This window comes from Ensifer sp. Root954 (assembly GCF_001429005.1).
In the GTDB taxonomy this organism is placed as follows: Bacteria; Pseudomonadota; Alphaproteobacteria; order Rhizobiales; family Rhizobiaceae; genus Ensifer; species Ensifer adhaerens.
Map to the genome: position 1 here is coordinate 320989 of NZ_LMJM01000052.1, position 56570 is coordinate 377558.

Here is a 56570-nt window from a genome sequence, read left to right on the forward strand (position 1 = left end):
CTTCAATGCGCGGCGTGACGCCGCGCCCCATCGCCTGTTAGGCGGCAGCGCGGCCGTTGACGGCGCCGCTCTGCTCGATCGCAGCCTTCAGCGGCTTCACGAGGTCGAGCTTCTCCCAGGAGAAGGAACCGTCGCGGCCAGCCTTGCGGCCGAAGTGGCCATAGGCCGACGTCTTGGCATAGATCGGCTTGTTGAGGTCGAGATGACGGCGGATGCCGGTCGGCGACAGGTCCATCGTCTTGCGGATCGCATCCTCGACCTGGTCTTCCGAAACCTTGCCGGTGCCGTGCAGGTCGACATAGATCGACAGCGGCTGGGCGACGCCGATGGCGTAGGACAGCTGGATCGTGCAACGGTCGGACAGGCCGGCGGCAACGACGTTCTTTGCCAGGTAACGGGCAGCATAGGCGGCCGAACGGTCGACCTTGGTCGTGTCCTTGCCCGAGAAGGCGCCGCCGCCGTGCGGTGCGGCACCGCCATAGGTGTCGACGATGATCTTGCGGCCGGTGAGGCCAGCATCGCCATCCGGGCCGCCGATGACGAACTTGCCGGTCGGGTTGATGTACCAGGTGCAGTCGTCGGCGATCTTCAGATCGTCGAGGGCTTCGCGGATATAGGGCTCGACAACCGAGCGAACCTTGACCGAATCCCAGGTGTCATCCAGGTGCTGCGTCGACAGAACGATCGAGGTGACTTCCGCCGGCTTGCCGTCGACGTAGCGTACGGTGACCTGGCTCTTGGCGTCAGGGCCGAGCTTGGCGACTTCGCCCTCGCCCTTCTTGCGGGCAGCGGCGAGCAGGTTGAGGATGCGGTGCGAATAGTAGATCGGCGCCGGCATCAGCTCGGCGGTCTCGCGGCAGGCGTAGCCGAACATGATGCCCTGGTCGCCGGCACCTTCTTCGCCCTGCTTGTCGGCAGCGCTGTCGACGCCCTGAGCGATGTGAGCGGACTGGAAGTGCAGGAGCACGTCGATCTTCGCGGTCTTCCAGTGGAAGCCGTCCTGCTCATAGCCGATCTCGCGGATCGCCTTGCGGGCGGCGGACTTGAACTTCGAGGGGTTGATGACGTCGTTGCCGTCCTTGTCCTTCTTGAGAAGGCTCGGCGGCAGGCGCACTTCGCCGGCAATCACGACACGGTTGGTGGTCGCCAGCGTCTCGCAGGCGATACGCACGCCCCAGGGATCGACACCGGTCTTGGCCGCTTCGCGGTAGACCAGGTCCACGATCTCGTCGGAGATACGGTCACACACCTTGTCCGGATGACCTTCGGCTACGGATTCACTCGTGAACAGGTAGTTTGCACGCATGCGGGAAGTCCCCTCAATGAAGAAAAGCGCTGGCACGGTGTTAGTGGTTTTGCGACCGAAAAACAAGCACACAACGACATAAATATATCTTTATATCGCCATTGCGGCCAATCACTTTGGTGCACCGGAGGGAAAGGTGCGCAAGAAAAAAGCGGCACAAATGGCCGCTTTGTTTTTCAAGTCCCGACGGGGAACGTTGGAACTATTCGCTTTCTGCTTCCGCAGCGAGTGCCTTGACGAGATCGACGAGCCGACGGCGAACCTTCGGGTCGGTGATCTTGACGAAAGCGCGGTTGAGCTGCAGCCCCTCGGAGGACGACAGGAAATCGACGACGTAGTTCGAGCTGGAAGCTTCTGCCATGCCGGACTGACCGGCAGCGTTATCGCCCGGGGCATCTTCGAAGAAGAAGGAAACCGGAACGTTCAGGATGCCTGAAATGTTCTGCAACCGGCTGGCGCCGACGCGGTTCGTGCCCTTCTCGTACTTCTGGATCTGCTGGAAAGTGATCCCCAGACTTTCGCCGAGCTTCTCTTGGCTCATGCCAAGCATCGTACGGCGAAGACGAATCCGACTTCCGACATGAATGTCGATCGGGTTCGGCTTCTTCTTGTTTTCGATCATATCTGCGTTCCCAAACACGCTGTTTCGTTTATCCATCGCCCAGCATGAGACCTACGCTCACCGAAGCGACCGCCAGGGTGATAAGGACAGAGCCAGCACAACAAGGACGATGGTGCGGACCACTATGCAATTTTAGGGGTTTTAGGTCAATTCTTCCTAATATTAAAACCAACACGCGAAAACACTGCAACCAGAAGGAGGAAGATCGCACCCAGCCAGAAAACGCGGCTTCGCATAGCGTCGTCCAACGGGGTAGGCATCCTTCCCGGCAGAAGTGTGTCGACCACTCCCCTATAATTGTAGGATAATCCTACCATTAAAACCCCACGTGCATCAACAATTGCTGATATACCGCTGTTTGCCGCTCGGACAAGGGGGGTGCCGGTTTCAACGGCCCTTAATTGTGCCTGATGGAAATGCTGGCGCGGGCCTGGCGTATCTCCGAACCAGGCGTCGTTGGTAACATTGAGAAGCACATCGGCCCGGCGCGCGGCCCCATCGATCTCGTCCGGGAAGATCGCCTCGTAGCAAACGAGCGGATACAGCGTGCGGCCGCTGGGTAGCGTCAGCAGCGAACGGTTCTTGGCCGCTGTGAAGCCACCGGGCATCGACGCGGCGACCGAACTCAGGCCCCAGGAAGACAACAGATCCTCGAAGGGAAGATATTCGCCGAAAGGCACCAGATGCACCTTGTCGGCAGCGCCGATGATCTGGCCCCGACCGTCGATCATGTAGATCGAGTTGTAGTAGCGGGGCGGCAGACCGGCGCCGGCATCCTCTACGCGCACCGCGCCGGCAATCAGGATCTGGTCGTCATCAAGCACCTCGGCGATACGCGCCAGTGCGTCCGGATTGTCGGTGAGGATGAAAGGGATCGACGTCTCGGGCCAGACGACGATATCCGGCCGCTTGCCGTCTTTCTCCGGAGCCACGGCGGTCAAAGCCAGATGCTCCTCGAACACCGCGGCACGCTCGCCGTCATCGAGCTTCTTTGCCTGGTCGATCACCGGCTGGACGAGGCGCACGGTCAGCGGCGGCTCGGGCGAGGCCGGCGCCGGCTGCGCCAGGCGGTAGAAGCCGAAGCCCACATGGCCGGCAAAAAGCACGACGGCGATCGTGAGCCCGATCCGGCTCCCGCGGCCCGTCGCGATCAGGGCGGGAGCGGCAAAGACGAAGACGGCGAGCATGTTGACGGTCGCGAGATTGATGACGCTTGCCGACTGCATCATCAGCGGCATCGGCATGGCCGCATAGCCGATCGCATTCCAGGGAAAGCCGGTAAAGAGGAAGCTGCGCAGCCATTCGGCAAGGCCGAAGCCCAGGGCGAGTGCCGCGATGCGCCCGACGCCGTCGGACCAGAAAAGGCGGGCGATCAGCGTCGCCAGCGCATAGAACAGCGCGAGAAAGGCCGGCAGGCCGACGACGGCGAGCGGCAGCGCCCAGGCGAACTCATCGGCCTCGACGAGCAGCGCATTGCCGAGCCACCAGAGACCACCGAGGAAGTAGCCGAAGCCGAACCACCAGCCGACAACCGCAGCCGGCCAGAGCCGGCGGATGAAGCCACCGTCCGGACTTCCGGTCGCACCGTCGAGCAGCCAGACGAGAATCGGGAAAGCGACGAAAGCAAAGGCGAAGATGCCGAAGGGCGGCTGGGCCAGAACCGCGAGCAGCCCCGCGAAGAAAGCAAGCAAAGCCCGGGGGAACCCGGAAAGTAGCATCACCCTGCCAGCCAATCTTGCCATACAGCCTCCAGTCGATCCCGCAGCCTGCCACGGCGAAGGAGCGAAACAACACCCGAATCAATCGGGGCCAGTCTTCCAAAAAACCGGCTGCTTGTCCCCTTTCGGGGCTGGATTAGGGGGCGAGACGACGGTTCCGGCCCTTGGTCGGTGTTTACGACACAGCCTCGGGAGACGTCAAAGGTGGGGGGAGGACTTCCCGCGCGCGCAGAAACGCGCGGGAACCGGACAATTATTGTTCGTCGGCCGCTGCCTCGGGGGCGGCTGCACCGTTGGCGCGATTGAGCGCACCGGTCTCCGCAATCGTCTCGCCTTCCGGTCGCAGGACGCGGCGGCGGGCGGGCGGGCGCTTGCGCATGATGCGGACGCGCTTCACGCGGCGCGGGTCGGCGTCGAGGATCTGGAACTCGAAGCCCGGGATCGCCTGGACGACCTCGCCGCGCACGGGAATGCGGCCCAGTGAAGCGAAGATCAGGCCGCCGAGGGTGTCGACGTCTTCGAGCTGTTCGCGCACGTCGAAGTCGGGACCGATCGCTGCGGCGATCTCTTCCAGCTCGACACGAGCGTCGGCGATAAAGACATCGTCCGAAGTGCGCGCGAACATGACTTCGTCATCGTCGTGCTCATCCTCGATGTCGCCGACGACCATCTCGACGATGTCTTCGAGCGAGACGAGGCCATCGGTTCCGCCATATTCGTCGATGACAAGCGCCATCTGGATACGGGCCGCCTGCATGCGCTGCATCAAGTCGGAGGCCAGCATAGAGGGCGGCACGAAGAGAAGCTGGCGGACGATGCCTGCCTCTTCCAACGACTTGCCGAGATCGACACGCGAAAGGTCGAAACTTGCCTTGGGCGAGCGCGGCGTCTTTTCGGACGCAGCCGTCGTCGACGCCTGGGCCTTGCCGTTACGCCGGCGATTGCGGGCCTGTTTGGTGACGTAGGACAGCAGGTCGCGAATGTGGACCATGCCGCGAGGGTCATCGAGCCCGTCGCTATAGACCGGCATGCGCGAGCGGCCGGATTCCTCGAAGATCACCATCAGCTCGCCGATGGTGATGCTCTGATCGACCGCCTCGATGTCGGCGCGCGGGACCATGACGTCCTCGACCCGGACCTCGCGGAAACGCAGGATGTTGTTGAGCATCGCCCGTTCGCCGGGCGAAAAGACCGTGTTGCTGTCGGCATCGGTCTGCAGCGCGTCAGCAAGATCCTCGCGCAGGCTCGATGGACTTGCGCCGCGCAAAAGGCGCGCGGCCCGGCTCCAGAAGGTGGAAGTGGATTTCGTGCCCTCGTGTCGAGTGGCGGTGCTACTACTGCCCGCCTCCGCCTCTCCGGAGGCATCTGCCTCCTCGGTCGCCAGCGCGACAGGCTGTGTTTTATAATCGCTCATCGGTCCAAACTGTTAATCCGGGGTACGATCCCCGTAGGGGTCAGATAAGCCAAGACGCGCCAAAATGCGAGTCTCCAGGCTTTCCATTCTTTCGGCTTCATCATCTTCCATATGATCATAGCCGAAAAGATGCAGGAATCCATGCACGAGAAGATGCGTCAGATGCTGATCGAAGGACTTCTCGAGCTCCACCGCCTCGCGCTCGAGGGTTTCGCGGGCAACGATGATGTCGCCGAGCATCGGTCCGGGCATCGATCCGGGCGTCACGGGAAAGGCCGGGAAGGACAGAACGTTGGTCGGCTTGTCCTGGTTGCGCCACTCGGCGTTGATCGCGCGCATGGAGGCATCGTCGGTGAAGACGAGCGAAAGCTCCGGCGGCATCTTCGGCAACGGCTGCTTTTCTTCGCTTGCGAGAAAGGCTGCCGCCGCTTCGAGCACGGGCGACGAGAAGGCGAGCAACGCCTCTTCGTCCGGCCAGTTGCCCTCTTCCACGCTGATCTGGATATCCAAAGCCGTCATGATCGCAGCGACCGCCTGTTAGCGGTCGCCCTGCTCGCTTTCGTCGTGCACGGCCGTATGGGATTCGTAGGCCTTGACGATGCGCGCCACCATCGGATGGCGAACGACATCGACATCCTTGAAGCGGACGACCGAAACGCCCTCGACCCCTCTCAGGATCTGCAGGGCCTCGACCAGGCCCGATTTAACGCCGCGCGGCAGGTCCACCTGGCTCGGATCGCCGGTGACGATCATCCGGCCGTTTTCGCCAAGACGGGTCAGGAACATCTTCATCTGCATCGATGTGGTGTTCTGTGCCTCGTCGAGGATGACGGCAGCATTGGCGAGCGTACGGCCGCGCATGAAGGCGAGCGGCGCGATTTCGATGACCCCGGCGGTGATCGCGCGTTCGACCTTGTCGCCCGGCATCATGTCATAGAGCGCGTCGTAGAGCGGCCGAAGATAGGGATCGACCTTCTCCTTCATGTCGCCCGGCAGGAAGCCCAGGCGCTCGCCCGCCTCGACGGCAGGGCGAGAGAGCACGATACGGTCGACGGCGCCGCGCTCAAGCAGCTGTGCGGCGTGGGCGACGGCAAGATAGGTCTTGCCGGTACCCGCGGGGCCTACGCCGAAGACGAGCTCGGACCGCTCGAGCGCTCGGATATAGGCATCCTGCGTTGGCGTGCGCGCGGCGATCGTCTTCTTGCGCGTCGAAATCTGCGCCATTGTCAATTTGGCTTTACGCTCCATGGTCGGCAATTGTAGCTGATCGTCGGCGGCAACCGCCATACGGATCGCACCCTCGACATCAGACGTATCGATCGACGCGCCCCCCTGCAACCGCCCATAGAGATAATCGAGAGCACGGCGGGCCTGGTTGGTAGCGACGACGTCACCGGAGATCGCGACGGAATTGCCGCGCGGCCGAGCGTCGATGCGCAGGCGCTCTTCGAGAAGCTTCAAGTTCTGATCGAACTGGCCGAAGAGCTCGCTGGCGAACCGATTGTTCTCGAAGGTCAGCACGAAGTGATTGGCGTCTGTCGCAGTTGTTTTCGACTGGCGCGTGGATGAAGAGATCAATTCGTGTCCGTTCAAGCGGTTCAGGCTCCTTGTTTTCGGTCCTTACCCGATCATCTCTGCAAACAGGCTGTTCGGCCCGGCCTTGATGATTCGCACCTTGATAATGTCACCGATTTGCGATGCTTTTGCATCAACATTCACCGGCTGCAGCCACGGCGAACGCCCGACGAGCTGGCCGGGCATGCGCCCTTCCTTCTCCAAAAGCAGGTCGATTTCGCGGCCGACGCAGGACTCGGCAAAGGCGCGCTGCTGGGAAAACAGCAAAGCCTGCAGTTTTTCCAAGCGCTTGGCTTTCACGTCCTCGGGAACCTGGTCGCCGAGCTCGGCGCCCGGCGTGCCGGGACGGGTCGAATATTTGAATGAAAATGCCTGTGCATAACCCACGGCCTCGACGAGGCGCATGGTGTCCTCGAAGTCTTCATCGGTCTCGCCGGGGAAGCCGACGATGAAATCGCCCGACAATGCGAGGTCCGGCTGGACGGCGCGGATGCGCGCGATCAGCGCCAGATATTCCGCCGCCGTATGCCTGCGGTTCATCGCCTTCAGGATACGGTCGGAGCCGGACTGCACCGGCAAGTGCAGGTAGGGCATCAGCTTTACCATCGAGCGATGCGCCTCGATCAGGCTGTCGTCCATGTCGCGCGGGTGGCTGGTGGTGTAACGCAGCCGGGCAAGACCCCCGATCTCGCCAAGACGCGAAAGCAGGTCGCCAAGGCCCCATTCGCGGCCATCGGGCCCGACGCCGTGCCAGCCGTTGACGTTCTGACCGAGCAGGGTGATCTCGCGCACGCCGCCCTCGACCAGCTTTTCCGCCTCCGAGACGATCTGGGCGACGGGGCGGGAAACCTCGGAGCCGCGCGTGTAGGGCACGACACAGAAGGTGCAGAACTTGTCGCAGCCTTCCTGAACCGTCAGGAACGCGGTAACGCCGCGCATGCGGGTCTTTGCCTTGTCGGGTGCCGGCAGGTGTTCGAACTTGTCTTCGACGGCATACTCCGTCTGCACGACACGCTCGCCGCTGCGGGCGCGCTTCAGCGCCTCGGGCAGCCGGTGATAGGTGGTCGGGCCGATCACCAGGTCGACGGCCGGTGCGCGCCGCAGGATCTCGTTGCCTTCGGCCTGCGCGACGCAGCCGGCAACGCCGATCACCATCTCGCGGCCTTCCTTGGCCCTTTCCTTCTTCAGATCGCGCAGGCGGCCGAGTTCGGAATACACCTTCTCTGCCGCCTTCTCGCGAATGTGACAGGTGTTGAGCAGGACGAAGTCTGCGTCTTCCAGCACATCGGTCGAGACGTAGCCGTCGCGCGACAGGGCGTCCGTCATGCGGTCGGAATCGTAGACGTTCATCTGGCAGCCGTAGGTCTTGACGAAGACCTTGCGGGCCGGGGCGCGCTCGTCGCCCGTGGCGGGCGTCGTCGACAGAAGGGCGGTTTCCTGGGTCATGCCGGGTTCTTTAGTGCAAAGCGGTCGGAAGTTGAAGTATTTTCGGCGCAGCGGTCCTTGCCCGGGGCGTTTCAAGCCCGCCCGCGCAGACGATCCGACAGCATGCTGCGGATGCGCTGCTCGACCGTGCGGCTCACCTCCTTGCGATTGGTATGGCGGTCGTAATCGATGGCCTCACCAAAATCGACGTCGACCTCGATCGCGCCCTCACGCAGGATGCCGAGCAAATGCGGCACCAGTTCGGTGTCGCCCGGCCAGGCGGCGATCGGCCGGTTGAAGCGGCCCATCGGCATGCCGTGGATACCGGTATAGGAGATCGCGACCGGCTGCACATGCACGAGACCGGTCGGCGAATGCGGCACGGCGGAAGCGGCAGCCCCGAAAAGCGAGGTCTTGATCTCCAGCAGGCGGTTGCCGTCGGAGGTCGTTCCCTCGGGAAAGAGCACGACGATTTCGCCGGCCGCCATGCGCTCGCCGATTTCGCTCACCTGCTTGCCGGTCGAGCGCTTCTGCTCGCGCTCGACGAAGATCGACGCCTGCAGCCGGGCAAGCACGCCGAAGACCGGCCAGCCCTTCACCTCGGACTTGGCGACGAAGACGACGTCGGCAACCGAGGAGAGCACCAGAATGTCCTTCCAGGAGGCGTGGTTGGCGCAGATCAAAAGCGGCCGGCGGCGATCCGCCATGCCGTGGACGCGCACCTTTATGCCGAGAAGATAACAGGCGAGCCGGTGCCAATATCGCGGCAGACGGCGCCGGGGTTTCAGATCAAGCCAGAGGCAGACGACCTGAATCGGCATCAGCACGAGCGAAACCAGCGCCAGAAGCGCTGCGAAGATCGCGATCCGTAGCCAATTGACCATCCGGGAAGAGTTTTCCTGCGCGAGACCTTGAGAATCGCGATGATCTGGAGCCGAACCGCGGCGCGATCATCGTGACCTGTTCCGATAGGGTAATGCGGGATGCGGGCGGAAGACCGCCTTGGCCTTCCTCATCCTGCCCCTGTCCGTGTCGGGACTAGCGAAGATCGAGCCGCATGACAAGCGCGGCGGTCCGCTGGCCGGCCTTGTCCTGGTAATAGGCGCGGCGTTCGCCGACCTTGTTGAAGCCGAGCTTACGGTAAAGCCCGATTGCCGGCTGGTTGGTCTCGTCGACTTCGAGGAACAGGGCCTCGGAGCCCTTGACCAGCGCTTCACGCATTGCCGCCTGCATCAACCGCCAGCCGAGACCGGAGCGCGCATAACGCGGCTCGACACCGATCGTCAGGATTTCCGCCTCACCGGCAACCGCACGCGACAGGACAAACCCACCGAATGCCGGGCGAAAGCTGCCATTGGTCTGCCGGGCGACAAAGCCGAACACCGTCTCTTGGACCAGAAGCGCATGGATTTCGCCATCGCTCCACGGGGCCGCGAAACGCTGACGGTGCAGCGCCGCCGCGGCAATCAGGTCCGCTTCCTCCAAGGGGAAGATGTCGAACTCGGTGCGGCGGGTGAAGTAATCGGTGAAGCTCATCTCGGTCTATGCTCGGGCAATCGCGAAGCCCGCCTGCGGCTTGGCGTCGGGGCCCCGGAGATATAACGGACGCGGCTTGGCCGAGGCTGGATCGGCAGCGGCACCAAGTTTGGCGACGGCGGCGACATCGATGAGTTCTGAAGGCTTGAGCGGTAGATCGGCAGCGACGAAATGCGCGCCGGAGCCGCCGATGACGCCGTCGAAACCGGCAAATCGTTCGCGCGCACTTTCGACGGAGAGTGCTTCGGGCTCACCCGTGGCGCTACCGGTCGCATCGAAAGCCTGGAGATAGACCTCGTCCCGCTTGGCGTCGATGGCGACAAGGACGGGCTTTCCGGCGGCCGTCCGGCGCAGCCCCTCGGCGACGACCGCAAGTGTCGAGACGCCGACGGCGGGTTTGCCGAGCGCAAGCGCCAGGCCGCGAGCGGCCGCTACGCCGACGCGAATGCCGGTGAAGGATCCCGGGCCGACAGTGACGGCGATGCGGTCGATAGCGTCAAGCGACCGGCCGGACGCAGCCAATGCCTCGTCGACGAACTCCATCAGCCGCTCGGCGTGTCCCTTGCCGAGATCGGCCCCGGAACGCCCGAGCACGGCTTCCGTTTCGCTGTCATAGACGGCAACGGAGCAACCGGAACCGGACGTGTCGAGCGCAAGTACAATCATTTCAACGCAGGATCTTTCAGACGCCACAAGCCGCAAAGCCGATCGGGCTTTGCGGCAAAATCGATACGCGAAACCGGCGCGCCGGACAGGCGCGCGCTATATCAGACGGCCTCGACGGCCTCCACCTCGGGAACGAAGTGGCGCAGCAGGTTCTGCACGCCATGCTTCAGCGTCGCGGTGGACGACGGGCAACCGGAGCAGGCGCCCTTCATGTTGAGGAACACAGTCCCATCCTTGAAGCCGCGGAAGGTGATGTCACCGCCATCCTGGGCGACGGCCGGACGTACGCGGGTTTCCAACAGTTCCTTGATCGTGGCGACGATCGTTTCGTCACCCTCGTCGAAGAACTCGTCTTCCTCGTCGGACTGCTCGGCGCGGCCGCTGCCAGCCATGATCGCCTGGCCCGACATGAAGTGCTCCATGATCGAACCGAGGATCGCCGGCTTCAGGTGCTGCCATTCCTGGCCTTCCTTGCTGACGGTAATGAAATCGTAGCCGAAATAGACGCCGGTGACGCCGGGGATCGAAAACAGCCGTGCCGCGAGCGGCGAGCCGGCGCGTGCTTCTTCCTCGTCGCGGAACTCGGCCGTGCCGTTTTCCAGGACGACCTTGCCCGGCAAAAACTTCAGCGTCGCCGGATTCGGCGTGGCTTCGGTCTGAATGAACATGTCTGTCTCCGTTTCGCCGGAGCGGCATCCGCCCAGCTTTTTAGAATAATTCAAAAGAATATAGGAGCATGGCCGTCTGGTCGCAAGAGCACATAGCGACGCAGGTCAGCTGAGCGCGTCGATCTCCTCATCCGTCAGGGCATCCGGGATGACCGTGACGGGGATCGGAAAGGCCGCGGCCTTGCCGGCAATGGACGACACCAGCGGACCTGGGCCTTCTTTCGCCGAGCCGGCCGCGAGAACCAGAATGGCGATGTCGCGATCTTCTTCGATCGCCGCGTGGATCTGCTCCGTGGCCGTGCCCTCGCGGATGACGACCTCGGGCTCGATGCCGATCCGCTCGCGGACCGATTGGGACACCTTGGCGAGCGTCGCCTCGGCCTCCTCGCGTGCTTCCGCACGCATGATTTCCTCGACCCCCAGCCATTGCTGGAAGTCGCCGTCGGCGATCACATAGAGCAGGACGAGGCCACCATTGGAATTCTTGGCGCGCATGCCCGCATAGTGCACGGCGCGCCCGCATTCCGGGGTATCGTCTATCACCGCCATGAATTTGCGGCGGTGTCCTTCAAGTCGAGAGAGTCGGGTCGAGACCATAGGGTGAACAATACATCCCGCGCGAGCCGCCGCAAGGTCTGATTTTTGCGTTTCGGACGAGGGCACGGAAAAGTGCCCGAGGCTTTCCGGTCGAGGTTCACTTCGGCTAGCGAAGGCCGACCATGAAAATGAAACTGGGTCCGGGAGTTCCCCGGACCCAATCAATTTACTGCAGGAAGCCGATGATTTCGCGCACTTCGCGCATCGTCTTCTCCGCCCGCGCCCGCGCCCGCTCGCCGCCATCCCTAAGGATCGCGTCGATATGGGCGGTGTCGCCCATCAGGCGGCGCATCTCGGCCGTGATCGGCGAGAGAACCTCGACCGCAAGGTCGACCAGCGCCGGCTTGAAGACCGAGAACTGCTGCCCACCGAATTCGGCGAGCACCTGCTCCTTGGTCTTGTCCGACAGCGCCGCGTAGATACCGACGAGGTTGTCCGCCTCGGGACGACCCTTCAGACCGTCCACTTCGCTCGGAAGCGCGTCCGGATCGGTCTTGGCCTTGCGGATCTTCTTCGAGATCGTCTCTGCGTCGTCCATCAGGTTGACGCGCGAGAGATCGGAGGGATCCGACTTCGACATCTTCTTGGTGCCGTCACGCAGCGACATGACGCGCGGCGTAGCGCCACCGATCAGCGGCTCGACCGGCGGGAAGTAGGCATGGATCGGCTCTTCGCCGACAACCATGTCGACACCGTAACCAGCGCTGCGAATATGCTCCATGAAGTCGATGTTGAACTTCTGGGCGATATCACGCGTCAGCTCCAGGTGCTGCTTCTGGTCGTCGCCGACGGGAACATGGGTGGCGCGATAGACGAGAATGTCAGCCGCCATCAGACTCGGATAGGCCAGCAGGCCGAGCGACGCATTCTCGCGGTCCTTGCCGGCCTTGTCCTTGAACTGCGTCATGCGGTTCATCCAACCGATGCGGGCGACGCAGTTGAAGATCCAGGCGAGTTCCGCGTGCTGCGGGACGGCCGACTGGTTGAAGACAATATGCTTGTTCGGATCGATGCCCGAAGCGATGAAGGCGGCGGCGATCGAGCGGATCTGCCCCTTCAGGTCCTCATGCACGAGCTGCGCGGTGATCGAGTGCAGGTCGACGACGCAATAGATGCAATCGTTGTTTTCCTGCAGCGCCACGAACTTGCGGATCGCGCCGAGATAATTGCCGAGATGGAGATTGCCCGTCGGCTGAACGCCGGAGAATACGAGCGGCTTGAATTCGTTCATGTCGTCCTCAATAGGCTGGTGGAGGGCCCCAGGGCCGGCTGGCCCATGTTGCTAACGGCATGGCTTATGCACGGGTGGCGGGAGGCAATCAAGAGGTCGAGAACTGTAGGTTCACGCCGCCGGTTGCAAGAGATCCCAATGGTTGCCGAACGGGTCGCTGAACACGGCTACGGTGCCATAGGGCTCATGGCGCGGCGCCTCCAGGAAGACGACGCCTGCGGCCAGCATCGCCGCATGGTCTCGGGCAAAATCGTCGGTGAACAGGAAGAACCCGACCCGCCCGCCGGTCTGGTTGCCGACCGCCGCCTGCTGGCGCTCGCCGTCAGCCTTGGCAAGCAGCAGCGCCGTTTCGACGGCCCCCTTGGGACGGACGACGACCCAGCGCTTGGTGGCGTCGAGAACGGTGTCCTCCACGAGATCAAAACCGAGCTTGCCGCAATAGAAGGCGATGCCGGCGTCATAATCCGGCACGACCAGGGCAATGCGTGCGATCGTCTGGCGCATCAGTCACCCGCCTCCGGCGTTGCTGCAGGCTCCGCAGGCGCTTTCGCGCCCCGCTTGATGTTGCGGCGGATCATGCCGAGGCTCGCGCCGCCGAGGCCGAAGGCGAGCCCGAAGTAGATCACCATGGCGACTGCGACCAGGCCCGTCAGCGTCGTTGCCCGCGTCAGCAGGGACGCGGCAGAGGACAGTTCGAAAGCGAACCAGCCGACAGCGTAATACAGCGCCGCCGCCATACCCGCCGCCGCGAGGACGAGACGCGGGATACGGGTCAGAAGCGGGATGTCCCTGCCCCAATGGCCGCGCCAGACAAGCGTTGCGAAAAGCAGCACGGCATTCACCCAGCCGGCAACGATCTCGGCGGTGGCGATGCCGCTCGCGCCAAGCCGTGGAAACAGGGTGAGCGCCAGGGACACGTTCACGACGACGGAAATCGCGGCGAAGATCATCGGCGTGCGCGTGTCCTCGCGCGCGAAAAAGCCGGGAATGAAGGCCTTGATCAGCACGAAAGCCGGCAGGCCGAGGCCGTAAATTGCCAGGATATGACCGACGATGATGGTCGATTCCGGCGAGAACTTGCCGCGCTCGAACAGCAACCGGACGATCGGCTCGGACATGACCAGCAAAGCGGCGGCGGCCGGCAGCGTCAGGAACAGCGTGAACTCGACCGAGCGGTTCTGCAGGTTCGAGGCTTCGTTGACATTGCCCGAACGCAGCGCCCGGGCGAGTTCCGGCAGAAGCACGGTTGCGACCGCGATGCCGACGACGCCGAGCGGAAGCTGATAGATGCGGTCGGCATAGACGAGCGACGACACCGCACCTTCCCGGGCAGACGCAATGTTGGTGTTGATCAGCAGGTTGATCTGGGTGATGCCGCCGGTGATCGCCGCCGGCAGCGCCAGTACGAGCAGGCGCTTCACGTTGGCGGTCATCCTCGGGCGACGAAGGCCGATCTTGATGCCGGCATCGCGCACGGCGATCCAGACGATTGCGAGTTGGACGAGGCCGGCGGCCATGACGCCCCAGGAAAGGCCGTAGCCGACCGCGATCGGATCCTGACCCGCATACCACGCATAGCCGAGCACGCCGATGAGGATGAAATTGAGGAAGACCGGCGCGATGGCCGCCGCGAAATAGCGGTGCAGCGAATTCAGCATGCCCGCCATCATCGCCGCCAGCGACATACAGGCGAGATAGGGGAACATGATCGCCGCAAAGACGATGGTGCTTCCGAGTTTTTCCGGGTCGTCGGCAAAGCCGGGCGCGATCAGGTTGCTGACGATGAAGGGCATCGTCAGTTCCATCGCGATCGTCAGGAACAGGAGCACGGTGAAGAGGACGCCAAAGACCTCCTCGGAGAAACGCCGCGCGCCATCCATGCCGTTCGCCTCGATTTCCCGGGCAAAGAGCGGCACGAAAGCGGAATTGAAGGCGCCCTCGGCAAACAACCGGCGGAAGGTGTTGGGCAGACGGAAGGCGGTGTTGAAGGCGTCGGCAACCGGGCCGGTGCCAAGCGCTGCCGCCATGAAGGTTTCGCGGATGAAGCCGAACAGGCGGCTTCCGAGTGTCGCGCCGCCGACGGTTGCAAATTTCTTGACCAGACTCATGTTTCGGCTTTTGTCGTTCTTTGAGCGGAGGAAACGCCCGGGGGCGGCGCGATGATGCCCGAGGGCATGCGGTCGCGCGCCTCGTCCCCCTCCCCGGCCATGACGGCCTTGAGGCGGGCGGCAATGTTCATCTGACGGTTTTCACTCGTCACCTTCTGGCCGACGAGATCGGTGACGTAGAAGGTGTCGATCACCTTTTCACCGAAGGTGGTGATGTGGGCCGAGGCGATGTCGAGTGAAAGATCGGACAGCACCGCGGTGATCTCGGACAAGAGGCCCGGACGGTCGAGGCCTTCGACTTCGATCACGGTGAACTTGTTCGACAGCGTGTTGCTGATCGTCACTTCCGGCGTCACCGTGAAAGCCTTGGTGCGCTTCTTCACCTTGGTGCGGCTGGCAATGACTTCCGGCAGCCGCTTGCGGCCCGAAAGCACGTCCTCGATCAGCTTGCCGATGCTCGCTGCCCGGCGCATCTCGTCCTCGTCGACGGCGAACTCGCGGTTGACGAGGATGGTATCGAGCGCACGGCCGTCCGAGGTCGTGAAGATCTGCGCGTCGACGATGTTTGCGCCGGCGGCCGCACAGGCACCGGCAATCACCGTCAAAAGCCGCGGATGGTCGGGCGAAAGCACGGTGATTTCGGTGATCGCGTGGAACTGGTGGGTGCGCACCATCGTCGCCAGCGCCTTGCCGGCGGCATCCGCCTCGCGGATGAAGCGCGCATGCCGGATCTGGTCCTCCAGCGCCACCGTCAGGAGATAGGGCTGGTAGTGCAGGCGCACATAATCCTCGCGCTCCTTCTCGGACCAATCGGTCAGCGCCTCGCCGAGCATGACGGCGGCATGGGCCGCACGCTCCTTGCGCGACAACTCGGAGAATCCGCCCGACAGCAACAGCTCGGTCTCGTAGTAGAGCGTGCGCAGCAGCTGCCCTTTCCAGCCGTTCCACACACCCGGGCCGACGGCGCGGATGTCGCAGACGGTCAGGACGAGCAGCATTTTCAACCGGTCGAGTGACTGTACCCGCTCGGCGAAGTCGACGATCGTCTTGCGGTCGTTGAGGTCGCGCGTCTGGGCGACCATCGACATCAGCAGATGCTCCTCGATCAACCAGGCGACGAGTTCCGTCTGCTTCGGCGACAGCCCGAAGCGCGGGCAGAGCTTGCGTGCCACCTTGGCGCCGGCGGTCGAGTGATCCTCCGGCCGGCCCTTGGCGATGTCGTGCAGCAGCACGGCGACATAGAGCGCCTCGCGCTCCTCGATCCCCGGCATCAGCTTGGCGACGAGCGGATGGGCCTCCTCCTCGATGCCGCCTTCGATGCGCGACAGCACGTCGACGGTGCGCAGCAGATGCTCGTCGACCGTATAGTGATGATACATGTTGAACTGCATCATCGAGACGATCTTGCCGAAATCCGGAATGAAGCGGCCGAGCACGCCGGCTTCGTTCATGCGCCGCAGGATCAACTCCGGCTTGCGGCGGGACGTGAGGATCGACAGGAAGAGGCGGTTCGCCTCCTCGTTTTCGCGCAGCGCCGGCTTGATCAGGCTCAGCGACCGCGTGACTTGGCGCAGTGCCGCCGGATGGAATTCCAGCCCGTTGATATCGGCGATGTGGAAGAAGCGCAGCAGATTGACCGGATCGCGCTTGAAGACGTCGGGGCTTGCAAGCGCGATGCGACCGCCGTCGTCGACGAAATCGAGCGTGCCGGCAATCTTGCGGCTGCGATGGGTGAAGCGGCCGATCAAGCCGGATATGCCGGGCGCGTCCTTGGCCTGCTGGTCTTCGAGTGCTGCGCAGAAGATGCGGGTGAGATCGCCGACGTCCTTTGCCACCAGGAAGAAGTGCTTCATGAAGCGTTCGACGGCCGAAAGGCCCGGATGGTCGTGATAGCCGAGTGCCTCGGCGATCTCGCGCTGGATATCGAAAGAGAGCCGTTCCTCGGATTTTCCGGTGAGGAAATGCATGTGGCAGCGCACCGCCCAGAGGAAGTCCTCGGCCTTCTGGAAGAGCTGATATTCCTGCCGCGAAAGCACGCCGAGCTTGACGAGGTCGGCGGTGTCCTTCAGCCGGTAGAAGTACTTGGCGATCCAGAACAGCGTGTGCAGGTCGCGAAGCCCGCCCTTGCCTTCCTTGACGTTGGGCTCGACGAGGTAGCGCGTGTCGCCAGCCTTGCGGTGGCGCTCGTCGCGTTCGGCAAGCTTGGCGGCGATGAAATCCGGGCCGGTGTTGCGCACGATCTCATGATCGAAGCGCGTTTCAAGCTCGGCGCACAATGTCTCGGAGCCACAGATATAGCGCATCTCGAGGATGGCCGTGCGGATCGTCATGTCGGCGCGCGATAGCCGGATGCACTCGTCGATGGTGCGGGTGGCGTGGCCGACCTTGAAGCCCAGATCCCAGAGGATATAGAGCATGAACTCGATCGCCGGCTCGGCCCAGACGGCCTTCTTGACCGGCAGCAGGAACAGAAGATCGATGTCTGAACCCGGCGCCAGCGTGCCGCGGCCATAGCCGCCGACCGCCGTCACGGCGATCCGGGACGCGGGCGGCGCATTGGCGGCGTCGAAGATCTCGTTCAGCACGAAATCATGCAGCACTGTGATCAGTTGATCCTGCAGCCAGGAAATACGTTCGGCGCAGAGAATGCCGGCACCATCGGCGTTGAACAGCTCGCGGGCCTTCGCCCGGCCGGCGACATTTGCCTGCTTGAAAGCCGCCAGCAATGCCTGACGCATCGGGTCGCGCTGTTCGGCGTGGGCCGAGGCGATGAAGTCGCATTTTGCCCGGAGCGCTGCGACGTCGAGGATTTCGGGAAAGAAGGTTTCGTGTCTGCCCATGAAGTGCCGAGGGGCGTCCTGTCCGACTGGTTGCGTGGTCGTTCGCTGTCAAGCGCTCCTGCATGATCCTTGCGACCGAGGCCGAATAAAGACCACACAACAATTCGAGCGCCGCGCCCGCAAAAGCGTGCGGCGCTGTATAGCCTTTTTACAGACGGCTTGCACAGGAAAAAGGCGCAGCGCCGCTTCGGCCAACGGGTGATAGAGTGCGAGCGGAAAACCGCACGCACGTCCTGTCATCCCGCCTTGGCGGCGCTCAGTTCCTTCTTCAGCGCATAGAGCGCATCGAGCGCCTCGCGCGGCGTCATGTCGTCGGGGTTCAGCGCCTTCAGCGCCTCGTCGATCTTGGAGTTTCCGGCGGGCTTCACCTCTTCACGACGGATCGCCACCTGGAACAGCGGCAGATCGTCGATCAGTTGGCTCGCCGGGTTCTTGCGATCGGCGTCCTCGAGCTTGGCTAGCACGTCCTTGGCGCGAGCCACGACCGAGGCCGGCAGGCCAGCGAGACGCGCGACCTGAATGCCATAGGAGCGGTCGGCGGCGCCCGGACCGACCTCATGCAGGAAGATCACATCGCCGTGCCATTCCTTGACGCGCATCGTCGCGTTCGAGAGACGGCCGAGTTTTTCCGAGAGCACGGTCAGTTCATGGAAGTGGGTGGCGAAGAGGCCGCGGCAGCGGTTCGCCTCATGCAGGTGCTCGACTGCCGCCCAGGCAATTGACAGGCCGTCGAAGGTGGCGGTGCCACGACCGATCTCGTCGAGGATCACCAGCGAGCGGTCGGTCGCCTGGTTGAGGATCGCCGCGGTCTCGACCATCTCGACCATGAAGGTCGAGCGGCCGCGCGCCAGGTCGTCGGAGGCGCCGACGCGAGAGAAGAGCCGGTCGACGATGCCGATATGGGCGCTCGCGGCAGGCACGAAGGTGCCCATCTGCGCCATGATCGCGATCAGCGCGTTCTGGCGCAGGAAGGTCGATTTACCGCCCATGTTGGGACCGGTGAGCAGCCAGATCGCACCGCCCTCTTCGCCCTCGGGCGGAGAGAGATCACAGCCATTGGCGACGAAGGCATTTGATGCCTGGCGCTTCAGCGCCTGCTCGACCACCGGATGGCGGCCGCCGTCGATGGCAAACATGCGCGAGCGGTCAACGGTGGGGCGGGCATAGGCCTGCTCCTCGGCAAGGACCGCAAGCCCGACCGAGACGTCGAGGGTCGCAAGCGCCAGTGCCGCCGCCTTCAACGTCTCGGCAGCAGCGACGACTTCTGCCGTCATCTGGTCGAAGGCTGCGAGCTCGATCGACAGCGCCCGGTCGGCGGCATTGGCGATCTTGCTTTCCAGCTCGGCAAGGGCCGTGGTGGTGAAGCGCATCGCGTTCGCCATCGTTTGGCGATGGATGAAACGGGCGCGGCCCTCGTCCGTGTCGGTCATCGAGCCGGCATTGCCGGCCGTCACCTCGATGAAGTAGCCAAGCACGTTGTTGTGCTTGATCTTCAGCGACTTGATGCCGGTCTCTTCGGAATATTGCAGTTGCAGCCCGGCGATCACCCGGCGCGACTGGTCGCGCAGGCCCCGGACCTCATCGAGCTCGGCATTGGCGCCTTCGCAGACGAAACCGCCGTCGCGCTTCAGAAGCGGCAGCTCGTCGCCAAGCGTCGCATCGAGCAGGCCGAGCAGGCCTGCGGGAAGCGCATCGATTGCGGCGCGCGCCTCCTTCAGTTCGTCCGAGAGCGTTCCCGCGGCCATCAGCCGTGAAATGGACGCGGATGCATGCAAGCCGGCCTGAATTGCGCCGAGATCGCGAGGGCCACCACGGCCGAGCGCCAGCCGCGACAGGGCGCGCGGCATATCCGGCGCGCGACGTAGCGCATCGCGCAGGTCGCCGGCAAAGGACGGCTGGTCCGCCAAAATCTCGATCGAGTCGAGCCTCTGGTTGATACGGTCCGGATCGGTCAGCGGCGACATCAGCCGCTCGGCAAGTAGGCGGGCGCCGCCGCTTGTCACCGTGCGGTCGAGCGCCTTCAGCAGCGTGCCCTCGCGCGCGCCGGACAGCGTCTTCACCAGTTCGAGATTGCCGCGGGTCGCCGGATCGATGAACAAGGTTGAGGCGGCACTTTCGCGCTCCGGCGTGCCGAGTGCCGGGCGTTCGGCAAGCTGGGTCTTCTCGACATAGGAGATCGCCGCGGAAGCGGCTGCGAGTTCCGCACGGGAAAACGTGCCGAAGCCATCAAGCGTCTTGACGCCGAAGTAGCGGCTGATGCGCCCTTCCGCCGTGGCGCTGTCGAACAAGACCGCCGGCTGCGGCACGGCAACGCGGCCGAGCACGTCGAAGACGGGCCTTAGTTCCGGGTCGTGAAACACGGTGTCTGCAAGGATCAGTTCGCGCGGCTCGATACGCAGGATGTCCGCAAGCAGCCGGCTCTCGGCGGTCTCGGCGAGGCGGAAGATGCCGGTCGAGATGTCGATCCAGGCAAGCGCGTAGGCAGGCTCGGACCCGCTCTTGATGCGCGCCAGCGCCATCAGATAGTTGGTCTCGGACGGCGAAAGCAGTTTCTCTTCGGTGATCGTGCCTGGTGTAACCAGGCGCACGACGTCGCGGCGCACCACCGACTTGCTACCGCGCTTCTTCGCTTCCGCCGGGTCTTCCACCTGCTCGCAGACAGCGACGCGGAAGCCGAGACCGATCAGTTTCTGCAGGTAATCGTCGGCCGCATGTACCGGCACGCCGCACATCGGGATTTCCTGACCCATGTGCTGGCCGCGCTTGGTGAGCGTGATGCCGAGCGCGCGCGAGGCTTCGACCGCGTCCTGGAAGAACAGCTCATAGAAGTCGCCCATGCGGTAGAACAGCAGCGAATCCGGGTTGTTCGCCTTGATCTCGATGAACTGTTCCATCATCGGCGTCGCCGTGGAACGGCTTTCCTCGCTCGCCAATTCGGCTGCGGATAAAACCTCCCCCGCGCGGGTCGAATAGTCTGTCACGAAATTCATGATTGTCCCGAAAAAAGAGATGGCACACTATCGCCAAGGAATTATAGACGACAACCATAAAGAGGCGCGCCGCAAGGCTCGCCCACAGGAGGATTGAGGAAACATGCCGGCCACCGACAAGACCGATCGCACCATGACGAGCGTCACCGCGCAGGAAGCGCTCGATTTTCACTCGCAGGGTCGTCCCGGAAAGCTGGAGATTTCTCCCACCAAGGCGATGGCCACCCAGCGCGACCTGTCGCTTGCCTATTCTCCGGGCGTCGCAGTCCCCGTGAAGGCGATCGCCGAGGACCCCAACACCGCCTATGACTACACGACGCGCGGCAACATGGTGGCCGTGATCTCGAACGGCACGGCCATTCTCGGCCTCGGCAACCTCGGCGCACTTGCGTCAAAGCCTGTCATGGAAGGCAAGGCCGTGCTGTTCAAGCGCTTTGCCGACGTCGATTCCATCGACCTTGAAGTCGATACCGAAAACGTCGACGAGTTCATCAACTGCGTGCGTTTCCTCGGGCCATCTTTCGGCGGCATCAACCTCGAAGACATCAAGGCACCGGACTGTTTCATCATCGAGCAGAAGCTGCGCGAGGTCATGGACATCCCGGTGTTTCATGACGACCAGCACGGCACGGCGATCATCGCCGCAGCCGGCCTCATCAACGCGCTGGCCTTGACCGGTCGCGACTTCAAGACGACGAAGCTCGTCTGCAACGGTGCGGGTGCGGCGGCAATCGCCTGCATCGAGCTCATCAAGTCGATGGGTTTTGCCTCTGACAACATCATCCTCTGCGACACCAAGGGCGTGATCTTCGAAGGCCGCACCGAGGGCATGAACCAGTGGAAGTCGGCGCATGCGGTCAAGACCGACCGCCGCACGCTCGCCGAAGCGCTCGACGGCGCCGACGTGGTCTTCGGCCTCTCGGCCAAGGGCGCCCTTTCGGAAGACATGGTGCGCTCGATGGCGCCGCGGCCGATCATCTTCGCCATGGCCAACCCGGATCCGGAAATCACGCCGGAAGAAGTCGCCCGCATCCGCGACGACGCGATCGTCGCCACCGGCCGTTCTGACTATCCGAACCAGGTCAACAACGTGCTCGGCTTCCCCTATATCTTCCGTGGCGCGCTAGACGTGCGCGCGACGACCATCAACGACGAGATGAAGATCGCAGCGGCTGAAGCGCTGGCGAGCCTTGCCAAGGAAGACGTTCCTGACGATGTCGCCGCAGCCTACCAGGGCAACCGTCCGCGTTTCGGTCCGCAATACATCATCCCGGTCCCCTTCGATCCGCGGCTGATTTCGGCGATCCCGATGGCGGTCGCGAAGGCGGCGATGGAAAGCGGCGTCGCCCGCAAACCGATCACCGACCTCGAAGCCTATGGCCGCCAACTCTCCGCCCGCCGCGACCCGATCGCCTCGACGCTGCAGCGCATCTACGAGCGCGTCCGGCGCCAGCCGAAGCGCATCGTCTTTGCAGAGGGCGAAGAGGTGCAGGTCATGCGTTCTGCAATCGCCTATGCCAACCAGCAGCTTGGCACCGCCATCCTGCTCGGCCGCGAGGAGCGCATGCGCGAGACGGCAGAGCGCGAGGGCATCGACCTCGACCGCCCCGGCATCCAGATCGTCAATGCGCGGCTTTCCAAGCGCGTCGGCGCCTATACGGACTATCTCTATGCCCGCCTGCAGCGGAAAGGCTTCCTCTTCCGCGACGCCCAGCGCCTGATCAACAACGACCGCAACCACTTCGCCGCCTGCATGGTGGCGCTCGGTGATGCCGACGGCATGGTGACGGGCCTGACCCGCAACTATTCGACGGCACTCGAAGACGTGCGTCGCTGCATCGACCCGAAGCCCGGCCACCGCGTCATCGGCGTCTCGATCGCGCTCTGCCGCGGCCGCACGGTGCTCGTCGCCGACACGGCGGTTCACGACATGCCCTCTTCGGAGGAGCTTGCCGATATCGCCGAGGAAGCGGCCGGCCTCGCCAAGCGGCTTGGCTACGTGCCGCGCGTGGCAATGCTTGCCTATTCCACCTTCGGCCATCCCCAGGGCGAACGCTCTGAGCGGGTGCGCGAAGCGGTCAATATCCTCGACAAGCGCCGCGTCGATTTCGAATATGACGGCGAGATGGCCGCCGACGTGGCGCTCAATGCTCGCGTCATGGAGCAATACCCGTTCTGCCGCCTCTCGGGCACGGCAAACGTGCTCGTGATGCCGGCGTTCCACTCGGCATCGATTTCGACCAAGATGCTGCAGGAACTCGGCGGCTCGACGGTGATCGGCCCGCTGCTCGTCGGGTTCGACAAGTCGATCCAGATCGTCTCGATGTCGGCCAAGGATTCCGACATCGTCAACATGGCGGCGATCGCGGCCTACAACGCCGGCATGTAGGACCGGCATTGCCGGTCCGGCGGCTGCTTCATTCTGGTGCAGCCGCCTTCATTCGGGTCAACGCGCGATCTCGATTGGTAGCAATTCGATACAACTATAAAGAAGAAAAGCCCGCTTTCCGAAAAGGAGGCGGGCTTAATAACAGGCAATGCATTTATGTTTAAGGTAATGAAAGACGGAGTCTTGGGAACCCTATACCTGTCGACCCCCGGAAGATCGGCAGTTTCTCCATTTATTTTCTCTATTCGTTCGTCATGAAATTAGAGAAGAACATGACAATACATGTCTCTCTTTCGACCTTGAAAGTCAAATTCATCATTAATAATTGGTTAACCTCACCGGGACCCGGTCAGGAGGCGGCGCCACCGAAACGTCCGGCATCTGCGCCGTAGTAGTTGAGGTAGCGGCCCGAGATATTGCTGATCGGCAAAACGATCAGAACGTCGGTGGTGCGGAACGCATGATCGACCACGGCGCCATCGCCGACCATCGCGCCGAGGCGCATATAGCCCTTGATCAACGGCGGCAGAGCGGCGAGCGCCTTCTTGGCATTGATCGCCTCGGCCGGCATCAAATCCATCGTCCGGTGCAGCTCGGGCCGTGCGCTGACGGCCCAGTCGTCGCGGGCGCGGATGTTGTGGTGCAGGAAGGACAGCGCCAGCGCGTGCTCGGCCGGAACGACACCCGGGAACGAACCGCAGCCGAACATCGCGTCCATGCCGTATTTGAGCGCATAGGCCCAATTGCCCTGCCACAGGAGTTCGACCGTGCGCTTGGTCCGGTAGTCCGGCAGGACGCAGGAGCGGCCGAGCTCCATGAAGCGCTTGGTCGGATGACGGGCGAGAAGCGCGTCGATCGCGAATTCGGAAGACGAGTAAAAGCCGCCGGAGCGCTCAGCCACATCCTGGCGCAGCAACCGGTATGTCCCGACGATCTGATCTTCGGCGTCGCCTTCGATCGAGGTGTCGAGAACCAGCAGGTGGTCGCAGATCGCGTCCCAGCTGTCGACGTCACGCTTGCGCCGATCGGCCTCGGGGCCGACCTGCGCCTTCATCTCCTCGACGAAAACCTTGTAGCGCACGGCCTGGGCAGCATCGATTTCCGATGCCGTGCGGGCAAGGCGCGTCTCAAGATTGGCGATCCGGCCAAGCACGTCGGTCGTCGGGACGGCAGCTTTCGTGCCGATGCAAGCCTGAGAAGTGTCAACCACGTTCGCTGAATCCAGTAGCTCGATGGCCATCCGCGTCATCCCGAATCAAATCTGTCTGCGGGGGCTTAGACCACGTTTCTGCAACAACATAGTGACATGAAAGTTGCGTACAACCCCCGCCGCCCGATCAATACCGTAACCATCGCAAGAGTTACCGTTTGCGTAGCAGACGCGCGATCTCCGAGGTCAGCACCTGCGGGTCGGCCGGCTTCGCCAACACCACATCGGCGCCGGCGGCAAGCAGGCGGTCGCGCATATCCTCGCGGATATCGGAAGTCAGCACGATGACCGGCAACCTTGGCAAGGAGCGTATTGCCTCGTCATTACGGATGTGCCGCATCATGGAAAGCCCGTCGCCACCCGGCATATTGAGGTCGGTGACCAGAAGTTCCGGCAAGGCGTTTCCGGCAGGGGCTCGCAGCGTCTCGGCGACCCCCGCGAAGTCGCTGACGAGCTGCACCGCGTGTCCCGAACGCTGCAACAGCGTGCGGATGATCAACGCATTGATCGGATCGTCCTCGGCCAGCAGGATGCCGTGTCCCGGCCGGCGGACGGGTTCAACGACGGGCTCCTCGCGCAGGACCGGCCTGTTGTCGTTGATCGCGTCGCGTTTTTCGATGCCCTTCAGGCGCCCGAGCAGCACTTCGATCAGCGACTTTTCGCGCAAGGGCCGGATCAGCCAGGCCTCGTAGCCATCCATCTGGTTGACGGGGTGGCTGTTGCGCTCCTCCGGATTGATCAGATAGGTACGGCGAACCTCCAGCCGGCCGATGGCCGGCTGGAGTGCGAGGAGCTGCTCGTACTGCTGCGCATGCCGGTGGTCGACGATCACGTCGGTGAGCGGCGCGCCACCTGCCTGCACATCGGCAAGAACATGCTGGGCTGCGGCAAGCGTCGTTGCGCGGTGACAGCGCCCGCCAAGCGTCGCGATGGTTGCCGCCAGCGCCGCCGAGGCCGGTCCATCGGGAGCCATGACCAGCACATGCGACCCGGCGAGGGTGGAGCGGCGCTCCGACGCAATCGCCTCGACTTCGGCAAGCGGCAGGCGGATTTCAAAGCGGCTGCCGCGGCCGGGCGCGCTTGCGGCCGTGAGACTGCCGCCGCAGGCCTGCATGATGCGCCTGGAGATCGCGAGGCCGAGCCCTGTGCCCTTGGCGCGTTGCTCGTCGTTGCCGGCCTGCTCGAACTCCTCGAAGATGCGCTTCAGGTCGTCGGGCGACATGCCCGGCCCCGTATCGTCGATACGGATCCGCACGCAATCCTCGATCGTGTCGGCGCTGACGAAGACCCCGCCGACTTCCGTGAATTTGACCGCGTTGCCGATGACGTTGAAAAGCACCTGGCGCAGACGCGCCGCATCGAAGGCCATCAGCGCGGGCACGTCGACGGAAACGGTGGCGCCGATCTCGATGCCCTTCTCGTGGGCGCGGTTGGAGAGCATTTCCACGACGCTCTCGATCACGCCGCGCGGATCCTGGCGGCTGGGGCGAAACTGGAAGCGGCCGGCTGAAAGCGACGAGAAGTCGATCAGGTCTTCGACGAGCTGGACCAGAGCGTGGCCGGATTGCTGCATGCCGGCGAGATAGTTCTGCTGCTCGCTCGACAGGCGGGTCTGGCCGAGCAGATGGCTCATGCCGAGAATGCCCGAAAGCGGCGTGCGGATCTCGTGGCTGACGGTGGCGAGCAGCCGCGACTTTGCCTGGCTCGCCTCCTCGGCCCGCCGGCGCGCCGCCTCACGCTCGCGCGCGGCGCGCGCTTCCTCGGTGACATCGCGCGCAATGCTGTGACGCATGAGCTTGCCGCTCGCCGGATCGCGGGCGATCACGTCATGCCAATCGAAAAGGCGGATGCCTTCGGCCGCGGCGATGCGCACGAGGTAATGATTGGGCGCAGCCTTCGGCTCGAAGCTCAGCCCAAGGGCGCCGCAGGCCATGCCCCGGACATCCGATCGGCCGCAGACCTGATGGAAGACAGCATTGGCGTGGACGATCTTTCCGTCCATGCCGCGCATGATCGCAAGGTCACCCAGCGCATCGTGAATGGTCGAAAGCAGCGCCGAGGTTTCGGAGCGGTGCCAATCCTGGTCCCGCTCCACCTCATCGGAAACCGGCACGCTATCAAACGCGCGGATGGCTTCGACGGCGAGCAAAAGCGCACCGACCACGCCGGCCGCGGCAATCGCCGCGGCGAACAGGTGGAAGCCGGCAGTCATGCCGACGACGAGGACAAGGCCGGAAGCGACCAGGCCGAGCAGCGCCATGGATACGTAACTAAGCGCAGAGCGCGCGCCGGAAGCCGGCTGCGCCGACACCTGACGGGACGCCGGCCCATCGAGCGGGAGCGCCGAAACCGACGCAGCCTTACCCGCCCGGGCGTCTCTCCCGAAGCCGGTTTCGATCCGCTCTATCAGTCGTGACGGTTCGCTCATGCGTTCCGGCTAACACGACAGGCGTTCCGAATGGCTTCAAGGCTTCGATAAAATCTTAGCGATCCGCTTTTTTCGCGTGCAGCAACTCGTCAAGAATGATCGCGCCGGCGCCGATGGTGATGAAGGTATCGGCCAGATTGAAGACGGCGAAAGACCACGTCTCCGTATAGAACAGGATGTAGTCGATGACGTAGCCGAAGAGCAGCCGGTCGACGAGGTTTCCGAGCGCGCCGGCGATGATCAGCGCATAGCCGAAATGGGCGAAGAACCGATCCTTCGGCGTGCGCTTCCACAGCCAGAGCACAAATGCGCAGACGGTGAGCCGCATGCCGACGATGAACCAGCCCTCCATGCCTGACAGCATCGAGAAGGCGACGCCGTAGTTGTAGGTGCGGTAGAGCGCCAGCATCGGCACGACATGGACCGCCTGATTGAAGGGCAGGTAAAGCTCGACTAGATACTTGATTACTTGGTCGGCGATGAGCGCGAAGACGATGAAGACCGCGATCGGCAGCGGCCGCGAAAACAGCACCTGCTTCTCGCTCATGCGCGGGCATCCAGGGTCAGAAGGTGGCGGCGCGCCTCGAACAGCATGATGCCGGTGGCAATCGCCAGATTGAGCGAGTCGGCACGGCCGGCCTGCGGGATGCGGGCAAGCGCACCGGCTTCTCGAGCGAGTTCCTCCGGCAGACCCGACTGCTCGTTGCCCATCAGAAGCACGACTGGCTTGGTCTTGTAGTCAATGGTGCGATAGTCGACAGCGCCGGCGAGATGGGTCGCGACGACCTTCACGCCGGCGGATTTCTGCCAGCGGATGAAGTCCTCGACGCTGGCGCGCGCCACCGGCATGGCAAAGACCGAGCCCATGGTCGCACGCACGGTTTCTAGCGAAAACGGATCGGTGGTCTCGCCGACGAGAATGACGCCGGAAGCGCCGGCGGCATCGGCGGTGCGGATGACGGTGCCGAGGTTGCCGGGATCGCGGACGCGGTCGAGCGCCACATAGGTTTCGCCCAGTTGCGGCTTCAGGTCCTTCAGCGACTGGTAACGCTGCTCGAAGATGCCGACGACCATCTGCGGATTGTCGCGCCGGGTGATCGTCGACAGCACTTTCTCGCTGACTTCCAGCACCAGGCCGCCCTTGGCGAAGGTCTTTGCCGCCACCTGCTCCACGTGCGGCTTGCCCTTGGCCGCCTTGGCATAGATCAGCGTCTTGATCTTCCAGCCAAGGTCGAGCGCGTCGATCACCAGCTTCAGGCCCTCGGCCATGAAGGAGCGCGTCTCGTCGCGGTGCTTCTTCTGCGTCAGCGCGCGGATGTCCTTGATGATCGGGTTGGTGAGGCTCGTGACCTCCTTCACCTGACCGACACGACCGGTGCCGTGTTCGCTTCTGTCGTTCGTCATTGCGGTACCCAGCGGCTGAAGAGTGAGGTCGAAAGCGCCCTGCCCGGCTCGCGGCCGTCAAGCCCGCCCTCGCGGATGATGAGCTCGCCCGACTCCACCCGGCCGCCGTGGCCGCGCATCGTCTCGCGCATCAGTTCATGGATCGAGTAGAAGCTCGCCCGGATCGAATAGGCCGTCAGCACCAGGCCGCGTGCCTCCGGCGACAGGATCTCGCGGCAGATGTCGAGCATCGCCGCCAGATGGTCGAAAAGCTGCCAGACCTCGCCGTTCGGCCCGCGGCCGAACTTCGGCGGGTCGGTCAGGATGATGTCGTAGCGGCTGCCGCGGCGTTCCTCGCGTTGGATGAACTTCATCGCATCGTCGCAGATCCAGCGGATCGGCAGGTTTTCGGCCCGCGCCAGCTGCTGGTTTTCGCGCGCCCAGCCGATTGCCTTCTTGGAGGCGTCGACATGGGTGACCTCGGCTCCGGCCCTGGCGGCGATCAGCGAGGCGACGCCGGTGTAGCCGAAGAGGTTCAGTACCTTCAGCGGCCGCCCTGCCCTTTCCACCTGATCCTTCACCCAGCTCCAGTGCGCGAGCTGTTCCGGGAAGACACCGACATGGCGGAACGAGGTGAAGCGTCCGTGGAAATCGGTGCCGAGAAGCTGCATCGGCCAGGTCTCGCCGAGCACGGCGCCAGGAAAGCGCCAGCGCCCCATGCCGTCTTCGTCGGTGTCGCCGGTGAAGATCGCGTCGGCTTTTTCCCAGACGCTATCGGGCAGGCTGCGCGGCCAGAGCGCCTGCGCCTCGGGGCGCACGATGCGGTAGGGACCGTATTGCTCAAGTTTTTCGCCGGCGCCGCTATCGATCAGGTGATAGCCGGATGCGTCCGACGTTTCGAGAATGAGCGGTATGCGCTCGGCCGGCTTTTCGCCCGTTCGCCGCGCGATCACCCGCGCCGGCGTTTCCTGTGCAGGATACTTTGCTGGCTTCTCGCGCGTCTCCGCCGTCTGTGCTGCCGCCGGTCGCGCCGGCCGTTCCTTGAAGCCGCCGCCCTTCGGCGGTGCCGGACGCTTCTGATCGTGGCGGCCACCGCCACGCGCTTCGGCACCGCGGCCCTTGGCCGTCGTCACGGAGGCATTCTTCGACCGCCGGTCCTTTTCCTTCACGCTGAAATCCCTGGGCTTTGTTAGTGCATGGGCCGCCTGCCTGCGCAGTATCCGGGACGGGCCGGCGGACGCCATGAGGTTTGTCGCCGCAGCCTGAAGCCGCGGCATCTCTTGAAGCTGCAAATAGCATCGCTGATGCTCTTGGCAAAGCCGTTTCCGTTTTGCGAAGATAACGCGCAAGAACCCGCTGCGAATTTTCTTGGGCTGGAACCGGCTTCGCGACAAAATTCCGCGGCAGGTCTAGTGTGTCGAAGCGACATTTGCGCGTCGATATCGGGCGCGCGGCGCCGCATGGGGGAGGAAAACGCATGGACATGACCGGCGAAGAGCGGATTGCGGCTGGGCGCGACGCGGTGTGGCGCGGCCTCAACGACCCGGAAATCCTCAGGCGATGCATTCCCGGGTGCCAGTCGCTGGAGATGACGTCGCCAACCGAGCTTGCGGCCGTGGTGAAGATCAAGATCGGCCCGGTCTCGGCCTCCTTCACCGGCAATGTCGTGCTCTCCAATCTCAATCCGCCGCAGAGCTATACGATCTCGGGCGAAGGAAAGGGCGGCATCGCCGGCTTTGCCAAAGGCGGCGCCGACGTCGCCTTAACAGCGGACGGGGACGAAACGGTGCTGCGTTACGACGTCAAGGCGGAGATCGGCGGCAAGCTCGCGCAACTCGGCTCGCGCCTGATCGACTCAACCGCCAAGAAACTGGCGCAGCAATTTTTCGCCGATTTTAGCGCCGCCGTCGGCGGTACGGCGGAAGCTGCGAGCTAAAGAGGCGACGCGGACCGAACGGGCGCCCGTCTCGGTCTTCGCAGGCTTGTGAACTTCTAATCAGTTCTGCGGCGCTGCGAGCGTCGCCTGGGTTGCGAGCTTTTCCGCCTGGCTGCGGTGTTTCTCCGCCTCGCGGTGCCACTTCACTGCTTCGTTCGCCTCGTTGCGCGCGCGCCGCCGGTACTTGCCCTGGCTGAACCAGGTCGCGGCGGCACCGAGGATGACGCCGACGATGACCGCAAGGAACAGGAAGACGAAGAACGGCGCGCTCACGGAAAGCACGCTGTCTTCCGGCCGGAAGGGGTTCAGCGCCAGCGTTACGCTCTGGCGGTTGGCCACGCTCAGCACAATCAGGATGATAGCGACCGGCACGAGAACAACGATGTTGATCAGTTTCTTGAACATTCAATCGCTCCATCTCGCCGACGCCCGTGCGCTTTGCCGGACGCTTGCCGGCAACGGGCCTCGTTTAAAGGGGTCGTTAGGGGTCTCTGGCGACCGCCAAGGATGATCAATCCTCGTCTTCGCCGTTCATGCCCGGGTTGAGCCGCTCGCGCAGTTCCTTGCCGGTCTTGAAAAACGGTACCCATTTTTCCTCGACGAAAACGGAATCGCCGGTGCGCGGGTTGCGCCCCGACCGCGACGGCCGGTTCTTGACCGAGAAGGCGCCGAAGCCACGCAGTTCGACCCGGTTGCCTGCAGCGAGCGCGTCGGTGATCTCATCGAGGACCGCGTTGACGATATTTTCGACGTCGCGGTGGTAGAGATGCGGATTGCGAGCCGCAACAATCTGCACCAGTTCTGACTTGATCACTGTCGCCCCCTCAAATTCTTGTTTGTTTTGCTTTTTCGGTCTGCATTGTGATTTCCGCAAGGCGGTGCGCGGCATTTGCAAAATCACCGACATCGCTCGACGGCTCAGGCTGGGTATATGTCGCCTTGCTCATTGGCCATCAACCTGCCAAACCGAAACAAGACCGTCAAGAAACAACTTGTCGCCTGCAATTTTTTCGAGCCCGCTCATTGCCGGAAAAGCGTCATATCCCAACATCTTGATCCAGTTGCCGACCAGCGCGCCGAGGCCAAAAGGCAGGGTCTTGCGCGGGGCTTCCCAATCGACGATCGGCAGGTCCTTCGACACCTTTTTCTCCGTGAGGAAGGCGCGAATTTCGTCCTCGCCGCCGAGCTTGTCGACGAGCTTGGCCTTTAGCGCCTGGCGACCGGTGAAAATGCGTCCGTCGGCGAGCAGCAACGCATCGGGACGCGGCAACTTGCGGCGGTCGGCAACCAGGTCGACGAACCAGGCGTAGCTGTCGTCAATCATCGACTGGATCATGGCCTTCGCCTCGTCGCTCGCCGGATGGAAGGGCGAAGGTTCCGCCTTCAGCGGCCGCGACTTGATCGATTCCAGGGAGACGCCGAGCTTGTCCATTAACTCCTTGACCTGCGGATACTGGAAGATGACGCCGATGGAGCCGGTGATCGAGCTCTCACCGGCAACGATCGTATCGCCGCCGAGCGCGATCATGTAGCCCGCCGAGGCGGCAAGCGTGCGCACGTCGGAAACGACCGGCTTCTTGGCCGCCACCTTGCGGATCGCCTTATAGATAACCTCGCCGCCATAGGTGGTGCCGCCCGGCGACGAAATGGTCACGACCAGCGCCTTGACGCTATCGTTGTCGGCAATCTTCTGCAGGCGCTCGAGCAGTTCGCGGTCATCCTGGATCAGGCCGGTGATGGCAACGCGCGCCACATGCTGCCTGTTGTGGCCGACGTCGTCGGCAGCCCCCGACCAGGCAAAGATCGCGAGCGCGACGAGGAGAAGCAGCCCCGCGACCACAAAGCGCCAGAAGCTCAACTTCCGGCGCAGGCTGCGGCGATCGGCGATGGCGAGTTCGTCCATGTGGGTTTCTCCCGATTTGTTGGCGCTGCTTCTGTCAGTTTCCGCGGGAACGTGCTATCTGCGCGCGAAGAGGCATATTCCATAGACGCGCTTGACCACGGTTGAAAGCCGCGGCTGGCGTTTTTGCGCTTCACCCGAGTTTTTTTGCGGCGCCATTGTGCGTCAGCAAAAAATATCCATATTTGCGACGACTTACACCAATGTATGTAAATGACCCCCACGTTGGGTCAGCGACAAAAGCAGTAGAACCGACAGGCCCTTCCATGTTGAACCACGCGCCAGCCCCGGGCATCTTTGCCGATACGGGTGCGAGCTCCGCCGACGCCTATGCGCTCGCCGCACGGCATTCCGCGCGCGTGCGCCGCCTGAAGATCATCCTGCCGATCATCGCCGGCGTCATTGCCGTCATTTTTGCCGCCGTGTCCTTCGTGCGCGCTTTCATGCCCGTCGACCTGCAGATCGAGACCGCGACGATCGAGGACGGCAAGATCGTCATGAAGAATCCGGCGATCTCCGGTCGCAACAAGCAGGGCATCAGCTACTCGATGAAGGCCCAGCGGGCGCTTCAGGATATCGCCAACCCCGACATCATCACGCTGCAGACGATCCACGCAGAAATGCCGATGAAGGATTCGATGATAGCGACCGTCGACGCCACCAACGGCATCTATGATCGCGGCGCCAACACGCTCGACATGAACGCCCCGTTCACCATTTCCGTCAATAATGGCATCAACGCCGACTTCCAGTCGGCCTATCTGGACATCAATGCCGGCGAGATGGAAACGAAGCAGCCCGTTGCGATCAGCATGAAGGGTGGTTCGATCATTGCGCAGACGCTGCGAATGACGGATAAGGGACGTATTGTAATTTTCGAGGGTATGGTGAGGGTCAACGTCGAGCCCGCCGCCATCCGCAAAAACGCGAAATAGGACCCGGTGCACTCCATGTCGGTCACAACCGCATCATTTTTCAAGATTTCCGCCAGCCTGGCCATTGCCGGAGCGGGCGCTTTGATTATTGCCTCCGGCGCTTTTGCGCAGGCCACGTCGAGCAAGATGAAGGGCCTTGAGCTGTCCAACGACAAGCCGATCCAGATCGAGAGCGACAAGCTCGAAATCAAGGACCCGGAAAGCAAGGCGATTTTCACCGGCAACGTCAAGGTCGTGCAGGGCACGACGACGCTGCAGGCCGGCAATATGGTCGTCTTCTACAAGTCCGGCGGCGGCTCGGTTTCGAGCGGCGACGCCGACATCGACCGTATCGAGGTCAGCGAGAAAGTATTCCTGAGCTCCGGCACGCAGCAGGCGACGGCCGATACCGGCTCGTTCGACATGACCAAGCAGGTCTTCGTTCTCAAGGGCGACAAGGTCGTCCTCTCCGAAGGCAAGAACGTCTTCGTCGGCTGCCAGCTCAACGTCCAGATGGAAACCGGTGAGGCCCAGCTCGAAGCCTGCGGCGGCCGCGTGCAGATCCAGCTCGACCCGAAGTCCCGCAAGACGAACTGACGTAGACCGCTCGTGCAACTTCCCTTCCTCCACAAGCGCAAACGGGTCCGCAAGCCGTCGGCGACCACTGCGGTCGCTTCCGGCCATGCGGTCGACAAGGCGCGCTATGACGGCACCCTGATTGCCCGCGGACTGACCAAGGCCTATCGCGAGCGTCGGGTCGTCAACGGCGTTTCGCTGGTGGTGCGGCGCGGCGAGGCCGTGGGCCTGCTCGGGCCGAACGGCGCCGGCAAGACCACCTGCTTCTACATGATCACCGGCCTCGTCCCCGTCGACGAGGGCTCGATAGAGATCAACGGCAACGACGTGACAACCATGCCGATGTACCGGCGTGCACGCCTCGGCGTGGGCTACCTGCCGCAGGAAGCGTCGATCTTCCGCGGGCTGACGGTCGAGGAGAACATCCGCGCCGTGCTCGAGGTTCACGACAAGAACCTGGAGCGGCGCGAAAGCAAGCTCAACGACCTGCTCGGCGAGTTCAACATCACGCATCTGCGCAAGTCGCCGGCGATCGCGCTTTCTGGCGGCGAACGCCGCCGTCTGGAAATCGCCCGCGCGCTTGCGACCGACCCGACCTTCATGCTGCTCGACGAGCCCTTTGCCGGCGTCGACCCGATCTCGGTCGCCGACATCCAGGCGCTTGTCCGGCACCTGACCTCGCGCGGCATCGGCGTGCTGATCACCGACCACAATGTCCGCGAGACGCTCGGCCTCATCGATCGCGCCTACATTATCCATGCCGGCGAGGTGCTGACGCATGGTCGCGCCAACGACATTGTCACCAATCCTGACGTGCGCCGGCTCTATCTCGGCGACAATTTCAGCCTCTGAGACCGCCTCGCGGGCGATTCCGCCCGCGAACGCGCTTGACCAAACCTTTCCGATAAGCAATTTTTGGGCCAATTAAGAAAAGGGCCCGACCGGCGACCGGAGAAGCACCGCGGCCCCTGGAGATTTCTCGGGAGTTTCGCGTCAGCATGGCCCTGTCCGCCAGCCTTCATCTGCGCCAGTCCCAGTCCCTGGTGATGACGCCACAGCTCATGCAGTCGATCCAGCTGCTGCAGATGACGCATCTTGAGCTCAACCAGTTCATCGCCCAGGAAGTCGAAAAGAACCCGCTGCTCGAATTTCAGGCAAATGACGATCAGGTCGCCCCGGAGCAGGGCGGGATGGCCGGCGGAGACGAGAGTGGCGGAAGCGACGACGGCGGCCAGGCGGATCTCTATGACAGCGCCACGTCGCAAAGCGGCGAGCGGCTCGACGACCAGCTCGATGCCGATTTCGCCAATGTCTTCCAGGACGACACCACGCCGCAACGCGCCGATGCGCCGGAACTGCTTGGCCAGTGGAAATCGATGCCCGGCAGCGGCGAGGGCGACGATTACGACCTCGACGATTTCGTCGCCGGCCGCAAGAGCCTGCGCGAAACGCTCCTGGAGCAATTGCCCTTCGCGCTGCCGGCTCCTTCCGATCGACTGATCGCGCAGCATCTCATCGACCAACTCGACGACGCCGGCTACCTGCAGGCGGACCTCGGCGAGGTCGGCGAACGGCTGGGTGCCGCCCATGCCGATGTCCTCAGGGTGCTGCTGACGCTGCAGCAGTTCGATCCGCCCGGTGTGTTTGCCCGCTCGCTCGGCGAGTGTCTCGCCATCCAGCTGCGCGCCCGCGACCGGCTCGATCCGGCGATGGAGGCGCTGCTTGCCAATCTCGAACTCCTGGCGCGGCGTGATTTCGCGACGCTGAAGAAGATCTGCGGCGTCGACGAGGAAGACCTGATCGACATGCTGGCGGAAATCCGCAAGCTCGACCCGAAGCCCGGCACCAGCTTCGAGACCAGCGTCAGCGAGGCGATCGTGCCCGATATCGTCGTGCGGGCAGCGCCCGACGGCTCATGGATGGTCGAACTCAATCCGGATGCGCTGCCGCGCGTTCTCGTCAACCAGGACTACTTCGCTTCGGTGTCACGCGGCACGCAGAAAAACAGCGCCGACCAGGCCTTCCTCAACGAATGCCTGCAAAATGCCAACTGGCTGACGCGCAGCCTCGACCAGCGCGCCCGCACGATCATGAAGGTCGCCACCGAGATCGTGCGCCAGCAGGACGCGTTCCTCGTCAACGGCATCGGGCACCTCAGGCCGCTGAACCTCAAGACCGTCGCCGACGCCATCAAGATGCATGAATCGACCGTCAGCCGCGTCACCTCGAACAAGTACATGCTGACGCCGCGCGGGCTGTTTGAGCTCAAGTATTTCTTCACCGTCTCGATCGGCTCGGCCGAGGGTGGCGACAGCCATTCGGCGGAATCCGTGCGCCACAAGATCCGCACGCTGATCCACGAGGAGAGCACCGAGGCGGTGCTTTCTGACGACGACATCGTCGACGTCCTCAAGAAGGCCGGCATCGATATCGCGCGGCGCACGGTCGCCAAATACCGGGAAGCGATGAATATCCCCTCCTCCGTGCAGCGCCGGCGGGAGAAGCGCGCGCTCGCCAAGGCCGCCGGTTTCTGAGCACCGGAAGTTAAGGCGCATTAACTTTTTTGCGACCTTCGATTGACTCTCTCCGACACAGACGATATGAGCCCGCCGCAATTGCCGGGGACTGCTCACCCCGGAAGCCTCCGGTGCGACCGGTGGCTGCGACAGAGGCGCGCTCGCAAGTCTGAAAGGCTTGGATGACGGGACCGCTTGGAATAGACTGGCTGCGCAAATCACGAACGAGAGAGGAAACTCCATGAGTGTGCGTGTATCCGGTAAACAGATGGAAATCGGCGATTCGTTCCGCGCCCGCATTGGCGAGCAGATCGAGCAGGCCGTTACCAAATATTTCGACGGAGGATATTCAAGCCAGGTCACTGTGGAAAAATCCGGGCCGCGCTTCAGCGCCGACTGCAAGCTTCATCTCGATACGGGCGTGGTAATGCAGGCGAACGGCCAGGCGAACGATCCACAGGCTGCGTTTGACGCGGCGTCGGATCGCATCGAAAAGCGTCTGCGTCGCTACAAGCGCAAGCTGAAGGATCACCACAACGGCAACGGACAGAACGCTGCCGAGGTGGCTTACACAGTGATGGATTCGGTGCCGTTCGAGGACGACGAAGTTCCCGAGGATTATGCGCCGACCATCGTGGCTGAGAGCTCGAAACAATTAAGGACGATGTCTGTCGCAAGCGCCGTGATGGCGCTCGACATGACGGACGAACCCGTCCTGATGTTCCGCACTCCCGGCAAGGCCGAACTGAATATCGTCTACAGGCGCAACGATGGAAATATTGGCTGGATCGATGCTGCCAATATCAAAGCATGAGCGAAAAAAGAGGGATGCCGGCGTGCCGGCGTCCCTCTCCCGCAACTCAGCGGCCAGGCCGGAAATGTGACTTTTCTGTGCATGGGATCCGCCATGACAAAGATGGTTAGAGCCATTGCGACGCATTTGTGATGATGTTGTCCGGCTCTAACCGGCGAACGAGGACAAAAGAATGGCATTGGCAGGTCTACTGCATCAAAATGCGATCATCCCGGCCATGAGGGCCAACTCGAAAAAACAGCTCCTTCAGGAATTGGCGGCAAAAGCTTCTAAGATCACCGGGGTTCCCGAGCGTGAAATCTTCGACGTGATCCTGCAGCGCGAGCGCCTTGGTTCCACCGGCGTCGGCAACGGCATCGCCATTCCGCACGGCAAGCTCAACAATCTCCCCTCGATCATCGGCATTTTCGCGCGTCTCGACACGCCCGTCGATTTCGAGGCGCTCGACGACCAGCCGGTCGATCTCGTATTCCTGCTGCTCGCTCCGGAAGGCGCCGGCGCGGACCACCTCAAAGCCCTGTCGCGTATCGCCCGCGTGCTTCGCGACCAGGACATGGTCGCCAAGATCCGCTCGAGCGATTCCGCCAGCGCGATCTACACGCTGCTCGACGACGACGCGACCTCGCACGCGGCCTGAGCTTGAACAACGGGGCGCATCCGGCAGGATGCGCACAGTCGCTCGAAGCCTGCTTCAGTAGAGCTGACGCCTGTTCAAATGATCAATGAAAATCCGGAACAGGGCACCCTGGCTCGAAATGCCGAGCCGGCGATAGATGTTCTTGCGGTGGATGCGAACCGTGCCCTCGGCGATGTTCATCACCTTGCCGATCGACAGGTTGCTGTGGCCCCTAAGGATGAGGCGCACGATGTTGCGCTGCTGCTTGGTCAGCCGATCTGAACACAGGCTTTCGAACGCCGCCTCCATCGCATCGTCGCCCTCCTCGGAGGGCGACGGCGCAATCGTCTGGCCCTGCTGGCGCCAGTTCGACCTGATGGCCTCGCGCACGATCGGCTCGTAGACGCGCAGCCTGGCCAGCTCCGTCTCGCTGAAAGGCTCGCCGCCGCGGCCGCGCATCAACGAGTAGGTCGCCTGCAGGCCGCCATCGAGCGGGATGACGAAGCCCACCTCCTCGACGAGAACGCCGGATTCCATCGACACGCAGGGATGCACTTCCGCCGACGACGAGAAGTCGGACAGGAAGAACTGGTCCGGCGCAAGCTCGCGCATTCGCCAGAGCCCTGCCGGCTGGCCGGCACAACAGGCGACGTAAAAGGGATCGAGCAGGTAGGCGCCGCCGAGATAGGCGGAAAGCGCACTTGCCGACACCTTGGCCGTATAGCCGTCATGCAGGACGATCGGCCTTGCATCGTAAGGATAGGCAAACGCGACCGAGAGATCGAAGCCGGTGACCGATCGGAGCATCCGATCGAGCGCTCGGCCGAAATCTTCCGTGCCGATCAGGCCGATCATCGCCGAGATATCGGCGGACTCGCTTGCGAGCATTCCCTTGTCATCCCCCAACCCTACGTATCCCCCATGGGATATCGACAGCCCCTCACTCGTCAACAATAATTCCAGGGGAGTGAGAAACCGGATCCGTCGCGGGTCGTCATCGGCGACCGCTGCGAAGGATGCGCCAAGGGGAGGATTAAGATGGCAGGCAGGCTTTCAGGCAAGGTGGCGCTGATCAGCGGTGGCGCGGGAGGCTGCGGTCTTGCCGCATCCGAGCTGTTCGCGCGCGAAGGCGCCAAGGTCGGCATCGTCGATCTGCCGCGCAGCAAAGGCGAAGAGGTGGCCGCCTCGATCCGCGCCAACGGCGGCGAGGCGATTTTTGCCCCGGCCGACGTCTCGGTGTCGGCCGAGGTGACGTCCGCCGTCAAGGCGGTTGAAGCGGCCTTCGGCGCCATCACCGTGCTCTTCAACCACGCCGGCATCCTCGCCGTCGGTCCCTTCCTCGAAACGGAGGAGGACGAGTGGGACCGGCTGATGGCGGTCAATGTGCGCAGCATGTTCCTGATGACCAAGGCGGTACTGCCAGGCATGCTTGCGGCCGGCGGCGGCAGCATTGTCTGCACCTCGTCGATTTCGGCCGTGGCCGCAACACCGATGGAGGTGCTCTATGACACCACCAAGGGCGCCTGCCACATGTTCGCCCGCGCCATCGCCGTGGAATTCCGCGACCGCGGAATCCGCTGCAACGCCGTCTGCCCGGGCTTCATCGCCACCGACCACGGCAAGCGCGAGCTCGTCGGGCTCAGCAAATACGGCGTCGACGTTTCGGAAGCGGCGATCGCCGCGCAACAGGGCCGCATGTGCGATCCGAAGGAAGTGGCGAACGCGGCATTGTTTCTGGCGAGTGACGAGGCGAGCTTCATCAACGGCACGCATCTGTTCGTCGACAATTGCTTCACCGCGGTTTGAGGGAGGGGAAAATGCTTCAGGCAGGTGGCCACTGGCGCAACTGGGTCGGAAACCAATCATGCATCGTGCGCCATCGCGGCGCGCCGGAGAGTGAGGCGGCACTTGCCGAAATGGTGCGCGAGGCAACCGCGCAAGGGCTGAACGTTCGCTGCGCCGGTTCCGGACATTCCTTCACGCCAGTGGCGCTTACCAGCGGGCTACAGCTGACACTCTCGAGCATGCAGGGCGTCGTCAACATCGACAGCACCCGCAAGCGCGCGGCGGTCAAGGCCGGCACCACCATCAACCAGCTCGGCAAGGTGCTGAAGGAGAACGGCCTGTCGCTGATCAACCAGGGCGATATCGACAGCCAGGCGCTAGCCGGCGCGCTGACGACCGGCACACATGGCACCGGCGCCAGGCTCGGCAACATGGCCTCGCAGATCGTCGGCATGCGGCTGGTGCAGCCGGACGGCAGCATCCTCGTGGTCGACGAGACCACGCCGGATCTGCTGGAGGCGGCGCGCGTCTCGGTCGGCATGCTCGGCGTGATCTCGGAGATCACATTACAGGCGATGGAAAGCTACAATCTGCATGAAAAGCTCTGGCGCTGCACCTTCGACGAAATGATCGAACAGCACGACGAGCTTGCCGCCAAGCACCGCCACTTCGGTTTCTTCTGGTGCCCGGTTCCGGAGAGCCGCCAGTGCTACTGCCTGCCGGACACGGCCTCGGTGTCGACCACGGACAAGACCTCCGACGTCTGCGAGATGAAGGTGATCGACATCACCGAGGAAGCGCCGATGGAGCGCGGGTTCGAGAAGATCGCCTATTCCTCGGAGATCTACCCGATCGAATACGTGCCGAACTTCCACGAGCTCGAATATGCGGTGCCTGTCGCCCACGGCAAGGAAGCGGTAAAGGCGGTGCGCAAGCTGATGCTGGAAAAGCACCCGACCTGCATCTACCCGATCGAGTATCGCTTCACCGCCGGCGACACCGGCTGGATCAGCCCCTTCTTCGAGCAGGATTCGATCACGCTTTCGGTTTCGGGCGAACCGGGCACCGACTATTGGGAATATCTGAAGGACGTGGACACGATCCTCAGGCAGTACGGTTCGCGGCCGCACTGGGGCAAGCTGCATTTCCTCGGCGCCGAGGATGTGACGGCGCTCTACCCCCGAGCGGGCGATTTCCGGGCACTGAGGGCCAAGGTCGATCCCGAGGGACGTTTCCTCAACGATCACCTGCAGCAACTGTTCAGATAGCGCCGCCGAACGAACGCACACCGCTACGCTTAGCCCAAACAAGAACGCCGCGCGAAGTTCGCGCGGCGTTCTTGTTGAATTCTGATCAGCAGGATCAGGCGGTCGGCGCGTCGCCGTTTTCGCCAGCGACGACCTTGGGGCCGCCCTTGGAAACGCCGACCATGGCCGGACGCAGGACGCGGTCGCCGATGGTGTAGCCGGCCTGGACGACCTGCAGCACCGTGTTGTTCGGCACATCCGCATTCGGGATTTCGAACATCGCCTGGTGGAAGTTCGGGTCGAACTTCTGGCCTTCCGGCTCCAGCTTCTTGACGCCGTGGCGCTCAAGCGCCGAGAGCATCGAGCGCTCGGTCATCTCCACGCCTTCGATCAGCGTGTTGAGACCGGCCTCACCGGCTTCCTTGGCTTCCGCCGGAATGGCATCGAGCGCGCGGCGCAGGTTGTCAGATACCGCCAGCATGTCGCGGGCAAAGCCAGCGACGGAGTAGGACTTGGCATCCTTGACGTCGCGTTCGGTGCGACGGCGCAGGTTGTCCATTTCGGCGGCAAGCCGAAGGTACTTGTCGCGCAGCTCGGCGCTTTCGGCCCGGGCGAGTTCCAACGGATCGGGCTCGGCAACGGCTGCTGCCTCGGCAGCGTCCGGTGCGGCGTCGAATACCTCGTCGGTGGCCTCGGGTCCGTGCTTGTTCGTATCGTCGGTCATGACGTTCTCCGCAGTGTCGTCTCTATTGTCCTTCGCATTTCCACGCCGCAAGCGCGAGCCTGCGTTTCAGCAAAAATGCTTAGGGACTGGATTTGAAGCCGATATCGAGGTTTGGGGCCGAAAAATCAAGGGTTCAATCGCGCTCCTACAGCGCCGCGCGTCTTATCAGACGCGCAAAGGTCGCTGTAGCACTTTGATTTGCTGCATGTCCTTGTCCTTCATCGAGATCGATCAATGAGACATGCAACGACTAAAAGCGCCCTTAGCGCGAAAGCCGCGACATCAGCTGCGCGGTATAATCGACCATCGGAACGATGCGCGAGTAGTTGAGCCGCGTCGGCCCGATGACGCCGACGGCGCCGACGATGCGGTCCTCGCCATCGCGATAGGGCGCGACGATCAACGACGAGCCGGAAAGCGAAAACAGCTTGTTTTCCGAGCCTATGAATATCCGCACACCAGGGCCGCTTTCGGCGAGATCGAGCAGCTCGATCATGCTGTCCTTCTTTTCGAGATCGTCGAACAGCATTCTGAGCCGGTAGATGTCCTCGGCACCCTCGAGGCCTTCGAGCAGGTTGGCGCGGCCGCGCACGATCAGGCGCGCCGGCTTCTCGTCGCCCTCGTTGCACGACCAGATGGCGAGACCGCGCTCGACAAGATCCTGCGACAGCGCGTCGAGCTCGCCGCGCACCGTCAATTTCACCTTTTCGAGCTGCGCCCGCACCTCGGCGATCGTCTGTCCGGCGAGATGGGCGTTGAGGAAGTTCGCCGCTTCCGTGAGCTGCGAACTGGTGACGCCGGCCGGCAGCTCGATGATGCGGTTTTCCACCTGGTCATGTTCGCCGACGAGCACGGCCAACGCCTTGGTCGGCGCCAGGCGGATGAACTCGACATGCTTCAGCACTGGATCGGCCTTGGCGGTGATGACGAGACCCGCGCCGCGCGACATGCCCGACAGCATCTGGCTCGCTTCGGTCAAAAGCGTATCGACCGGCTGGGTATGGTCGTCGCGCCGGACATGGCGGTCGATCGAGGCGCGATCTTCGGGCGATAGATTTCCGACTTGCATGAAGGCGTCGACGAAGAAGCGCAGGCCCGTCTGGGTCGGCAGGCGACCGGCGCTGACATGCGGCGAATAGATGAGGCCGAGATCTTCGAGATCGCTCATCACGTTGCGCACGGAGGCAGGCGACAGCGCCATTGGCAAAAGCCGCGACAGGTTGCGCGAGCCAAGCGGCTCGCCGCTCGTCAGATAGGTCTCCACGATGCGACGGAAGATTTCGCCCGAGCGCTCGTCGAGCGCCGCGGCGATTTCCTTTGCTCCGGGATTGCGCAGTACCATGTCACTCCACATATGCAGGCACATCCTGCCGTGGCCGGAATATAGTGTCCCTGCGGTCCGTTGGCAAAAGGGAAAAAACGGTCGAATGTCCGGCTTTCCACCGGATCCCTTTACCTCTGCCATGCTCTGCAGCGCCGCGCATCCTTGGACGCGCCAAAGGTCGCTGCAGCACCTTAAACTGCTGCATAATTTTGTCCCTAAATCGATTTCGATTTAGGGAATTATGCAGTAGAAGGCTCACGAGATACGATAGGAGTTGACGATGCGGCCATCCGGCAGAAAAACCGATCAAATGCGCAAGGTTTCTTTCGAGCGCAATTTTTCCAAGCATGCGGAAGGCTCCTGTCTGGTGCGGTTCGGCGACACGCATGTGCTGTGCACTGCAAGCCTTGAGGAAAAGGTTCCGGCCTGGCTGCGCAATGGCGGCAAGGGCTGGGTGACGGCGGAATACGGCATGCTGCCGCGCGCCACCGGCGAGCGCATGCGACGCGAGGCTGCCAGCGGCAAGCAAAGCGGCCGCACCCAGGAAATCCAGCGGCTGATCGGCCGGTCGCTGCGCGCCGTGGTCGATCTGCCGGCGCTCGGCGAACGCCAGATCTCGATCGACTGCGACGTCATCCAGGCCGATGGCGGCACGCGCACTGCCTCGATCACCGGCGCCTGGATCGCGCTCCACGACTGCCTGAAGTGGATGGAAGCCCGCAACATGGTCAAGGTCGAGAAGGTCCTGAAGGATCATGTCGCCGCCATTTCCTGCGGCATCTTCGCCAACCAGTCGGTGATCGATCTCGATTACCTCGAAGATTCCGCTGCCGAGACCGACGCCAACTTCGTCATGACCGGCTCCGGCGGCATCGTCGAGATCCAGGGCACGGCCGAAGGCAAGCCGTTCTCGGAAGAGGAATTCGCGAGCCTGATGGGCCTTGCCAAGACCGGCATTGCCGAACTGGTCGCGCTGCAGAAGCAGGCGATCGCCGGCTGAGGAAGGAACGTCAAGATGGCCCCGGCGCTGGAAGGCATTCTCGAGACCGCCCTTTACGTGGGTGATCTCGATGCCGCCGAGGCCTTCTACGGTGGCATTCTCGGGCTCGAAAAGATCACGCGTGCCGGCAACCGCCACGTCTTCTATCGCTGCGGACCGGGCGTGCTTCTGATTTTCAATCCGGCCGAAACGCTGAAGCCGCCGATCCCGCACGGCACGAGCGGCCAGGGCCACATGTGCTTCCGGGTTTCCGCCGCAGCACTGGACGCCTGGAAGGCGAAACTGGAAGCGGCGGGCATCGCGATCGAAGCGGACACCCGCTGGCCGAACGGGGCGCGGTCCTTCTATTTCCGCGACCCGGCCGGCAACAGCCTTGAATGTGCGGAACCGGGCCTCTGGTCCATCGAATGAACACGAAACGAGACACCATGCGCAAACTGGACAACAAGACGCTGATCGTCGCCAGCCACAACGCCGGCAAGATCCGCGAAATCCGCGATCTCATCGGCCCGCTCGGCTTCGAGGCGAAGTCGGCCGCAGACCTCAACTTCATCGAGCCCGACGAGACCGGCACCACTTTCGAGGAGAACGCCGCGATCAAGGCGCTCGCCTCGGCCAAGGCCTCCGGCCTGCCGGCACTTGCGGACGATTCTGGTCTCGCGATCGACGCGCTCGATGGAGCGCCCGGCGTCTATACGGCCAACTGGGCCGAGCGCGAAGATGGCAGCCGCGACTTCGCCATGGCCATGCAGAAGGTCGAAGATGCGCTGCAGGAGAAAGGCGCCAAAACGCCTTCCGAGCGCACCGCCCGTTTCGTCTCGGTTCTTTGCCTTGCCTGGCCGGACGGTCATGTCGAGCTCTTCCGCGGCGAGGTCGAAGGTTTCGTCGTCTGGCCGCCGCGCGGCGGCCAGGGCTTCGGCTACGATCCGGTGTTCCAGCCCAAGGGCTACGAGACCACCTTCGGCGAGATGAGCGCCGACGAGAAACACGGCTGGAAACCGGGTGACGAAGAGGCTCTGTCGCACCGCGCCCGCGCCTTCAAGATCTTTGCCGAGACCTGCCTCGGAGCCTGATCTGAGCGGGATGAGGAAAAGTGCGTGCGGTTTTCCGCCCGCATCCCGCTCTCTACTGAAAGTGACCATGAGAGACGCAATAATGCAAACTGCCACGCTATCGGCGATCGGTGACGGCATGGACCCCGGTTTCGGGGTCTACGTGCATTGGCCGTTCTGCGCGGCCAAGTGCCCCTATTGCGACTTCAACAGCCATGTGCGCCACCAGCCGGTGGACCAGCCGCGTTTCGTTGCAGCTTTCCTTAAGGAAATGGAAGAGGTGCGCGAACTCTCCGGCCCGCGCACGGTCACCAGCGTGTTTATGGGCGGCGGCACGCCGTCCTTGATGGAGCCGTCGACGGTCGACGCCATCCTCCAGGGCATCGCTCGCCATTGGCATGTGCCCGAGGGCATCGAAATCACCATGGAGGCCAACCCGTCGAGCGTCGAAGCGACGCGTTTCCACGGCTACCGCGCTGCCGGTGTCAATCGCGTCTCGCTCGGCGTCCAGGCGCTGAACGACCGCGATCTGAAGTTCCTCGGACGGCTGCACAATGTCGAGGACGCGCTGAAGGCGATCCGGCTGGCGCGCGAGATCTTCCCGCGCATGTCCTTCGACCTGATCTATGCCCGTCCGAACCAGACGGTCGAAGAATGGGAGCGTGAGCTGAAGGAAGCCGTCTCCTACGCGGTCGACCATCTGTCGCTCTACCAGCTGACGATCGAGGAGGGCACGCCCTTTTACGGCCTGCACAAGGCCGGCAAGCTGATCGTGCCTGATGGCGAGCAGTCGGCAGTGCTTTACGAGGCGACGCAGGACATTACCGCCGCCATCGGCATGCCGGCCTACGAGGTTTCAAACCACGCCCGCCCGGGCGCCGAGAGCCGGCACAACCTCACCTATTGGCGCTACGGCGACTATGCCGGCATCGGCCCGGGCGCCCACGGGCGCCTGGGCATCGGCAATGGCAAGATCGCTACCTCTACGGAGCGCAAGCCGGAGGAATGGCTGCGGCTCGTCGAGACCCATGGTCACGGCATGATCGAGCGGGAATCCCTCGATCTCGAAGCACAGTCCGACGAGTTGTTGCTGATGGGTCTGCGCCTCAAGGAAGGCGTCGACTTGGCGCGATGGCAGACGCTGTCCGGCCGCGACCCGGACCCGGAGCGCGAGCAGTTCCTGATCGATCACGGCTTCATCGAGCGGCTGGGCAATTCGCGTCTGCGCTGCACGCCGGCCGGCATGCTGATCCTCGACGCCGTGGTCGCTGATCTCGCCTGCCCCTGAGGGCAGGCGGTCTTCGCCGGCTACAGACTCAATCGAACGTTTCACCTGACAGCGGCGTGGCCTGCATCGACGGCCGGCCTTCGAATGCATCGAACCAGCGGGTCAGCCTCGGACGGTTGCGAAACGACGGCAGGTTGCGAAACGCCATCCAGGACAGTGCCGTCGCCAGCGCGATCTGCCCGATATCCACGTCTTCCTCGGGCGATAACGTCTGCTCCAGCCAATCGTAGGTCGCCTCGATCTTTTCTTCGTAGCCCTTGGCGAGTTCCGGATAGCGCAGATGTTCGGGGCGCCTCTCCCACTCCCAGCGCAAGCCGATCCCGGTCTGGGCAAGAACCTGCGCCACCGACTGCATGCGCAGCGCCCGCCATCGAGGTTCGCCGACCTCGGGAATCCGCTTGCGTCCCTCATGTAGGGTATCGAAATAGGCGCAGATGACATCGCTGTCGAAGATCGGCTCTTCGCCCTCACGCAACAGCACCGGAACCTTGCCGAGCGGGTTTTCGGCATAGACCTCGTCGTTGCGCCGCGTTGGGCTCGTCTCGTGGTGGATGACTTTCAGCCGGTCGGCAAGGCCGATCTCGTGAGCAAAGACAAGCGCCTTGCGGGCGAAGGGAGAGTGGGTTTGATAGTAGAGGATCATGGCTGCCTCGCGGGATCTGGCGTGAATTCCTGTTCCCGTGAAGAGATATTGCATCGCAGCCGATAAAGGCGCTCTGTTTCTTCGGCCACGATGCAAGTTTGTTTCGTCTAGGCGGCTTTCATCGGATCGCCCTTCAGCCGGTTGAGCTCGATGCCCCTAGCCACCAGCCGGGCGACCTGAGCGTCGTCCACGTCATCGGTGGTGCGCAGGCGAATATAGGCCATGTCGCCCTTGCCGCCGCCCTTCTCCAGGCGTGCGTCGAGATCAAGCATCTCGGCGCCGCGCCAGAAACCGAAGGTCACGTAATCCTTTGCCCCCTTGAGCAGACAGACCGCGCCGCCGGCCTCATAGATGGGATGGCCCCATTTGACGGCGTCATTGAGCGCGCCTGTGGCCAGGAGGGCACCATGCAGGCGCTTCGCCACGTCGGCCGGGACACCGGAGAGGCCGGCAATGTAGTCGTTGACTGTTTTGGTCATGGTCGTCTTTCGAGCGCTCCGTTTCTGTCAGTTGCTGAAGGGAATGAGGGCGCGCAGCCGCGGATCCCGAAGCCAGAGGCCGCCCCAGGCGATCACGCCGAGATAGAAGCCGAAAAGCAGATGGGTGAAGAGCGGGCTGCCGGCCCGCAGATGCGTCGCCATCGCCCCGCCGAGATAGCCGGTGAGCAGAATGGCGCCGAGGATCGAGGTGCGCGGGATCACATAGAGCACCGTGCACAACAATGTGAGAATGCCGAGCAGCCGCGCCAGACCCTGGTCGGCGGAATAGCCGAGCGCGACCATGGTTTCGGTGACGACAGCAAGCGGCACAAGCTTGATGACGGCATCGAAAATCAGGAAGGCGACTAGCACGCCGCTGAGGAAGCGGCCGAGGATGATCGACTTTGCCGTTGGGGCGGGCATAACGAGGCTGGTGGTCACTGATTTCTCTCCTTGGATTTCGTTCTCGGTCCAAGGACGAAAGCGCATGAGGGATCCCGACAGGCACCGTCAGATTTTTCTTTCGGAGATCTCGATACCAGGCGTTTCATCGAGCTTGTCGAGCTGCATGCGGATGTAAGCGCATTCGGCCGCGTTGGTCGCAAGCGCAATCGCATGGTCGAAGGCCACACGCGCCTCGCGGACCTTGCCGAGCTGCTTCAGGAGATGGCCGCTCAAGCCATGGAAATAGAAATAGCCGGAGAGCTTTTCCGCCAAGGGCGCGATCATCGCCAGCGCGACTTCCGGCCCCTGACGCTTCGAAACCGCCACTGCGCGATTGAGCGTGATCACCGGAGAGGGCTGCAGCCGCTCGAGCGCCTGGTAGAGCAGGTCGATCTGCGCCCAGTCGGTCTCATCCGCACGCTCGGCGCGGGCATGCAGCGCCGCGATCGCCGCCTGGATCTGGTAGGCGCCCGGTTGGCGGTACTGCATCGCCCTGTCGATCAGCGCCAAGGCCTCGTCGATCAGCGAGCGGTCCCACAGGCTGCGGTCCTGGTCATCAAGCAGGATGACGGCGCCATCGGCGTCGAAGCGGGCGCGCGCCCGCGAATGCTGGATCATCATGAGCGCCGTCAGCCCCTTGATCTCCGGCTCGGCCGGGAAAAGCTGAAGCAGCAGGCGTCCGAGCCGGATCGCCTCCTGGCACAGGTCGGCCGAGACGCTTTCCGGGCCGTTCATCGCCGAATAGCCCTCGTTGAAGACGAGGTAGATCATCGTGGCGACGGCGGCGAGCCGATCTGACCGGTCGGCCGCATCCGGGGTCTCGAAGGCAAGGCCGGCGGCCGCGACACGCGACTTGGCCCGCGTGATCCGCTGTTCCATCGCCGCCTCGCTGACGAGGAAGGCGCGGGCGATCTGCTTGACCGAAAGGCCCGAGACGATGCGCAGCGCCAGCGCGATCTGCTGCGTTGCCGGCAGCGCCGGATTGCTGCAGACGAACAGCAGGCGAAGAATGTCGTCGCGATAGTGGGAGCCGTCGAGCTGGTCGGCGAGCGCGCCCTCCTGATCCTCGAGGTCGGAAAGAATTTCCTCCGGCGGCAGCGCCGTCTCGCGGGACTGGCGGCGCACCTTGTCGATGCCGCTGTTGCGGCCGACGAAGATCAGCCAGGCGGCGGGGTCGCGCGGCGGGCCGCTCTTCGGCCAGGTCTTCAAAGCCCGGATACAGGCCTCCTGAAACGCTTCTTCGGCAGTGTCGAGGTTGCGGAAATAGCGCAACAGCGCGCCCACGGCCTGCGGCCGGGCCGAAACGAGAGCGAGGTCTATCCAGGCTGTGTCTGTCATGAAGCAAGCTCACTGGGTTTGTAGATGGCAAGAGGACGGATTTCATAGGAGCCGGCGGCCGGATTGGCAGAACTCAGATCACGGGCGAACTCGAGCGCATCATCGAGAGACGCACAGTCGATGACATAGAAACCGAGCAGTTGCTCTTTCGTCTCGGCAAACGGGCCATCGATTACGATCGTCTCGCTGTGACTGTGCCGGAGCGTCGTCGCCGCCGTCGTCGGCATCAAGCGCGCCACCGGCCCAAGCCGGCCTGCCTCCGCATATTTGCTCTGTACGGCCAACAGATCATGCATGACTTTTTCGTCCTGCTCCTTGGTCCAGGCGTTCGTGACATCTTCTTGATTGTAGCAAAACACGGCGTAAAGCATCGGAACTCCAGCTCCTGAAACAAAGACGGTGGCGGCAAGCAATAGCCGACAACCCGGATGAAAAAAACAGGGCCGGTGGTGCTTTCGCCCACCGGCCCGCAATGCGTGCAAATCAGAAATGCTCAAGCGTTGTCGCGGCACTCTAACTTGGTGTCGATGGCCGGCCGGGAAAAGAGGCGCAGAAGCCGCCCGTCGATCGCCGCCAGACCGGCCGCGATCAAGGTCATGCCCAGGAAGTGCTTGAGTTCCAGCGTTTCGCCGAGGAACAAAGCGCCAAGCAGGATGGCGCTGACCGGGATCAGGAAGGTCACCAGCATCAGGTTTGTGACACCGGCCGTTTCCAGGATGCGGAAGAACAGGACGTAAGCGAGCGCCGTGGAAATCAGCGCGATGCCGACGATCGCCGCCCAGACGTCGAAGCCGGGTATGGGAAGCGTCCAGGGATGATCGATCAGCAGCGACAGCGGGACCAGCATGATGCTTGCGGCCGAGACCTGACCGGTCGCAGTCACGATCGGCACCACGCCCATGCGCTTGAAGCGGCGGGCAAAGACACCGGCGAGCGCATAGGAGAGCGCTGCGCCGAGCACGGCGACCTGGGCAAGCAGGTTCGAACCGAGCCCACCGAGCGCTGCCGGGCCAATCATCATCGCAACCCCGAGGAAGCCGACGACGACGCCTGCAAACCGGTTGGCTGTCAGCTTCTCGTCATCGGTCAGGAGATGCGCGACGATCACGCCGAACAGCGGCGTGGTGGCGTTGAGGATCGAGGCAAGGCCGCTTGCGATATGCGTCTGCCCCCAGACGATCAGCGAGAAGGGGATGAGATTGTTGAGCAGCCCCATCCCGAAGAAAGCCAACCACACGCGCGGGTCGCGCGGCATCGACAGTCCCATCAGTCGAACGAAGGCGAGCAGCGCGAGCGCCGCGAGACTGACGCGGAGCGCCACGATCGTGACCGGAGGCAACGCCTTGACGGCGACGCCGATGAAGAAGAAGGAGCCGCCCCACAGAATGGAGAGCAGGATCAACATGCCCCATTCCCGGGCGCCCATGACCTTGGCCTGCGTTGCTTGTGTCATTGCCTTAACCCTCGTTTGTTTGTCAGGCTAAACCGTGATGGCATCGACCATCTTGACTTTGTGCCATTATTCTCAGGATATTGAGCTTCGAACAAACGATCATTTCTCGCCACATGATTGAGTTTGGCTAAACCATGTCGACATACCTTCCTTCGCTTGCCTCGCTTCGCGCCTTCGAGGCCACCGCGCGACATCTAAGCGTTACCAAGGCCGCGCAAGAACTGAACGTGACGCCTGGCGCCGTCAGCCTGCAGGTGCGCGAACTGGAGCAGGCGTTAGCAGTGACGCTGTTTGAGCGCCGGCCGAGACAGTTGGCGCTAACGGAGGACGGCAGCACCTATTTCGCAACGCTCAGGCGCGCGTTCCGAATGATGCGCGAGGCGACCGAGGAACTGACGGCGCGCAAGCGTGCGCCGGTGCTGACGGTCAGCTGCACGCCCACCTTTGCCGCGCAGTGGCTGGTGCCGCGCATCGGCGCCTTCGAGTTACAGGTGCCCGGCATCGACGTGCGCATCAGCACCACCAATCGGCTGACCGACTTCAACAGCGATGGGGTCGACATCGCCATCCGTCATGGGCTTGGCCGCTATGACGGTCTTGTGAGCGAACGATTGATCGATGACGACCCGGTGCCGGTGCTTCACCCGGCCCTACGGGCCAGGAACCCACTCGACATGCCGGGTCAGCTTGCCGCGCATGTGCTCTTGCACGACGTCCATCGGCAGGATTGGAGGCTGTGGCTGGATGCGGCGGGCGCCGACGGGGTGGACGCCGGGCGAGGGCCGGTCTTCGTCAACAGCAACGGCGCGATCGAGGCGGCCAAGGCCGGCGACGGCGTTGCATTGGTGCGCCTGTCGCTGGTCACGCGCGAGCTTGCGGAGGGTGTGCTGGAAGCCCCCTTCCCTGAGGGCGTGATGACCGGGCTTGCCTACCATCTCGTCTACCCGCCGGCCGCACTCGACCGCCCGCCGGTCACGGCTTTTCGCGCCTGGATCATCGAACAGGCACGAGCCGAGCAGGGTGTGGGGAATGCGGCGACGAAGCGTCCGCCGCGGCCGGCACTGAAAGCGGTCCGGTAAAATAAAAAAGCCCGGGCGAACCCGGGCTTTTTTTTTGCGGCAATGCGGCTCGACTATTCGTTGATCAGGCGCTTCAGCAGCTCGATCTCATGGCTGAGCTTGGTGTCGCCCGAGATCAACTCCTCGATCTTGCGCACGGCGTGCAGCACGGTCGTGTGGTCGCGTCCGCCGAAGCGACGGCCGATCTCCGGGAAGGAGCGCGGCGTCAGCGTCTTCGACAAATACATCGCGATCTGGCGCGGCTTGACGATGACACGGGTGCGGCGGTTGGAGACGAGCTCCTGGCGCGAGACGTTGTAGTGCTTGGCGACGACGCGCTGGATGTCCTCGATGCGCACGCGGCGGGGTTCGCCGGCGTTGACGAGGTGGCCGAGCAATTCATCGACGCGCTCGAGCGAGAGCTGCGGCTCGAATGAGCGGCGGAATAGGAGCTGGTTGAAGGCACCTTCCAGTTCGCGGCCGCTGGCGGTCACGTTGCGTGCCACATGGCTCAGGATTTCGCCGGGAATGTCGAGCGAACCGTCGTCCTGACGCGCCGTGTCCAGGCGACGCTTCAGCATTTCCAGGCGCATGTCGTAGTCCGGGCCGTCCATCTCGATGGCGACGCCGCCCTGGAGACGCGAACGAACGCGGCTGTCGAGCGATTCCAGTTCCCACGGTGCGCGGTCGGCTGCGACGACGACCTGCTTGGCGGAATCGAGCAGCATGTTCAGCAGGTGGCAGAACTCATGCTGGATCGACTTGCCCTGCAGGAACTGCATGTCGTCGATGATCAGGAGATCGATGTTGCGCAGCGACTCCTTCAAGGACAGTGCGTCGTTGTCGCGGATCGCGGTGGCGAAACGCCACATGAAGTATTCGGCCGTCAGGTAGACGACGCGCGGCGCACGCGCGCTCTGCAGCGCCTGGATGGCAATCGCCTGCAGAAGGTGCGTCTTGCCGAGACCGACGCTCGAATGGATGAAGAGCGGGTTGAACCGCACCGCACCGGCGCCGGCTTCCGCAATCGTCCGGGCGGCGGCAAGCGCCACACGGTTCGAGGAACCCTCGACGAAGTTTTCGAAATTGTAGCGCTGGTCGAGCGGCGAGCCGAAGAGCGGCGCCTGGGTCGGCCTCTGCATGCTTGCGACAGTCGCCGCGGCAACGGTTGCCACCGGCTGGGCTGCGGCCGGACGGCGCGCGGGCTGAGCCGGAGCTGCTTCTGCCGCCTGCGGCAGCGCTTCTTCCTGGGTGGTCGGACGGGCGCCACGGGTTGCCGTGCGCACCAGGATCTCGATCTTCATGATCTCGCCGTCTTCCTGCTGGAAGATCGAGGTGATGAGGTCAAGATAACGGTTGTTGATCCAGGACTTCAGGAACGTGGTCGGCACCGAAAGGCGCACAACGCTCTTGGATACGGAATGGAGCTTCAGACGCCCAAACCAGCTTGCAAAGACATCCGGACCGACTTGAGCTTTGAGACGCGCACTTACCCGCTCGAACAGTGCGTCGTGCCTCATGTCGGTTTTTTCCCCCGCCGCCTGAGATAGATTGCTTCCGGCTTGAAATGCGTCTCCTTCTTTCTGAAGTGCGCCCGCCGTCACCAAATTCATCTGCATTTTGCCGCCTTCCAATTCATGTTCAGATGCCGTCATCGCTGCCGGCCTCATCTCTTATGTCCGTCGACCGCGGCGCCCGTATGGGCCATGCCGCTTTCGCCGAACGTCACAGTCGCAGACGACGCCGGGCTCCTCATCTCCCGCCTCGCTGCGCGCTACGCGCACCCACCTGCCCTGCTGGGCCGGAGGATGTCCCCTCGCGCCTCTCGTCAACAATCCCTTCGACGCGCTCCCGCGCCGTACCGGATCCTCCTCCTCGTCAACAGCTCGTCGCACCCTCGTACGAAGCGATGAGCCGCGCGTTGGACCTTGGCCTCGCGTCGGGCGCCGCTTGCACCCTCCATCGAGGCCTCCTGCATGTTTCCTTTGTCGTAGCCGATCAAAGGGCAAGACAGGCAGCCGTCAAAGCGCCGCAGCGACCTCTAGGCGTCCGACCGGACGCAGGTGCTGCAGATGGCCGCCTCACAATCACAGGACGAAAGTTTCCCGTCCGGAGTGGTATGAACCATCCGGTTTTTTCACCTTCGACTTGTCTGATTGAACGACGCGGAGCCGCCCTGATACAAAGGACAGAAACATCGAAACCATTTCTTCGAAATGGCCTCTTTTGCTTCTTTTTACAGATGTGGTCCGTGTCCCCTGTGGAGGGCATTTAGGCAGGATCGATGGGCAAGATCAATCGCGATTTTTACGCAACCTTAAGCGCTGGCCGTTGACTCTCCGGCCGCCATTTGCTTGCCGCATTCCGAGTCCGAGAAGAATCCCTGTTGAATCAAGGGTTTTGATTTTTCGCTCTTTGCTTAGCTGGCGAAAAAGAAAAAAAATAAAAATTCGCTTGACTCAGAATGGGCCGAACGGACCCCCAGTCAGAGACATCCTTTTGATAAGGACCTCTCACAAGCCATTGAAATAATTATATAAATCTTGTCATCGCACTGACATAAGCCCAAGCCGCCAGATTAACCATCGCGATGACAGAAGTATGAATCCGAAAAGCCCGGCGCAAGGGCCGGGCTCTCGATTAACAGATTTTTCTTAGCCGGATTAGGCCGAAAGCGACTTTACGCGCTGTGCAAGACGCGAAACCTTGCGCGATGCAGTGTTGGCGTGCAGGACGCCCTTGGTGGCTGCGCGCATCAGCTCGGGCTGAGCTGCCTTGAGCGCTGCGGCTGCAACTGCCTGGTCGCCGGTTGCAATCGCTTCTTCCACCTTGCGGATGAAGTTGCGAACGCGCGAACGACGGGCCTTGTTCACTGCGGTGCGGCGTGCGATCTTGCGGGTCGCCTTTTTCGCCGAAGTTGTATTGGCCATTTGTGCCTCTCTTCGAAAACTGACATGAACTCCGCCCCTCGCCGTGCCGGGTCACTGCGACCTGTCATCAAAGCAATTCGGGAGTATTTCCGGAAAGCCCAGAATGGCGTTCCAAACTGAGGGCGGCGTATAGCGGGAAACCGCCGCCCCGTCAACGCGCAATTTCCAGAATCTGCACGCCGTGCTCTGGGCTAGCGATGTTTGAACTCCGGTTTGCGCTTGGCGACGAAGGCGGCCATGCCTTCCTTCTGGTCTTCGGTCGCAAACAGCGAGTGGAAGAGCCGACGCTCGAAACGCAGGCCTTCGGCAAGCGTCAGCTCCAGCGAGCGGCTTACGGCCTCCTTGGCCATCATCACCGCGGGCAGCGAGAAGGAGGCGATCTTTTCGGCAGCGGTGAGCACTTCCTCCATCAATTTCTCCGGCGCCACCACACGCGAAACGAGTCCCGCGCGTTCTGCCTCGGCCGCATCCATCATCCGGCCGGTCAGCACCAGGTCCATGGCCTTCGCCTTGCCGACGGCGCGCGTCAGGCGCTGGGAGCCGCCCATGCCGGGAATGACGCCGAGGGTGATTTCCGGCTGACCGAACTTCGCGGTCTCGGACGCAATGATGAAGTCGCACATCATCGCCAGCTCGCAGCCGCCGCCAAGCGCGTAGCCGGAAACGGCAGCGATCAAAGGCTTGCGAGCTGCCGCCACCTGGTCCCAGCCGCCGATGAAGTCGCCGAGATAGCTGTCGACGAAATCGAGCGTCTGCATCTCCTTGATGTCGGCACCGGCGGCAAACGCCTTCTCCGAGCCGGCGAGGACCACGGCGCCGATCTCCTTGTCGGCGTCGAAGGCCTTCAGCGCCGCAGCAAGCTCGCGCATCACGGTCGAGTTCAGCGCATTCAGCGCCTGCGGACGATTGAGCGTCACCAGGCCGACGCGGCCGCGTGTTTCGACCAACAGCGTTTCGTAGGTCATTTCTGTTTCCTCCGGTTCATGCACCAGACCGCTCACGGACTGGCGTTCATTTCTGGCAGTGCGGGCAATAGAAGGTTGAGCGTCCCGCCTGCACGATGCGGGCGACCGTACCGTCGCAGCCGGGCGTGCGGCAAGCCTGTCCTTCGCGGTCATAGACGGAGAAGGAGTGCTGGAAGTAACCGAGCGAGCCGTCGGCCTGGATATGGTCCTTCAGCGACGATCCGCCGGCGGCAATGGCATCGGCGATGACCTCGCGGATCGCATCCGTCAGGCGCACGAGCCCTTCCTTCGGCTTGCCGCGCTTGTCGACGAGCGCGCCGGCCGGTTTCAGCGGCGACAGGTGCGAGCGCCAGAGCGCCTCGCAGACATAGATATTGCCGAGACCGGCGATGTTCTTCTGGTCAAGCAACGCCGCCTTCAGCGGTTGCGCCTTGCCGGAAAAGCGTGCGGCGAGATAGGCGGCATCGAGCACGTTTCCGGTCGGCTCCTCGCCGAGGGCGCGGAAATAGGCGTGGCTCGCCACCGTGTCGCGGCGAGCAAGGTCCATGAAGCCGAAGCGGCGCGGGTCGTTGTAGATCACCCGCACCGGGCCTTGCGCACCGTCGAGATGGAAGATGACGTGATCGTGCTTTTCATCCTTGCCGCGCGGATGGTGGAATTCGCCGGGCGTTGTTGCCGCCGGCCCCGCCTCGATGCGGAAGGAACCGGACATGCCCAGATGGGCGATGATCACGTCGCCGGCTTCCAGATCGATCATCAGATACTTGGCGCGGCGCGACAGCGAGACGATGCGCTGGCCGGCAACGGTCGAGGAGAAATTCTCCGGGAAGGGAAACCTCAGATCCGGCCGGCGCAATTCCGCATTCACGAGCAGCGCGCCTTCCATGGTCGGCGCGAGGCCGCGCTTGACGGTTTCGACCTCGGGCAACTCCGGCATGAACGCACTCCTTCGATCTCAGCCACCGGATGCGGTGGTTGGCATTTCCTTGGCGGCCTTCTTATCCTATAGGGGTGCGCTATGCCGCAGCCGCAGTCCCGCCCACGAGATAGCGTGTGACGGGCCTTTTCGCTATGGTGCCGGAAAAATTGGTTCAGGTGGAGTTCTTCGTATGACGGATCAGCGCGTATCGGCCGATGGCGGCATGGAAACATCTTTCGGTTTCCGCAACGTCGGCACGGGCGAGAAGCAGCCGCTCGTCAACGACGTCTTCCACAAGGTGGCCAAGCGTTACGACATCATGAACGACGTGATGTCGGCCGGCCTGCACCGCGCCTGGAAGGATGCGATGATCGCGGCCCTCAACCCGCCACGCCGCGAGGGCTACAGGACGCTCGACGTTGCCGGCGGCACCGGCGATATCGCCTTCCGCATCATCGAAGCCTCCGACCGCAAGGCGCATTCGACGGTGCTCGACATCAACGGCTCGATGCTGGCCGTCGGCGCCGAGCGCGCCGAGAAGAA

54 protein-coding genes (1 of these 54 running past the window's edge) are annotated in these 56570 nt (G+C 63.1%); 16 read left to right on the forward strand and 38 right to left on the reverse strand.

The window, feature by feature from the left end:
* Nucleotides 1-37: 37 nt before the first annotated feature.
* From metK to mutS, 17 genes are all read right to left on the reverse strand, one after another.
* Nucleotides 38-1306 (reverse strand): methionine adenosyltransferase, encoded by a 1269-nt coding sequence (metK, locus tag ASE71_RS32070; RefSeq protein WP_034797391.1) that lies wholly within the window; start codon nt 1304-1306, stop codon nt 38-40.
* 202 nt (nt 1307-1508) lie between these two features.
* Nucleotides 1509-1928: a helix-turn-helix domain-containing protein gene (locus ASE71_RS32075; protein ID WP_034797393.1), complete on the reverse strand. Its 420-nt coding sequence runs from the start codon at nt 1926-1928 to the stop codon at nt 1509-1511.
* Between the two features lie 146 nt (nt 1929-2074).
* Nucleotides 2075-3670 carry an apolipoprotein N-acyltransferase gene (gene lnt, locus ASE71_RS32080; RefSeq protein ID WP_060519783.1) on the reverse strand — a complete coding sequence of 532 codons (1596 nt, stop codon included), beginning with the start codon at nt 3668-3670 and terminating at the stop codon, nt 2075-2077.
* 229 nt (nt 3671-3899) lie between these two features.
* Nucleotides 3900-5060: a hemolysin family protein gene (locus tag ASE71_RS32085; protein ID WP_034797397.1), complete on the reverse strand. Its 1161-nt coding sequence runs from the start codon at nt 5058-5060 to the stop codon at nt 3900-3902.
* Between the two features lie 12 nt (nt 5061-5072).
* Complete coding sequence (ybeY, locus tag ASE71_RS32090) at nt 5073-5579, reverse strand: rRNA maturation RNase YbeY (RefSeq protein WP_060519781.1); 507 nt, start codon at nt 5577-5579, stop codon at nt 5073-5075.
* Nucleotides 5580-5597: 18 nt separating this feature from the next.
* Nucleotides 5598-6653 carry a PhoH family protein gene (locus ASE71_RS32095; protein ID WP_034797402.1) on the reverse strand — a complete coding sequence of 352 codons (1056 nt, stop codon included), beginning with the start codon at nt 6651-6653 and terminating at the stop codon, nt 5598-5600.
* 27 nt (nt 6654-6680) lie between these two features.
* On the reverse strand, nt 6681-8081 hold the full coding sequence (miaB, locus tag ASE71_RS32100; protein WP_060519779.1) for a tRNA (N6-isopentenyl adenosine(37)-C2)-methylthiotransferase MiaB: 1401 nt from the start codon (nt 8079-8081) through the stop codon (nt 6681-6683).
* A 71-nt stretch (nt 8082-8152) separates the two neighbouring features.
* Nucleotides 8153-8944, reverse strand: coding sequence for a lysophospholipid acyltransferase family protein (locus tag ASE71_RS32105; protein ID WP_060519777.1), 792 nt, complete (start codon nt 8942-8944; stop codon nt 8153-8155).
* A 154-nt stretch (nt 8945-9098) separates the two neighbouring features.
* On the reverse strand, nt 9099-9596 hold the full coding sequence (locus ASE71_RS32110; RefSeq protein WP_060519776.1) for a GNAT family N-acetyltransferase: 498 nt from the start codon (nt 9594-9596) through the stop codon (nt 9099-9101).
* Between the two features lie 6 nt (nt 9597-9602).
* Nucleotides 9603-10262, reverse strand: coding sequence for a tRNA (adenosine(37)-N6)-threonylcarbamoyltransferase complex dimerization subunit type 1 TsaB (gene tsaB / locus ASE71_RS32115; protein WP_060519773.1), 660 nt, complete (start codon nt 10260-10262; stop codon nt 9603-9605).
* A 101-nt stretch (nt 10263-10363) separates the two neighbouring features.
* A complete protein-coding gene (locus ASE71_RS32120) occupies nt 10364-10930 on the reverse strand; it encodes a NifU family protein (RefSeq protein WP_034797411.1) in 567 nt (188 codons plus the stop codon).
* A 105-nt stretch (nt 10931-11035) separates the two neighbouring features.
* Nucleotides 11036-11527, reverse strand: a complete 492-nt coding sequence (locus tag ASE71_RS32125) for a universal stress protein (RefSeq protein ID WP_034797413.1) — start codon at nt 11525-11527, stop codon at nt 11036-11038.
* 166 nt (nt 11528-11693) lie between these two features.
* Nucleotides 11694-12758: a tryptophan--tRNA ligase gene (gene trpS / locus ASE71_RS32130; RefSeq protein WP_034797415.1), complete on the reverse strand. Its 1065-nt coding sequence runs from the start codon at nt 12756-12758 to the stop codon at nt 11694-11696.
* 111 nt (nt 12759-12869) lie between these two features.
* A complete protein-coding gene (locus tag ASE71_RS32135) occupies nt 12870-13262 on the reverse strand; it encodes a VOC family protein (RefSeq protein ID WP_060519771.1) in 393 nt (130 codons plus the stop codon).
* Nucleotides 13262-14866 carry a murein biosynthesis integral membrane protein MurJ gene (murJ, locus tag ASE71_RS32140; RefSeq protein WP_060519769.1) on the reverse strand — a complete coding sequence of 535 codons (1605 nt, stop codon included), beginning with the start codon at nt 14864-14866 and terminating at the stop codon, nt 13262-13264. The genes ASE71_RS32135 and murJ overlap by 1 nt, the downstream gene beginning before the upstream one ends.
* Nucleotides 14863-17706, reverse strand: a complete 2844-nt coding sequence (locus ASE71_RS32145) for a [protein-PII] uridylyltransferase (protein ID WP_060519768.1) — start codon at nt 17704-17706, stop codon at nt 14863-14865. Before ASE71_RS32145 ends, murJ begins: the two co-directional genes overlap by 4 nt.
* Before the next feature lie 236 nt (nt 17707-17942).
* On the reverse strand, nt 17943-20696 hold the full coding sequence (gene mutS, locus ASE71_RS32150) for a DNA mismatch repair protein MutS (protein ID WP_060519767.1): 2754 nt from the start codon (nt 20694-20696) through the stop codon (nt 17943-17945).
* 103 nt (nt 20697-20799) lie between these two features.
* Here mutS and ASE71_RS32155 point away from each other — a divergent pair, with 103 nt between their 5' ends.
* Nucleotides 20800-23085: an NADP-dependent malic enzyme gene (locus tag ASE71_RS32155; protein WP_060519765.1), complete on the forward strand. Its 2286-nt coding sequence runs from the start codon at nt 20800-20802 to the stop codon at nt 23083-23085.
* 349 nt (nt 23086-23434) lie between these two features.
* On the opposite strand, the gene ASE71_RS32160 is transcribed toward ASE71_RS32155, so the two are convergent.
* The 5 genes from ASE71_RS32160 to ASE71_RS32180 form a co-directional block, all read right to left on the reverse strand.
* Nucleotides 23435-24325: a GNAT family N-acetyltransferase gene (locus tag ASE71_RS32160; protein WP_034797430.1), complete on the reverse strand. Its 891-nt coding sequence runs from the start codon at nt 24323-24325 to the stop codon at nt 23435-23437.
* A gap of 121 nt (nt 24326-24446) precedes the next feature.
* On the reverse strand, nt 24447-26723 hold the full coding sequence (locus tag ASE71_RS32165) for a hybrid sensor histidine kinase/response regulator (RefSeq protein ID WP_060519762.1): 2277 nt from the start codon (nt 26721-26723) through the stop codon (nt 24447-24449).
* A 55-nt stretch (nt 26724-26778) separates the two neighbouring features.
* On the reverse strand, nt 26779-27270 hold the full coding sequence (gene lspA, locus ASE71_RS32170) for a signal peptidase II (RefSeq protein WP_060519760.1): 492 nt from the start codon (nt 27268-27270) through the stop codon (nt 26779-26781).
* The gene (locus ASE71_RS32175) at nt 27267-28127 is read right to left on the reverse strand and encodes a TrmH family RNA methyltransferase (RefSeq protein ID WP_043615629.1); all 861 of its coding nucleotides are present in this window, start codon (nt 28125-28127) and stop codon (nt 27267-27269) included. The genes lspA and ASE71_RS32175 overlap by 4 nt, the downstream gene beginning before the upstream one ends.
* On the reverse strand, nt 28124-29275 hold the full coding sequence (locus ASE71_RS32180; RefSeq protein WP_060519891.1) for a class I SAM-dependent rRNA methyltransferase: 1152 nt from the start codon (nt 29273-29275) through the stop codon (nt 28124-28126). The genes ASE71_RS32175 and ASE71_RS32180 overlap by 4 nt, the downstream gene beginning before the upstream one ends.
* Nucleotides 29276-29583: 308 nt before the next feature.
* Here ASE71_RS32180 and ASE71_RS32185 point away from each other — a divergent pair, with 308 nt between their 5' ends.
* Nucleotides 29584-30042 (forward strand): SRPBCC family protein, encoded by a 459-nt coding sequence (locus tag ASE71_RS32185; RefSeq protein ID WP_060519758.1) that lies wholly within the window; start codon nt 29584-29586, stop codon nt 30040-30042.
* A 60-nt stretch (nt 30043-30102) separates the two neighbouring features.
* Here ASE71_RS32185 and ASE71_RS32190 read toward each other — a convergent pair whose 3' ends face one another.
* The 3 genes from ASE71_RS32190 to sppA all read right to left on the reverse strand — a co-directional run bounded on the left by ASE71_RS32190 (nt 30103) and on the right by sppA (nt 31945).
* Nucleotides 30103-30447 carry a lipopolysaccharide assembly protein LapA domain-containing protein gene (locus ASE71_RS32190; protein ID WP_034797442.1) on the reverse strand — a complete coding sequence of 115 codons (345 nt, stop codon included), beginning with the start codon at nt 30445-30447 and terminating at the stop codon, nt 30103-30105.
* A 106-nt stretch (nt 30448-30553) separates the two neighbouring features.
* Nucleotides 30554-30949 (reverse strand): integration host factor subunit beta, encoded by a 396-nt coding sequence (locus ASE71_RS32195; protein WP_370689537.1) that lies wholly within the window; start codon nt 30947-30949, stop codon nt 30554-30556.
* Between the two features lie 36 nt (nt 30950-30985).
* Complete coding sequence (gene sppA, locus ASE71_RS32200) at nt 30986-31945, reverse strand: signal peptide peptidase SppA (RefSeq protein WP_034797445.1); 960 nt, start codon at nt 31943-31945, stop codon at nt 30986-30988.
* A 263-nt stretch (nt 31946-32208) separates the two neighbouring features.
* Between sppA and lptC the strand changes: the two genes are divergently transcribed.
* The 6 genes from lptC to ptsN all read left to right on the forward strand — a co-directional run bounded on the left by lptC (nt 32209) and on the right by ptsN (nt 37399).
* Nucleotides 32209-32877, forward strand: a complete 669-nt coding sequence (lptC, locus tag ASE71_RS32205) for an LPS export ABC transporter periplasmic protein LptC (RefSeq protein ID WP_034797447.1) — start codon at nt 32209-32211, stop codon at nt 32875-32877.
* A gap of 15 nt (nt 32878-32892) precedes the next feature.
* Entirely contained in the window at nt 32893-33453 is a 561-nt protein-coding gene (locus tag ASE71_RS32210; protein WP_034797449.1) for an LptA/OstA family protein, read from the forward strand.
* A 12-nt stretch (nt 33454-33465) separates the two neighbouring features.
* A complete protein-coding gene (gene lptB, locus ASE71_RS32215; protein ID WP_034797451.1) occupies nt 33466-34284 on the forward strand; it encodes an LPS export ABC transporter ATP-binding protein in 819 nt (272 codons plus the stop codon).
* Between the two features lie 194 nt (nt 34285-34478).
* Nucleotides 34479-35966 carry an RNA polymerase factor sigma-54 gene (gene rpoN / locus ASE71_RS32220; protein WP_413814661.1) on the forward strand — a complete coding sequence of 496 codons (1488 nt, stop codon included), beginning with the start codon at nt 34479-34481 and terminating at the stop codon, nt 35964-35966.
* A gap of 223 nt (nt 35967-36189) precedes the next feature.
* On the forward strand, nt 36190-36762 hold the full coding sequence (hpf, locus tag ASE71_RS32225) for a ribosome hibernation-promoting factor, HPF/YfiA family (protein ID WP_034797455.1): 573 nt from the start codon (nt 36190-36192) through the stop codon (nt 36760-36762).
* A gap of 172 nt (nt 36763-36934) precedes the next feature.
* A complete protein-coding gene (gene ptsN, locus ASE71_RS32230; RefSeq protein WP_034797457.1) occupies nt 36935-37399 on the forward strand; it encodes a PTS IIA-like nitrogen regulatory protein PtsN in 465 nt (154 codons plus the stop codon).
* A gap of 54 nt (nt 37400-37453) precedes the next feature.
* Here ptsN and ASE71_RS32235 read toward each other — a convergent pair whose 3' ends face one another.
* Nucleotides 37454-38266 (reverse strand): helix-turn-helix transcriptional regulator, encoded by an 813-nt coding sequence (locus tag ASE71_RS32235; protein WP_060519754.1) that lies wholly within the window; start codon nt 38264-38266, stop codon nt 37454-37456.
* A gap of 150 nt (nt 38267-38416) precedes the next feature.
* On the opposite strand from ASE71_RS32235, the gene ASE71_RS32240 reads away from it, so the two are divergent.
* Entirely contained in the window at nt 38417-39184 is a 768-nt protein-coding gene (locus ASE71_RS32240) for an SDR family NAD(P)-dependent oxidoreductase (RefSeq protein ID WP_060519753.1), read from the forward strand.
* Between the two features lie 11 nt (nt 39185-39195).
* Nucleotides 39196-40431, forward strand: coding sequence for a D-arabinono-1,4-lactone oxidase (locus ASE71_RS32245; protein WP_060519751.1), 1236 nt, complete (start codon nt 39196-39198; stop codon nt 40429-40431).
* A 94-nt stretch (nt 40432-40525) separates the two neighbouring features.
* Here ASE71_RS32245 and grpE read toward each other — a convergent pair whose 3' ends face one another.
* Nucleotides 40526-41134, reverse strand: a complete 609-nt coding sequence (gene grpE / locus ASE71_RS32250) for a nucleotide exchange factor GrpE (RefSeq protein WP_034797465.1) — start codon at nt 41132-41134, stop codon at nt 40526-40528.
* Between the two features lie 262 nt (nt 41135-41396).
* The gene (gene hrcA / locus ASE71_RS32255; protein ID WP_060519749.1) at nt 41397-42476 is read right to left on the reverse strand and encodes a heat-inducible transcriptional repressor HrcA; all 1080 of its coding nucleotides are present in this window, start codon (nt 42474-42476) and stop codon (nt 41397-41399) included.
* A gap of 262 nt (nt 42477-42738) precedes the next feature.
* Between hrcA and rph the strand changes: the two genes are divergently transcribed.
* The 4 genes from rph (at nt 42739) to hemW (ending at nt 45798) form a co-directional block, all read left to right on the forward strand.
* A complete protein-coding gene (gene rph, locus ASE71_RS32260; RefSeq protein ID WP_034797469.1) occupies nt 42739-43458 on the forward strand; it encodes a ribonuclease PH in 720 nt (239 codons plus the stop codon).
* Nucleotides 43459-43473: 15 nt separating this feature from the next.
* Nucleotides 43474-43869, forward strand: coding sequence for a VOC family protein (locus ASE71_RS32265; RefSeq protein ID WP_060519747.1), 396 nt, complete (start codon nt 43474-43476; stop codon nt 43867-43869).
* A 17-nt stretch (nt 43870-43886) separates the two neighbouring features.
* The gene (rdgB, locus tag ASE71_RS32270; protein WP_060519889.1) at nt 43887-44531 is read left to right on the forward strand and encodes an RdgB/HAM1 family non-canonical purine NTP pyrophosphatase; all 645 of its coding nucleotides are present in this window, start codon (nt 43887-43889) and stop codon (nt 44529-44531) included.
* Between the two features lie 82 nt (nt 44532-44613).
* The gene (gene hemW, locus ASE71_RS32275; RefSeq protein ID WP_060519745.1) at nt 44614-45798 is read left to right on the forward strand and encodes a radical SAM family heme chaperone HemW; all 1185 of its coding nucleotides are present in this window, start codon (nt 44614-44616) and stop codon (nt 45796-45798) included.
* Nucleotides 45799-45826: 28 nt separating this feature from the next.
* On the opposite strand, the gene ASE71_RS32280 is transcribed toward hemW, so the two are convergent.
* The 6 genes from ASE71_RS32280 to ASE71_RS32305 form a co-directional block, all read right to left on the reverse strand.
* A complete protein-coding gene (locus tag ASE71_RS32280; RefSeq protein ID WP_060519743.1) occupies nt 45827-46441 on the reverse strand; it encodes a glutathione S-transferase family protein in 615 nt (204 codons plus the stop codon).
* Nucleotides 46442-46548: 107 nt separating this feature from the next.
* Complete coding sequence (locus tag ASE71_RS32285; protein WP_060519741.1) at nt 46549-46920, reverse strand: DUF1801 domain-containing protein; 372 nt, start codon at nt 46918-46920, stop codon at nt 46549-46551.
* A gap of 27 nt (nt 46921-46947) precedes the next feature.
* Complete coding sequence (locus ASE71_RS32290) at nt 46948-47343, reverse strand: DoxX family protein (RefSeq protein ID WP_034797480.1); 396 nt, start codon at nt 47341-47343, stop codon at nt 46948-46950.
* Between the two features lie 87 nt (nt 47344-47430).
* On the reverse strand, nt 47431-48702 hold the full coding sequence (locus ASE71_RS32295) for an RNA polymerase sigma factor (RefSeq protein WP_034797482.1): 1272 nt from the start codon (nt 48700-48702) through the stop codon (nt 47431-47433).
* Complete coding sequence (locus tag ASE71_RS32300) at nt 48699-49073, reverse strand: YciI family protein (RefSeq protein ID WP_034797485.1); 375 nt, start codon at nt 49071-49073, stop codon at nt 48699-48701. The genes ASE71_RS32295 and ASE71_RS32300 overlap by 4 nt, the downstream gene beginning before the upstream one ends.
* 122 nt (nt 49074-49195) lie before the next feature.
* The gene (locus ASE71_RS32305; protein WP_234798723.1) at nt 49196-50155 is read right to left on the reverse strand and encodes a DMT family transporter; all 960 of its coding nucleotides are present in this window, start codon (nt 50153-50155) and stop codon (nt 49196-49198) included.
* A gap of 134 nt (nt 50156-50289) precedes the next feature.
* Between ASE71_RS32305 and gcvA the strand changes: the two genes are divergently transcribed.
* Nucleotides 50290-51234 (forward strand): transcriptional regulator GcvA, encoded by a 945-nt coding sequence (gene gcvA, locus ASE71_RS32310; RefSeq protein ID WP_060519739.1) that lies wholly within the window; start codon nt 50290-50292, stop codon nt 51232-51234.
* Between the two features lie 53 nt (nt 51235-51287).
* Here the strand turns inward: gcvA and dnaA are convergent, their stop codons facing one another.
* From dnaA to mutM, 4 genes are all read right to left on the reverse strand, one after another.
* Nucleotides 51288-52733 (reverse strand): chromosomal replication initiator protein DnaA, encoded by a 1446-nt coding sequence (gene dnaA, locus ASE71_RS32315; protein ID WP_060519887.1) that lies wholly within the window; start codon nt 52731-52733, stop codon nt 51288-51290.
* A 1143-nt stretch (nt 52734-53876) separates the two neighbouring features.
* Complete coding sequence (gene rpsT / locus ASE71_RS32320) at nt 53877-54143, reverse strand: 30S ribosomal protein S20 (protein ID WP_034797494.1); 267 nt, start codon at nt 54141-54143, stop codon at nt 53877-53879.
* A gap of 191 nt (nt 54144-54334) precedes the next feature.
* Nucleotides 54335-55108: an enoyl-CoA hydratase gene (locus ASE71_RS32325; protein WP_060519737.1), complete on the reverse strand. Its 774-nt coding sequence runs from the start codon at nt 55106-55108 to the stop codon at nt 54335-54337.
* A gap of 46 nt (nt 55109-55154) precedes the next feature.
* Nucleotides 55155-56045, reverse strand: coding sequence for a bifunctional DNA-formamidopyrimidine glycosylase/DNA-(apurinic or apyrimidinic site) lyase (gene mutM / locus ASE71_RS32330; RefSeq protein WP_060519735.1), 891 nt, complete (start codon nt 56043-56045; stop codon nt 55155-55157).
* Between the two features lie 172 nt (nt 56046-56217).
* Between mutM and ubiE the strand changes: the two genes are divergently transcribed.
* On the forward strand, nt 56218-56570 hold the 5' end (the start) of the coding sequence (gene ubiE, locus ASE71_RS32335; protein WP_060519733.1) for a bifunctional demethylmenaquinone methyltransferase/2-methoxy-6-polyprenyl-1,4-benzoquinol methylase UbiE. It continues 424 nt past the right edge of the window; only the first 353 of its 777 coding nucleotides appear in the window; it begins with the start codon at nt 56218-56220; its stop codon lies beyond the right edge, outside the window.

Bases quoted from the DNA above. Each gene is read 5' to 3' on its own strand.
- metK (WP_034797391.1), bottom strand. From the start codon at position 1,306: ATGCGTGCAAACTACCTGTTCACGAGTGAATCCGTAGCCGAAGGTCAT.
- ASE71_RS32075 (WP_034797393.1), bottom strand. From the start codon at position 1,928: ATGATCGAAAACAAGAAGAAGCCGAACCCGATCGACATTCATGTCGGA.
- lnt (WP_060519783.1), bottom strand. From the start codon at position 3,670: ATGGCAAGATTGGCTGGCAGGGTGATGCTACTTTCCGGGTTCCCCCGG.
- ASE71_RS32085 (WP_034797397.1), bottom strand. From the start codon at position 5,060: ATGAGCGATTATAAAACACAGCCTGTCGCGCTGGCGACCGAGGAGGCA.
- ybeY (WP_060519781.1), bottom strand. From the start codon at position 5,579: ATGACGGCTTTGGATATCCAGATCAGCGTGGAAGAGGGCAACTGGCCG.
- miaB (WP_060519779.1), bottom strand. From the start codon at position 8,081: ATGACCCAGGAAACCGCCCTTCTGTCGACGACGCCCGCCACGGGCGAC.
- ASE71_RS32105 (WP_060519777.1), bottom strand. From the start codon at position 8,944: ATGGTCAATTGGCTACGGATCGCGATCTTCGCAGCGCTTCTGGCGCTG.
- ASE71_RS32110 (WP_060519776.1), bottom strand. From the start codon at position 9,596: ATGAGCTTCACCGATTACTTCACCCGCCGCACCGAGTTCGACATCTTC.
- tsaB (WP_060519773.1), bottom strand. From the start codon at position 10,262: ATGATTGTACTTGCGCTCGACACGTCCGGTTCCGGTTGCTCCGTTGCC.
- ASE71_RS32120 (WP_034797411.1), bottom strand. From the start codon at position 10,930: ATGTTCATTCAGACCGAAGCCACGCCGAATCCGGCGACGCTGAAGTTT.
- ASE71_RS32125 (WP_034797413.1), bottom strand. From the start codon at position 11,527: ATGGTCTCGACCCGACTCTCTCGACTTGAAGGACACCGCCGCAAATTC.
- trpS (WP_034797415.1), bottom strand. From the start codon at position 12,758: ATGAACGAATTCAAGCCGCTCGTATTCTCCGGCGTTCAGCCGACGGGC.
- ASE71_RS32135 (WP_060519771.1), bottom strand. From the start codon at position 13,262: ATGCGCCAGACGATCGCACGCATTGCCCTGGTCGTGCCGGATTATGAC.
- murJ (WP_060519769.1), bottom strand. From the start codon at position 14,866: ATGAGTCTGGTCAAGAAATTTGCAACCGTCGGCGGCGCGACACTCGGA.
- ASE71_RS32145 (WP_060519768.1), bottom strand. From the start codon at position 17,706: ATGGGCAGACACGAAACCTTCTTTCCCGAAATCCTCGACGTCGCAGCG.
- mutS (WP_060519767.1), bottom strand. From the start codon at position 20,696: ATGAATTTCGTGACAGACTATTCGACCCGCGCGGGGGAGGTTTTATCC.
- ASE71_RS32155 (WP_060519765.1), top strand. From the start codon at position 20,800: ATGCCGGCCACCGACAAGACCGATCGCACCATGACGAGCGTCACCGCG.
- ASE71_RS32160 (WP_034797430.1), bottom strand. From the start codon at position 24,325: ATGGCCATCGAGCTACTGGATTCAGCGAACGTGGTTGACACTTCTCAG.
- ASE71_RS32165 (WP_060519762.1), bottom strand. From the start codon at position 26,723: ATGAGCGAACCGTCACGACTGATAGAGCGGATCGAAACCGGCTTCGGG.
- lspA (WP_060519760.1), bottom strand. From the start codon at position 27,270: ATGAGCGAGAAGCAGGTGCTGTTTTCGCGGCCGCTGCCGATCGCGGTC.
- ASE71_RS32175 (WP_043615629.1), bottom strand. From the start codon at position 28,127: ATGACGAACGACAGAAGCGAACACGGCACCGGTCGTGTCGGTCAGGTG.
- ASE71_RS32185 (WP_060519758.1), top strand. From the start codon at position 29,584: ATGGACATGACCGGCGAAGAGCGGATTGCGGCTGGGCGCGACGCGGTG.
- ASE71_RS32190 (WP_034797442.1), bottom strand. From the start codon at position 30,447: ATGTTCAAGAAACTGATCAACATCGTTGTTCTCGTGCCGGTCGCTATC.
- ASE71_RS32195 (WP_370689537.1), bottom strand. From the start codon at position 30,949: ATGTCGGTGATTTTGCAAATGCCGCGCACCGCCTTGCGGAAATCACAA.
- sppA (WP_034797445.1), bottom strand. From the start codon at position 31,945: ATGGACGAACTCGCCATCGCCGATCGCCGCAGCCTGCGCCGGAAGTTG.
- lptC (WP_034797447.1), top strand. From the start codon at position 32,209: ATGTTGAACCACGCGCCAGCCCCGGGCATCTTTGCCGATACGGGTGCG.
- ASE71_RS32210 (WP_034797449.1), top strand. From the start codon at position 32,893: ATGTCGGTCACAACCGCATCATTTTTCAAGATTTCCGCCAGCCTGGCC.
- rpoN (WP_413814661.1), top strand. From the start codon at position 34,479: ATGACGCCACAGCTCATGCAGTCGATCCAGCTGCTGCAGATGACGCAT.
- hpf (WP_034797455.1), top strand. From the start codon at position 36,190: ATGAGTGTGCGTGTATCCGGTAAACAGATGGAAATCGGCGATTCGTTC.
- ptsN (WP_034797457.1), top strand. From the start codon at position 36,935: ATGGCATTGGCAGGTCTACTGCATCAAAATGCGATCATCCCGGCCATG.
- ASE71_RS32235 (WP_060519754.1), bottom strand. From the start codon at position 38,266: ATGCTCGCAAGCGAGTCCGCCGATATCTCGGCGATGATCGGCCTGATC.
- ASE71_RS32240 (WP_060519753.1), top strand. From the start codon at position 38,417: ATGGCAGGCAGGCTTTCAGGCAAGGTGGCGCTGATCAGCGGTGGCGCG.
- ASE71_RS32245 (WP_060519751.1), top strand. From the start codon at position 39,196: ATGCTTCAGGCAGGTGGCCACTGGCGCAACTGGGTCGGAAACCAATCA.
- grpE (WP_034797465.1), bottom strand. From the start codon at position 41,134: ATGACCGACGATACGAACAAGCACGGACCCGAGGCCACCGACGAGGTA.
- hrcA (WP_060519749.1), bottom strand. From the start codon at position 42,476: ATGGTACTGCGCAATCCCGGAGCAAAGGAAATCGCCGCGGCGCTCGAC.
- rph (WP_034797469.1), top strand. From the start codon at position 42,739: ATGCGGCCATCCGGCAGAAAAACCGATCAAATGCGCAAGGTTTCTTTC.
- ASE71_RS32265 (WP_060519747.1), top strand. From the start codon at position 43,474: ATGGCCCCGGCGCTGGAAGGCATTCTCGAGACCGCCCTTTACGTGGGT.
- rdgB (WP_060519889.1), top strand. From the start codon at position 43,887: ATGCGCAAACTGGACAACAAGACGCTGATCGTCGCCAGCCACAACGCC.
- hemW (WP_060519745.1), top strand. From the start codon at position 44,614: ATGCAAACTGCCACGCTATCGGCGATCGGTGACGGCATGGACCCCGGT.
- ASE71_RS32280 (WP_060519743.1), bottom strand. From the start codon at position 46,441: ATGATCCTCTACTATCAAACCCACTCTCCCTTCGCCCGCAAGGCGCTT.
- ASE71_RS32285 (WP_060519741.1), bottom strand. From the start codon at position 46,920: ATGACCAAAACAGTCAACGACTACATTGCCGGCCTCTCCGGTGTCCCG.
- ASE71_RS32290 (WP_034797480.1), bottom strand. From the start codon at position 47,343: ATGCCCGCCCCAACGGCAAAGTCGATCATCCTCGGCCGCTTCCTCAGC.
- ASE71_RS32295 (WP_034797482.1), bottom strand. From the start codon at position 48,702: ATGACAGACACAGCCTGGATAGACCTCGCTCTCGTTTCGGCCCGGCCG.
- ASE71_RS32300 (WP_034797485.1), bottom strand. From the start codon at position 49,073: ATGCTTTACGCCGTGTTTTGCTACAATCAAGAAGATGTCACGAACGCC.
- ASE71_RS32305 (WP_234798723.1), bottom strand. From the start codon at position 50,155: ATGACACAAGCAACGCAGGCCAAGGTCATGGGCGCCCGGGAATGGGGC.
- gcvA (WP_060519739.1), top strand. From the start codon at position 50,290: ATGTCGACATACCTTCCTTCGCTTGCCTCGCTTCGCGCCTTCGAGGCC.
- dnaA (WP_060519887.1), bottom strand. From the start codon at position 52,733: ATGAGGCACGACGCACTGTTCGAGCGGGTAAGTGCGCGTCTCAAAGCT.
- rpsT (WP_034797494.1), bottom strand. From the start codon at position 54,143: ATGGCCAATACAACTTCGGCGAAAAAGGCGACCCGCAAGATCGCACGC.
- ASE71_RS32325 (WP_060519737.1), bottom strand. From the start codon at position 55,108: ATGACCTACGAAACGCTGTTGGTCGAAACACGCGGCCGCGTCGGCCTG.
- mutM (WP_060519735.1), bottom strand. From the start codon at position 56,045: ATGCCGGAGTTGCCCGAGGTCGAAACCGTCAAGCGCGGCCTCGCGCCG.